Below are 56312 nucleotides of genomic sequence, written 5' to 3' on the forward strand. Positions count from 1 at the left end.
GTGTACACGCCCGAGGACCTGCAGCAGGTCCAGGACGAGTTCAACGGCCGCCCCCGGCAGACGCTACGCTGGCGCACGCCAACCGAAGCGTTCACCGAGCTTGTCGCATCGGCCGCCTGAAACCGCCCAGATCGAACGCGTGTGACATTCGGCCACAACAGGTGGACCGTGGGGTCAGAAGTCCCAGTCCTCGTCCTCGGTGACGACGGCCTTGCCGATCACGTACGAGCTGCCCGAGCCGGAGAAGAAGTCGTGGTTCTCGTCGGCATTCGGGGACAGCGCGGACAGGATCGCCGGGTTCACGTCGGTCTCGTCCTTGGGGAACAGCGCCTCGTAGCCGAGGTTCATCAGGGCCTTGTTGGCGTTGTACCGCAGGAACTTCTTGACGTCCTCGGTGAGCCCGGCCTCGTCGTAGAGGTCCGCGGTGTACTGGGTTTCGTTGTCGTACAGCTCGAACAGCAGATCGAAGACCCAGTCCTTGAGCTCGTCGCGCTCGGCCTGGGTGACCTGCTCGAGGCCGCGCTGGTACTTGTAGCCGATGTAGTAGCCGTGCACGGCCTCGTCGCGGATGATCAGCCGGATCATGTCCGCGGTGTTGGTCAGCTTCGCCCGCGACGACCAGTACATCGGCAGGTAGAAGCCCGAGTAGAACAGGAACGACTCGAGCAGCGTCGAGGCAGCCTTGCGCTTGAGCGGGCTGTCGCCCTGGTAGTAGTCGAGGACGATCTGCGCCTTGCGCTGCAGGTTGTCGTTCTCCTCCGACCAGCGGAACGCGTCGTCGATCTGGCGGGTGGAGCACAGCGTCGAGAAGATGCTCGAGTACGACTTGGCGTGCACCGACTCCATGAACGCGATGTTGGTGAGCACCGCCTCCTCGTGCGGGGTCACCGCGTCCGGGATCAGCGACACCGCGCCGACGGTGCCCTGGATCGTGTCGAGCAGGGTCAGACCGGTGAACACGCGCATGGTCAGTTCCTGCTCGTACTCGGTGAGCGTGCCCCACGACGGGATGTCGTTGGACACCGGGACCTTCTCCGGCAACCAGAAGTTGCCGGTGAGGCGGTCCCACACCTCCGAGTCCTTCTCGTCCGGAACGCGGTTCCAGTTGATCGCCGAGACGCGGTCGATCAGTTTGACGTGGGCGCCGTCGGCCGGCGAGTGCGCGCGGGGTGCGGAGGTCATCTGTCTTTCCCTACCTGAGTTTCGATGTGTACCGGCAAGATTCGTCACAGCATGCAGGAGACGCAGCCCTCGACCTCGGTGCCCTCGAGCGCCATCTGCCGCAGCCGGATGTAGTACAGCGTCTTGATTCCCTTGCGCCAGGCGTAGATCTGCGCCTTGTTCACGTCGCGGGTGGTGACGGTGTCCTTGAAGAACAACGTCAGCGACAGGCCCTGGTCGACGTGCTGGGTGGCCGCCGCGTACGTGTCGATGATCTTCTCGTACCCGATCTCGTACGCGTCCTGGAAGTACTCCAGGTTGTCGTTGGTCAGGTAGGGAGCGGGGTAGTAGACGCGGCCGATCTTGCCCTCCTTGCGGATCTCGATCTTCGACGCCACCGGGTGGATGGAACTGGTGGAGTTGTTGATGTACGAGATCGACCCGGTCGGCGGCACGGCCTGCAGGTTCTGGTTGTAGATGCCGTGCTCCTGGACCGACGCCTTCAGCGCACGCCAGTCGTCCTGCGTGGGAATCGCCACGTCGGCGTCGGCGAAGAGCTGCCGCACGCGGGCGGTGGCCGGCTCCCACACCTGGTCGGTGTACTTGTCGAAGAACTCGCCCGAGGCATACTTCGACTCGGGGAAGCCCTTGAAGTACGTGCCCCGCTCGATGGCGAGCCGGTTCGACGCGCGCAGCGCGTGGAACAGCACGGTGTAGAAGTAGATGTTCGTGAAGTCGACGCCCTCTTCGGAGCCGTAGAAGATGCGCTCACGGGCGAGGTAGCCGTGCAGGTTCATCTGTCCGAGGCCGATCGCGTGGGAGTCGTTGTTGCCCTGCTCGATCGACGGCACCGAGTAGATGTGGGTCTGGTCCGACACGGCGGTCAGCGCCCGGATCGCCACCTCGATGGTGTGCGCGAAGTCCGGCGAGTCCATCGCCTTGGCGATGTTCAGCGAGCCGAGATTGCACGAGATGTCCTTGCCCACATGGCTGTAGGACAGGTCCTCGTTGAACGTCGACGGCGTGGAGACCTGCAGGATCTCCGAGCACAGGTTCGAGTGGGTGATCTTGCCCTGAATGGGATTGGCCCGGTTGACGGTGTCCTCGAACATGATGTACGGGTAGCCGGACTCGAACTGCAGTTCCGCAACCGTCTGGAAGAACTCGCGCGCCTTGATCTTCGACTTGCGGATGCGCTTGTCGTCGACCATCTCGTAGTACTTCTCGGTGACGTCGATGTCGGCGAACGGCACACCGTAGATGCGCTCGACGTCGTACGGCGAGAACAGGTACATGTCCTCGTTGCGCTTCGCCAGCTCGAACGTGATGTCGGGGATGACGATGCCCAGCGAGAGGGTCTTGATGCGGATCTTCTCGTCCGCGTTCTCGCGCTTGGTGTCGAGGAAGCGGTAGATGTCGGGGTGGTGGGCGTGCAGATACACCGCGCCGGCGCCCTGGCGGGCCCCGAGCTGGTTGGCGTAGGAGAAGGAGTCCTCGAGCAGCTTCATGATCGGGATGACGCCGGAGGACTGGTTCTCGATCTGCTTGATCGGCGCCCCGTGCTCTCGGATGTTGCTCAGCAGCAACGCAACCCCGCCTCCGCGCTTGGACAGCTGCAGTGCCGAGTTGATCGAGCGGCCGATGGACTCCATGTTGTCCTCGATGCGCAGCAGGAAGCAGGAGACGGGCTCGCCGCGCTGCTTCTTGCCGGAGTTGAGGAACGTCGGGGTCGCGGGCTGGAACCGGCCGGAGATGATCTCGTCGACGAGGTGGGTCGCGAGCTGCTCGTCGCCGGCGGCCAGGGTCAGGGCGACCATGCAGACGCGGTCCTCGAACCGCTCCAGGTAGCGCTTGCCGTCGAACGTCTTGAGCGTGTACGAGGTGTAGTACTTGAACGCACCCAGGAACGTCGGGAAGCGGAACTTCTTCGAGTAGGCGTGCTCGAAGAGCTGCTTGACGAACGGGCGGGAGTACTGCTCGAGCACCTCGGGCTCGTAGTAGTTCTCCTCCACGAGGTAGTCGAGCTTCTCCTCGAGGTTGTGGAAGAACACCGTGTTCTGGTTGACGTGCTGCAGGAAGTACTGGCGCGCGGCGGCGACGTCCTTGTCGAACTGGATCTCGCCGTTGGGCCCGTAGAGGTTCAACATCGCGTTGAGCGCGTGGTAGTCGAGTCCCTTGAGGGATTCGTCGATCTTGGCGCTCGCTGCCGGCGCGGCATCGGTGACGGTCACGGTGCTTGCTCCCACTGTGAGTAGACGGGTTCGCCGCGCACCCGTATCCCCGACGGTGACGCAGCGTTGATGGAGTGGACGAGTGTGGGTGAGGTCGCGGTTACGCCGACTGCAACGCCTGCGCCCAGAACTGTGCCAGGCCCTCGCGGACGCGCTCGACGTCCTCGGCGGTACCCATCAGTTCGAACCGGTAGAGGTACGGGACCTTGCACTTCTGGGAGACCACATCCCCGGCGTAACAATAGGATTCGCCGAAGTTGGTGTTGCCGGCGGCGATGACCCCGCGAATCAGCGCACGGTTGCGCGGATTGTTGAGGAACCGGATGACCTGCTTGGGCACGAAGTTCGTGTCCCGGCCGGTCGCGGTGGTGCCGCCGCCGTAGGTCGGCAGGATCAGCACGTACGGCTCGTGCACCTCGAAGGTGCCGTCACGGTCGTGCAGCGGAATCCGGGTGGCCGGCAACCCCAGTCGCCGGACGAATCGGTGCGTGTTCTCCGATGTGCTCGAGAAGTACACCAACGAGGTCATGGATGTCTCACATCACTTCGCTCGGGTCCGGCGACCGGCCGCAGGGGCGGTGGGTCGGCGCGCGACGGGTCAGGCGGCGACGGCGAGGGCCTTGATCCGGTCCGGGCGGAAGCCGGACCAGTGCTCGTCACCGGCGACCACCACGGGGGCCTGCAGGTAACCGAGGGCCATCACGAAGTCCCGCGCTTCCGGGTTCTCCGAGATGTCGACGACGGCGTACTCGATACCGGCCTTGTCGAGGGCACGGTAGGTGGCATTGCACTGAACGCAGGCAGGCTTGGTGTAGACGGTGATGTTCATGGTTTCCCCTTTTCGACAACCTGACGACTGACTGCACAGCAGTGCCTCGAGGCCCGTCGTACCAGCACGATCCCGCTTCCCCGAGGGACCGGAAACGATCAAGCCTTCCAGCGCTCTAGACACTACACCTAGTGGCCGACAGATTCATAGAACGCGAGATGTTGTGAGTTACAGCCGTGATATTCCCAGGTCGTTATTCACCGCGCGGGGCTGTCGGGCAGGTACGGGAGCACGTCCTCGAGGTGCACCGGAAGCCGGCGCACCCGCGCCCCGGTGGCGTGCCGGAGGGCATTGACGACCGCCGCGGCGCTGCCGACGATGCCGATCTCCCCGACCCCGCGCGACCCCATCGGTGTGGCGTGCAGGTCGTCCTCGTCGAGCCAGGTCGCGTCCACGTCGCCGACGTCGGCATTGGTGGGGATGTGGTACTCCGCAAGGTCGTGGTTGACCACGTGGCCGGTGCGGGGATCGCGGATGCTCTCCTCGTGCAGGGCCATGGAGATGCCGAAGCACATCCCGCCGATCAGCTGCGAACGGGCGGTGCGGGGGTTGACCACCCGGCCCACGGAGAACACGCCGAGCATCCTCGGCACCCGGATCTCGCCCGTGTCGACATCCACCCGCACCTCGGCGAAATGCGCGCCGAACGACTGGATGCGGTAGTGCTCGAGCGCGGGATTCTCCTCGGCCGTCGCCGATGCCTCGGCACCCGGCTCCGGTCGATCCCCGTGCCGCTTGCGGAACGCGTGGGCCGCGGCGACGATCGCGGTGCCCCACGACGAGGTACCGGAGGATCCGCCGGCGACGGTGGCGTTCGGCAGGGCCGAGTCACCGATCTCGAGATGGATGTCCTCGGGCCGGCAGCCGAGCGCGTCGGCCGCGACGAGGGTGAGCGTGGTCCATGCTCCGGTCCCGATGTCCGCGGCGCCGGTGCGGACGGTGAAGCGCCCGTCGCCGTCGTGCCGGACCGCGACCTCGGTGCCGGGGTTGACCAGGTGCGGGTAGCTCGCCGCGGCCACTCCGGTCCCCACGAGCCACCGGCCGTCGCGGCGGGTGCCGGGCGTGCGGTCGGCGGCGTCCCAGCCGAAACTGCGACTCCCCTCCCGCAGGCACTCCACCAGCCGGCGCGAGGACCAGGGCCGGCCGGACTCGGGATCGGCGGGCGGGTCGTTGCGGACCCGCAGTTCGATCGGGTCCATGCCGCACGCCACCGCCAGCTCGTCCATCGCGACCTCGCCGGCGAACATCCCGGGGGCCTCCCCCGGCGCACGCATCCAGTAGGGCGCGGGCACGTCGAGCGCGACGATGCGGTGCGAGGTGCGCCGATACGGCGAGGCGTACATCCCCCGTGACGACACCGCCGTCTGCTCCGCGTACTCGCGCACGTGCGAGGACTGCGAGAAGGCCTCGTGCACCATGGCTTCGAGACGCCCTTCCCGGCTCGCGACGAGGCGGACGTGCGAGACGGTGGGCGGCCGGTAGCCGACGTACCCGAACATGTCCTGCCGGGACACGGCGAACTTGACCGCCCGACCGGGCAGCAGGCGCGCCGCCATCGCCGCCACGACGTCGTGCGCGTGCGGCGCCCCCTTGGACCCGAAACCACCCCCGACGTAGGGACTGATCACCCGCATCTGCTGGGGGCGCAGACCGAGCACGGGAGCCAGCGTGGAGACGACGCCGTGGGCGCTCTGCGTGGAGTCGTACAACGTCAACGACTCGCCGGACCACTCGGCCACGACCGTGTGCGGTTCGAGGGGGTTGTTGTGCTCCTCCGGGGTGGAATACCAGCCGTCGACCACGACGCCGTCGCGCTCCGCGGCCTCGGCCGCTGCGGCATCGCCCTGTTCCGTGTCGGTCGGATATCCGCCGTTGGCCTGTTCCGGGGCATAGCTGCGCGGGTGGTCGTGCCGGAACGCGACGTCGTGCGGCGCGGACTCGTACTCCACCCGGACCAGTTCGCTTGCGTGTCGCGCGATCTCGGGCGTCTCGGCGACTACGGCGGCGACGATCTGCCCCCGGAAGGCGACGTCCGGGCTCTGCAGGACCGCGTACTCGGCCTCCGAGGTGTCCGCCAGGCGGGGGGCATTCCACGGGGTGAGAACGACGAGCACGCCGGGCAGGGCCTCCGCCTCCGCGGTCTCGATGCGGGTCACCGTTCCCCGCGCCACGGTTGCCGTGACCGGGACGAGGTAGGCCGGGTCGTCGACCGGATGCTCGTACGCGTAGGGCGCGGTTCCGGCCACCTTCTGCGGGCCGTCCACCCGCGGCGTCGACGTGCCGATCGGGCGCTGGGCCGAGTTGGTCATGCGACTGCCTCCGAGGTGAGTTCACGCAGTACCGAGACGAGGGTGCGGCGCAACAGCGGCACCTTGAACTCGTTGCCGTCGAGGGGCCGGGCATCGGCGAGTTCCGCGTCGGCGGCCGCAGCGAAGACGCCGTCACCGGGGGCGCTCCCCAGCAGGATGTGCTCGGCGCGATGGGCGCGCCACGGCCGGTGCGCGACGCCGCCGAGGGCGATGCGGCATCCGGTGACGACGCCGTCGGCGACCGTCAGGTCCGCCGCCACCGAGACGAGCGCGAACGCGTACGACGCCCGGTCGCGCACCTTGCGGTACGTCGAGACGGCGCCTTCGGGCGCCGGGATCTCGACGTCCAGGATCAGCTCGTCGCGCTCGAGCACCGTGTCGTACTCGGGGCTTTCGCCGGGAAGCCGGTAGAGCTGCTCGACGGGGATGCACCGCTCCCCCTGCGATCCGAGCACCGTCACCTGGGCGTCGAGCGCGAGCAGCGCCACCGCCATATCCGACGGGTGGGTGGCGACGCACTGTTCGGAGGCGCCGAGGATGGCGTGGTAGCGGGTGTAGCCACCGATCGCGGTGCAGCCGCTGCCCGGGGTGCGCTTGTTGCACGGGGTCGACGGGTCCCGGAAGTACACGCAGCGGGTGCGCTGAAGCAGATTGCCGGCGGTGGTGGCCATGTTGCGCAGCTGCGGGGAGGCGCCGGCCAGCAGGGCCCGGGCCAGGACCGGGTACCGGCGACGGACGATCGGGTGGGCGGCCAGGTCGCTGTTGCGCACGTTGGCGCCGACGCGCAGCCCGCCTTCGGCGGTCTCCTCCACGACGTCGAGCGACAGGCGGGAGACGTCGACGAGGACGTCGGGCGCGGTGACGCCGAGCTTGAGGTGGTCCACCAGGTTCGTGCCGCCGGCGAGGAAGGCGGCACCCGGGTGGCCGGCGACCGCGGCGACCGCGGCGGCGGGATCGGCGGGCGTCTCGTAGCGGAACGTCTTCACGAGCAGTGCCCCTCCCCGCGCGCGACGTGGCGGAGCGCTTCGACGATGTTGGGGTAGGCCGCGCAGCGGCACAGGTTTCCGCTCATGCGTTCGCGGATCTCGTCGTCGGTCAGTTCCGGGTCCTGTGTGAGGTCCGCGGTGACGTGGCTCGGGGAACCCTTGGCGGCCTCGTCGAACATCCCGACGGCGGAGCAGATCTGGCCCGGTGTGCAGTAGCCGCACTGGAAGGCGTCGCATTCGACGAACGCCTGGGGCAGGTGCGAGGGACCGTCGTCCGCGATGCCGGCGGCGGTGACGACGTCGGCGCCGTCGTGGGCGACCGCGAGCGACAGGCAACTCACGATGCGCCGGGAGTCGAGCAGGACCGTGCACGCGCCGCACTGGCCGTGGTCGCAGCCCTTCTTCGGGGAGTAGATCCCGAGCCGGTCGCGCAGGGCATCGAGGAGCGTGGTGCGCACGTCGACGATGCAGCGGCGCTCACGGCCGTCGACGCGCAGGGTGATCGTGTGCTCGTGTTCGCCGGGACTGTCGCTCTCGTGCGCCATGGGCTCCTCCGTCGCGGTGGGGACTGGCGAGGTATTCCCCGCAGCATGCCCCGGCAATCACGGCTGCGGGCGCGAATGGGGTACGGACGGTGACGGCCCCGGACCTGGCGTGGTCCGGGGCCGTTCGGTGTGCAGCCGGCTCAGGCGTCGACGAGTTCCCGGCGGGCGTCGGCGAGCTGGGCGAGCAGCGCGGAGATCTGCTCGGCGACCTCGGCGTTCTCCTTGGGGTGGGCGTCGCCGAACTTGTCGATGGTGCCGCCGATGGACAGCTGCAGGCCCGTCCGGCTGCCGGCGATGCCGAGCGCCTTGACGGTCTCCTCGAGCGCCCACTTCGCGCCGTTGCCGCTGGGCGAGGCGCTGATGACGGCGACGGGCTTGCCGGCCAGGGCGCCGGCGCCGTACGGGCGGGAGAGCCAGTCGATGGCGTTCTTGAGCACGGCGGGGATGGTGCCGTTGTACTCGGGGGTGACGAGCAGGAGGGCGTCGGCCTCGCTCGCCGCGACGCGCAGCGCCCCGGCGGCGACGGGCGCGCCGGTCTCGCCGTCGAGGTCCTCGTTGTAGAAGGGCACCTCGCCGAGGCCTTCGTACACGGAGACCTCGACGCCCTGCGGCGCGACGGCGGCCGCGGTCTCGGCGAGGCGGCGGTTGACGGAGGCGGAGCGCAGGCTGCCGACGAGAGCGAGAACGCGGGTCTGGGACATGGGGGTGTTTCCTTCGGTTCGGGTGTCCGGGTCTGACTCCACTCTAAACGGACCGCGGTCCACTTCCATTCCCGGGCGGTACTGTGACGTGGTGAACATTCCGCTGCTGCCGCTGGTCGGGGACGAGGGCGCCGAACGGTGCGACGCGGCCCGCAACCGGCGCCGGCTCCTCGAGGCGGCCTCGCTCCTCGTCGCCGAACGCGGCGTCGACGCGGTCACGATGGACGCCGTCGCCGCGCGCGCCGGGGTCGGCAAGGGCACCGTCTTCCGCCGCTTCGGCTCCCGTGCGGGACTCATGCGCGCCCTGCTCGACCATTCCGAACAGGCCCTGCAGCAGCAGTTCCTCACCGGTCCCCCGCCGCTCGGACCCGGCGCCGATCCCGTCGACCGGCTCGTCGCGTTCGGTCGTGCCCGCATCCGTCTCGTGGAGGTGCAGGGCGAGGTGCTCCGCGCCGCGGAGAGTTCCGCCGAGGCCCGGTTCAATGCCCCGGCACGGGCCGTCAGCCTGACCCACATCGAGGTCCTGCTTCGCACTGCGGGTGTCGACGGCGACCTCCCGCTGCTGGCCCAGGCCCTGTTCGCCCCGCTCGAGGCCACCCTGGTCCTGCATCAGTGGCGCGATCTGGGGTTCTCGCTCGACCGGCTCGCCGACGGGTGGGCGGACCTGGCCCGCCGCGTCGTCACGGCGCCGCCCGCCGCCGGGCGGGCGGTACCGTGACCGGCATGCGGCGGACTCTCGGGCTCTCGATTCTCCTCGCGCTGGCCGCGACGACGGCCGCCTGCGCGGGCGACGGCGCCGCCGCCCCGCCCCAGGACCCGGCCGTGCTCGTGGGGCGGGCGTTCGTCTCCACCGCCGTGTCGGGCCCGCAGATTCCCGGCGGCGGCCCACTGGTCGTGGAGTTCCCCGATGCGGGCCGGATCGCCGCCACCGCCGGCTGCAACCGTTCGTTCGGGTCGGTGGAACTCGGCGACGGCGTGCTGCGCGCCGATCGGCTCGGCAGCACTCTCATGTCGTGCCCGCCGCCGCTCGACCGCGCCGACACCTGGCTGTCCGATCTGCTGGCGTCGGAACCGCGCTGGCGTCTCGACGGCGACGTACTCACCCTCGACGGCGGCGAAGTGTCCGTCTCACTGCTCGACCGCACGGTCGCCGACCCCGACCGTCCCGTCGTGGACACGCACTGGGTGCTCACCGAACTCGTCACGGCCGACGCGGTGTCGACCTCCCGCGCCCTCGAGGACGCCGCGCCCACCCTGACCGTCGCCGGCGACGGCACGGTCTCGGGCAGCACCGGCTGCAACCGGTTCACCGGTACCGCCACCGTCGGAGACACCGTGGTCACGTTCGGGCCGCTGGCCACCACCCGCGCGGCGTGCCCCGACCCGGAGCTCGCGCGGATCGAGTCGGCCGTCCTGGGAGTGCTGTCCGGCGAGGTGCGGTACACGGTCGAGGGTGCGGCGATGCGGCTGACCGCCGCCGACGGTGTCACCGGTCTCGGATACACCGCCCGCTGACGAGCCGGCTTCGGCTCAGTACCGCTCGACCAGCCACTGCGCGAGTGCGCGGGCACTGGCATCGACCTTGGCCGGCCAGTCCAGGGCGGTCTCGTCGGCGTGGTCGCTCACGTGCTTGACGAGCCGGCACTGCGCGCCCATGCGGGATGCGGCGAGCGCGACCGCGAAGCCCTCCATGTCGACGAGGTCGGCGCGGGCGGCGAGCGCGTCACGCACCTGCGCGTCCGAGACGAAGGAATCGCCCGTGGCGAGCACCGTCCCGTCCCCGTCGTCGAGTTCGAGCACGTCCTCGACCGGGTAGCCGAGGCTGCGCAGCACCTCGCTGCTGATGTCGTGATTGATCACCGCCGAGGGGACGTAGAGGCCGCCGTGGTGCAGGTGTAGCGCCCCGGCGGTCCCGATGTTGACCACCACCGGCGGGGTCCCGCGCCGGTGCCGCGCCAGCGCCTCGGTCACCGCGACGGCCGCGTGCACCTTGCCGATGCCGGTGATCACCGTCTCGTAGTGCGCCGGCACGTGCGCTGCCTCGGACTTCGTGGCGGCGACGACGAGGATCTCGGTCAACTCTTCTCTCCCAGCGCGAGGGTCGCGAGCGCCGCCCGGTGCAGCGCCCGCCCGTACCCCGCACCGTAGCCCGCCGCGTGCACCGCCAGCGGATGCAGCTGGTGCATCGGCACGCGCTCGCGCCATCCGGCTCGCAGCGGGCACGTGGCGTCGTAGGCCGCGACGATCTCGTCGAGCCGGGGGCAGCCGAACAGCGCCAGCATCGCCAGGTCCGTCTCGCGATGACCGCCGTGCGCCGCCGGGTCGATCAGCACCACCCCCGCGGCGGTCCACAGCACGTTGCCGTTCCACAGGTCGCCGTGCAGGCGGGCGGGGGGTGCACCGTCGTCGAACTCCCCGGCGGCGACGCGCGCGCAGGCCCGCTCGACGTCGGGCAGCTGCGCGGCGGTGACGCTGCCGGCGTCCACCGCGATCCGCAGGAACGGCTCGACCCGTTCCACCACGTAGAACTCGCCCCAGCTCGCGTGGACCGTGCTACTCATCGGCCGCTTGCCGATGAACAGCTGGCCGTCGAATCCGTCCGGTGCGCAACCGAATCCGGCGGCGCCCGCGGCGTGCATACGCGCCAGGCGAGCGCCGAACTCCCGAGCCGCCGCGGCGGTGGGGGCCGCCTCGGTCAACCGCTCGAGGTCGATGTGGTCCACCCCGACGTCGCGGACACCGGCAACGGGCATGCCGGCGTCCGCGAGCCAGGCCAGCCCGGCGGCCTCGGCGCGGAAGAAGTCGGGGTGAGCCCCGGCCCGGTGCTTGCGGAAGACGTCGCTGCTCATCGCCACGAGTGTGCCCGCGGCGCGCCGCGCATGTCACCCGAGCAGACCGTCGGGCGTCCCGCTAGGGTTCGGAATATGGCGAACCTTCGCGAGCAGATCATCGAGGAACTCGGCGTCCGGCCGACGATCGACCCCCGGGCGGAGGTCCGGTCCCGCGTGCAGTTCCTGAAGGACTACGTCGTGTCGACCCCCGCCAAGGGGTTCGTTCTCGGCATCAGCGGCGGTCAGGACAGCACCCTCGCCGGCCGGCTCGCCCAGCTCGCGGCGGAGGAACTGCGGGCCGAGGGCCGCGAGGCCGAGTTCGTCGCGGTGCGGCTGCCCTACGGCGAGCAGGCCGACGAGCACGACGCGCAGGTCGCGCTGGAGTTCATCGGTCCCGACCGCTCGTTGCGGATCAACGTCAAGCCCGGTGCCGACGCCTCGGCCGCCGAGGTCGGGCAGGCCATGCACGAGATCTACGGCAACGGATCGCAGCTGAGCGACTTCGTGCGGGGCAACATCAAGGCCCGCGAGCGGATGATCCTGCAGTACGCGATCGCCGGCGAGCTCGGCTACCTGGTGGTCGGGACGGACCACGCCGCCGAGGCGGTGACCGGGTTCTTCACCAAGCACGGCGACGGCGGGGTGGACCTGACCCCGCTCGCCGGCCTGACGAAGCGGCAGGGCGCAGCGCTGCTGCGCGAACTCGGGGCTCCCGACAGCACCTGGCAGAAGGTGCCGACCGCGGATCTCGAGGAGGACCGGCCGGCCCTTCCGGACGAGGTGGCCCTGGGTATGACCTATGCGGAGATCGACGACTACCTCGAGGGCAAGGACGTCACCCCGGAGCTGGCCGAGAAGCTCGAGCGGACGTTCCTGAACACCCGGCACAAGCGGACGGTGCCGGTGTCGCCGTTCGACACCTGGTGGCGCTGACAGCCACCCCGCCCGGCGGCCGGGCCGATCCGCCCCGCCCGGCGGGCCGGGCCTGATCCGCTCAGCCCGGCGGCCGGGCCTGATCCCGTCAGCCGCCGGCGAACGGCGGGAGGACGTCGACCGTAGGTCCGGCGGCGCGTCCGAGGTCGCGGGTGAGTTCGGAGTCGATGAGGAACGCGGCCACCGACAACACCCGCGCCATCTCGGCGCCGTGACGGTCGATCAGGGCGGTCTTGAGGGTGCCCAGATCCACCGACGGCGCCAGCGCCACCGTCTCCTTCTCCACTCCGGCCGCGTCCGCCGCCGCCGCGAAATACCGCACCTCGATGCCCGTCACGGTCTCACCCACCGATAGCTCCCATGCTGCGCTGCGGCGGGGTGAAGTCCGCCGCGTCGATGCCGTGTCCGGCCCACTTGTTCCACATTGCACCACGCCACAGCGCGGCGAGCTCGTCGTCGTTCGCGCCGCCGCGCAGCGCCGCCCGCAGGTCGGTCTCCCGGTCGCTGAACAGGCACGAGCGCACGGTGCCCTCCGACGTCAGGCGGGTGCGGTCGCAGTCCGAGCAGAACGACCGGGTCACCGACGCGATGATGCCGACCGTCGCGGGCCCGCCGTCGACCGCCCAGCGTTCGGCCGGCGCCGACGGGTCCTCGCGGCCGACCTCGGTGAGGGCGAAGCGGGCGGAGAGCACGTCGAGCAGCCGCTGCGCGGGCACCATGTTCGCCCGGGCCCACTCGTGGTCGGCGTCGAGCGGCATCTGCTCGATGAACCGCAGCTGCACGCCCTCGTCGAGGCACCAGGCCAGCAGGGCCGCGGCCCCGTCGAGGGTCTGCGGCATGAGCACCGCGTTGACCTTCACCGGCGCGAACCCGGCCGCCTTGGCCGCGCGGATCCCGTCGAGCACCGAATCCAGCCGATCGCGCCGGGTCAGCCGGGCGAACCGCGCGCGGTCGACCGAGTCCAGGGAGATGTTGACCCGGGTCAGGCCCGCCTCCGCCAGCGCCCGGGCACGATGGGCGAGTCCCACCGCGTTGGTCGTCACCGCCAGCGGGATGCCGGGGACGGCGCGCGCACACCCGGCGACGATCTGCTCGAGGTCCCGCCGCATGAGCGGCTCCCCGCCGGTGAAGCGCACCTCCCGGACCCCGAGCCGGTGCACCGCGACGGCCACGAGCCGCACGATCTCGTCGGCGCTGAGCAGCCGCTCGCGCGGGATCGCCGGCAGCCCCTCCTCGGGCATGCAGTACGTGCAGCGCAGCGAGCACTTCTCGGTGATCGACACCCGCAGGTCGCGCGCGACACGCCCGAACCGGTCCAGCAGTTCGGGAGTGTCGGGCCGGTCGGAGACGTCGTCGACAGCGGCAGGGCGCACCGCCGGGATCCCCACGTGCACCGCGGTCATCGGGCCTCCGTCCTCATGACCCTCAGTATGCCGTCGCGGGCCCCGTCGTGCGGGAGGAGCAGAAACCACGACCCGGACGAGGACGCACGGCGCCGCGAGCGATGTGCCTAGGATTGGCCCATGGCGGGCGGCAGGCGGTCGGTGGAGGAGCATGCGCGACACGTGGCGACGTTGCTCTCCCCGTTGCTGATCCGCGGTACCGAACCGGTGCCGCTGCTCGAAGCGCTCGGCCGGGTGCTGGCCGAGGACGTCGTCGCTCCGATCGACCTCCCCACCTTCCGCAATTCGCAGATGGACGGCTACGCGGTCGACACGGCCTCGCTCACCGCGGCGCCCGCGACCCTGCCCGTGCGTGCCGTCCTCGCGGCCGGCGACGGGGTCGTCGCGCACGTGCCCGGGACCGCCACCAAGATCATGACCGGCGCGCCACTGCCCACCGGTGCCGACGCCGTCGTTCCCGTCGAGGACACCGTGCCGGTCGAGGACACCGTGCCGGTCGAGGACACCGTGCCGGTCGAGGACACCGTGCCGGTCGAGGACACCGCGGCCGAGGGGCGGGGACTCCGGGTCACGGTGTGCAGGCTGCCCGAACCGGGGGCATACGTGCGCGAGCGCGGCAGCGACATCCACCGCGGTCGCACGCTGCTGCCCGCGGGCACCGTCGTCGCGGCCCGGCACGTCGCGGCGCTCGCCGCCGTCGGCCTGACCCACGTGTCCGTCCGGACTCGGCCGCGCGTGGCGGTGATCTCGACCGGCAGCGAACTGGTGCCCGGAGGAAGCGTTCTCGCCCCGGGCAAGATCCACGACTCGAACGGGCCGGCCCTGGCCGCCAGCGCGGCCGCCAACGGGGCGCTGGTGGTCTCGGTGGATCGCAGCGGCGACGATGCGGAGGTGTTCGCGGCGAAACTCGCTCGCGCCGCCGCCGTCGCCGAGGTGGTGTTCACCTCGGGCGGGGTGTCGAAGGGCGACTTCGAGGTCGTCAAGGACGTGCTCGGCCCGCGAGGGGCCGAATTCGTGTCGGTGGCGATGCAGCCGGGCGGTCCGCAGGGCACGGCACTGGTGGATTCCGTGCCGGTGCTGACCTTCCCCGGCAATCCGGTCAGCGCGCTGGTCTCGTTCGAGGTGTTCGCCCGGCCGGTACTGCGAGCCGCCGCGGGGCTGCCCGCCGTCGAGCCCGAGACCCGGCCTCTGTCAACAGGTCTCAGCTCCGTGCCGGGCAAGCGCCAGTTCCTGCGCGCTCGCCGCGACGGCGGCGCCGTGGTGGCGATCCCCGGCGCCGGGTCCCACCTGATCGCCGCGATGGCCACCGCGGACGTACTGCTCGACATCCCTGCCGACACCTCGGACCTCGAACCCGGAGAACTCGTGAAGGTACTACCGCTATGACCGAACCGCACGACCTCACCCCGCCCGACGGCGGGGCCCTGAGTCACCTCGACGACCGGGGCCGCGCCCGCATGGTCGACGTGTCCGGCAAGGCCGACACCGCCCGCGTCGCGGTCGCCGCCGGCGAACTCGTCACCACCGCGGAGGTGGTGTCGCTGGTGCGGGCCGACGACATGCCCAAGGCGGACGTGCTCGCCACCGCGCGGATCGCCGGGATCGCGGCGGCCAAGCGCACGTGGGAGCTGATTCCGCTGTGCCACCAGTTGGCGCTGTCGTCGGTGAAGGTCACCTTCGGGTTCACCGACACCGCGATCACGATCGAGGCGACGGCAAAGACGAAGGGCCCCACAGGCGTCGAGATGGAGGCCCTCACCGCCGTCGCGGTGGCCGGGCTGACGTTGCACGACATGGTCAAGGCCGTCGACCCCGCCGCGGTGCTGAACGGAGTGCGGTTGGTCTCGAAGGAGGGCGGCAAGCGCGGGCACTGGCAGCGCGACGAGGCGGAGACCGCCGCACCGGCGGAGGACGAGACCGTCACGCCGGACGAGGACGACATCCTGGAGCAGGCCGGCGTGCCGGCGACGGTGCTCGTCGCGTCCACGGGTGTGGCTGCCGGTACGCGGGAGGACAGGACGGGCCCGCTGATCGCGGACTTTCTCGAGGCGCGCGGCTTCACGGTGCGGGGTCCTCTGGTGTATGCCGACGCGGACATCGCGTGGGGCCTCGAGGACGCGCTCGCCGGCGACCCGGCCCTGGTGATCTCCACCGGCGGGACCGGCGCCTCCCCCACGGACGCGACCCCGGAGGCGACGCTGGCGCTGCTGGACCGCGAGCTGCCGGGGGTCGCCGAGGCCATCCGCCTGCGCGGCCTGCAGGCCACCCCGCACGCCTCGCTGTCACGCGGCGTGGCCGGGCTGGTGGGCCGCACGGTGGTGGTCAATCTGCCCGGCTCACCGGGTGGCGTGAAGGACGGGCTGGCGGTGCTCGAGCCGATTCTCGGCCACCTGCTGGCCCAGGTCGCCGGAGGAGGCGCGCATGAATGAGCTGCTGGCACGGATCTCGGCCGAGCCGCTCGACCCGGCGTCGGTGGACGCCGCGGTCGCCGGCCCCCAGCACGGGGCGGTGGTGCTGTTCAGCGGGGTGGTGCGCAACCACGACGGCGGGCGCGCGGTGAGCGCGCTCGAGTACCGGGCGCACCCCGAGGCGGAGCGATTCCTGCGTCGCTGTTGCGAACAGGTGGCGGCGGAGTCGGGACTGCCGGTCGCCGCGGTCCACAGAGTGGGCGATCTCACCATCGGCGATCTCGCGCTGGTGGCGGCGGTGGCGGCACCGCACCGGGCCGAAGCCTTCGCTGTGTGCGCCGAACTGGTCGAACGCATCAAACGCGAGGTCCCCATCTGGAAGCGGCAGCGATTCGAGGACGGTCTGTCCGAGTGGGTCGGCCTCGACGCGTGCGCCGACGAGCATCCCGGCGTGGGGTAGGCTGCGGTAGTTCGGGCATCACGACGATGCTCACCGTCGTGGGATACCGGCGGGCCGGGATCGTGCCCGGTTCCGCATGCAATACCGGCATCGGCTTTCCTTGCGGCGATCCACTGCGCCCTCCGAGATCGTCTCGGGGTGCGTGCACGCTGCATCGAAAGGCAGTTCTGTACCTATGACCGTTTCCTTCTCCGACCTCGGCGTCCCCCGGACCCTGGTGGCCTCCCTGGGCGACAGCGGCATCACGAGCCCGTTCCCGATCCAGGTCGACACGCTGCCCGACACGCTGGACGGCCGTGACGTGCTCGGCCGGGGCCGCACGGGCAGTGGCAAGACGCTGGCGTTCTCCATTCCGCTCGCCGCGCGCCTGGCCGGCCGCGCCACCCGCGAGGCCGGCCGCCCGCGTGGGCTGGTGCTGGCCCCCACCCGCGAGCTGGCCACGCAGATCGCCGCGGTCGTCGAGCCCCTCGCGCGGGTCGCCGGGCTGCGGGTGACCACCATCTTCGGCGGAGTGTCGCAGAACCGGCAGGTCGACGCGCTGCGCCGCGGCGTGGACATCGTGATCGCCTGCCCGGGCCGCCTCGAGGACCTGATGCGGCAGAAGTTCGTCACGCTCGACGCGGTGGAGATCACCGTGCTCGACGAGGCGGACCACATGGCCGATCTCGGCTTCCTGCCCGGCGTGACGCGCATCATGAACGCGACCCCCAAGGACGGTCAGCGCCTGCTGTTCTCGGCCACGCTGGACAACGGCGTCGACAAGCTCGTCAAGCGGTTCCTGCGCAACGAGGTGCTGCACTCGGTCGACGAGGCGCACTCCCCGGTGGCGGCGATGACCCATCACGTGTTCGACGTCGACAACGCCGACACGAAGAAGGACCTCGTGCGGACCCTGGCGTCCGGTACGGGCCGGCGAATCCTGTTCATGCGCACCAAGCATCAGGCCCGCAAGCTCGCCCGTCAGCTCACCGAGTCCGGCATCCCGGCGGTCGATCTGCACGGCAACCTGTCGCAGAACGCGCGCGACCGCAACCTCGCGGCGTTCTCCTCCGGTGAGGCGCGTGTGCTCGTGGCCACCGACGTCGCGGCCCGCGGCGTCCACGTCGACGACGTGGAACTGGTGGTGCACGTCGACCCGCCGGCCGAGCACAAGGCGTACCTGCACCGTTCGGGCCGTACGGCCCGCGCCGGGAGCACCGGCGACGTCGTGACCGTGGTGCTGCCCGAGCAGCGCAAGGATCTGGCCGTCATCATGCGCAAGGCCGCGATCAAGGTCACTCCGGTGCGGGTGACGGCGAAGTCGGAGCACGTGCTGGACCTGGTCGGCGAGATCGCCCCGCACGTGAGCCCGTCGGTCAAGCAGGCCGCACCGGCCCCGTCCGGCGGTGGATCGCGACGGCCGGCCCGGCGCAGCGGCAGCGGGGCCGCCGCTCAGCGCGGCGCCCGGCAGCACGGCGGCGGGGCCGCCCGGCAGCACGGCGGCGGGGCCGCCCGGCAGCAGGGCGCGTCGCGGCAGGAGCAGCCGGCGGCCCGGCAGGAACGCGCCGGCCAGGCCGGGGGGCGCCGGCGTCGCCCGAATCACACGTCGGCGACCGCCGCACGGTAGGTAGGTCCCCGCTTCCGGACCCGCTCAGCGCGGGGTGAACCGGTGCACGGCCAGCATCGCGTCTGCCGGCACCGGTTCGGTCGGGACACATTCGGCGAGCCGGGCGCGTACCGCCTCGGGGTCCAGATCGGCGCCGATCACGACGAGCCGGGTGGTGGCAGGGACGTCGCCCGTGCGCCGGACGGGGTCGAAGCGGATGTGGTCGCCGACGGTGTGCAGCAGGTAGGTGCGCGTGCGTCCCCCGGCGACGACGTGGACGTACCCCTTGATGCGGAACACCCCGGCCGGCTGGTCCTCGAGGAAGTCGACGAGGGCACGCGGGTGCAGCGGGACGGGGGACTCGAAGTCGACGGCTTCGTAGCCGTCGTGCAGGTGCGTGTGGTCTCCGTCCTCGTCGTGTTCCTCGTACAGCAACCGGTCGAGGCTGAGTTGTTCGCCGGGTTGCGGCTCGGGGCGTTCGGGGATGTCGAACAGCAACGCCGGGTCGATGCGCCCGTGCACGGTGGACACGATCGCGGCGCGGTCGTTGAGGCGGCACAGCAGTTCGAGCAACTCGTCGTGGGCGTCGCCGTCGATGCGGTCGGTCTTGTTGAGCAGCACGAGGTCCGCGAGCGCGACGTGCTGATCGAGTTCGGGATGCCGGCCCCGGACGGTGCCGAACTCGGCGGCATCGACGACGAGGACGAGACCGCCGTAACCCACGTGTTCGTTGCCCGAGCCGACGACGAGCCGGATCATGTTGCGCGGCTCGGCGAGTCCGCTGGCTTCGACGACGATGACGTCGATGCCGGAGGTACGGTGCGCGAGCCGGTCGAGCATCGCGTCCATGTCGGCGACGTCGACGGCGCAGCACAGGCAGCCGTTGCTCAGCGAGACCATGGAGTCGACCTGCCCGGCGACCATCATCGAGTCGATGTTGACCGAGCCGAAGTCGTTGACGATCACGCCGATTCGCGCGCCGCGGTTGTTGCGCAGCAGGTGATTGAGCAGGGTGGTCTTCCCGGAGCCCAGGAATCCTGCGACGATCACCACGGGGGTCCGCTTGTTCGCCATGAGGCGAGCCTAGCGGTGCGTCCCGCCGGCCGGTCCGGGACGGGACGCACCACGGGCCTCGTCAGTTGCCCCGGCGGATCCATTCCTCGAGATGCGGGGACTCGGTGCCGATCGTCGTGCCGTCGCCGTGACCGGTGTGCACCTTCGTCTCGGCGGGCAGGGCGAACAGCTTGTCGCGGATCGAGCCGATGATGGTCGGGAAGTCCGAGTACGAGCGTCCCGTCGCACCGGGACCGCCGGAGAACAGGGTGTCGCCGGTGAACAGCTCGCCCGCCTCCGGCAGGTACAGGCACGTCGAGCCGGGCGAGTGCCCGGGGGTGTGGATGACCTGGATGTCGGTGCCCGCCACCGTGATCCGATCCCCGTCCGCGAGCGGCCGGTGCGCGACACCGGGGTGGGTCATCTCCCACAGCACGTCGTCGGCGGGGTTGAGCAGGATCGGGGCGTCGAGCTTGTCGGCCAGCTCGGGGGCGACGGTGACGTGGTCGTTGTGCCCGTGCGTGCACACGATCGCCACCACCTTCCGGCCACCGACGGCGTCGATGATCGGCTGCGCGGTGTGCGCGGCATCGATCACGACCACCTCGTCGTCGTCGCCGACGAGCCAGATGTTGTTGTCGACCTCCCACTCGCCGCCGTCGAGGGCGAAGGTGCCGTGGGTGACGACCCGATCGATACGCAGAGTCACAGGACCACCACCGAGCGCAGCACCTCGCCGCGGTGCATGGTCTCGAACGCCTTCTCCACCTGGTCGAGGGCGATGCGCTCGGTGACGAACTTCTCGAGCGGCAGCCGGCCCTGCTGGTAGAGGTCGACGAGCATGGGGAAGTCCCGCTCGGGCAGGCAGTCGCCGTACCAGGACGACTTGAGGGACCCGCCGCGGGAGAAGAAGTCGATCAGCGGCATCTCGAGGGTCATCTCCGGGGTGGGCACCCCGACGAGGACGACGGTGCCGGCCAGGTCGCGGGCGTAGAACGCCTGCTTCCACGTCTCCGGGCGGCCGACCGCGTCGATGACCACGTCGGCGCCGAAGCCGCCGGTCAGCTCCTGGATCGCCTCGACCGCGTCGACCTCGGCCCCGTTGATGGTGTGGGTAGCCCCGAGGTCGGTGGCCCACTCGAGCTTCCTCGGGTCCCGGTCGACCGCGATGATCTTGTTGGCGCCGGCGAGGCGGGCGCCCATGATCGCGGCGTCGCCCACGCCGCCGCAGCCGATCACCGCGACGGAGTCGCCGCGGGTCACCCCGCCGGTGTTCACCGCGGCACCGAGGCCTGCCATCACCCCGCAGCCGAGCAGGCCGACGACGGCCGGGTCGGCGCTGGGGTCGACCTTGGTGCACTGCCCTGCGTGCACGAGGGTCTTGTCGGCGAACGCGCCGATGCCCAGGGCCGGGGTCAGCTCGGTGCCGTCCTCGAGGGTCATCTTCTGCGTGGCGTTGTGGGTGTCGAAGCAGTACTGCGGGCGGCCGCGCTTGCAGGCGCGGCACTGCCCGCACACGGCCCGCCAGTTGAGGACGACGAAGTCCCCGACGGCGACCGAGTCGACGCCCGCACCGACGGACTCGACGACACCGGCGGCCTCGTGCCCGAGCAGGAACGGGAACTCGTCGTTGATGCCGCCCTCCCGGTAGTGCAGGTCGGTGTGGCACACGCCGCACGCGGCGATCGCGACGACGACCTCCCCCGGCCCCGGGTCGGGGATGACGATCGGCACGACCTCGACGGGAGCGCCCTTCGCGCGGGCGACGACGCCCCGGACCTGCTGTGGCATGACGGTGTCTCCTTCTTCTCGTGCGGTGCTCGCGCGACGTCGGCGACGTATCGCGGTATGCGCACACGCTATCGGCGGCGCGGCACCCCGGTACCTGATCGAAGGAGTGGATCGACCTGACCGAAAGACCAGTCCCCCACTTTCGACCCCGAAATGCCGAAGTGTCGTTGATCGAGTACGGAAGTCCGGCTAAGCTTCGGTATGACCGCCCTCACAGGGCGCAGCGTCCAGGCGAGGCGACCCCTCGCAGGCCCGAGGAGTGCAATGTCGATCGCCAACACGGTGACCCTCCCCCACCCCCGCAGCGAAAGCTGGGACTGGCAGCTGCACGCGGCGTGCCGGGGCCACGAGTCGTCGGCCTTCTTCCATCCCGAGGGGGAACGTGGCCGCGCACGCGAACTGCGCGAGTACCGCGCCAAGCTCGTCTGCGCCCGGTGTCCGGTTCTCGAGCGCTGCCGCACCCACGCACTGGAAGTCGGTGAGCCGTACGGCATCTGGGGTGGCATGTCGGAGTCCGAGCGCCGCTCGTGCCGCGCCGCCGTGGATCGGTCGGCCCGGTGGGGCATGCTGGGGCGCTGACGCGACCCGCCTGCGCCGCGACGCGACGCAGGCGCCACCAGGGAGGCACGAATGGACTCACCCGGCCACCCCGGCCCGCCGATTCTCGTCGTCATGGGGGTGTCCGGCTCCGGCAAATCGACCGTCGCGGCACTCGTCGCCGAGGCCACCGGATGGGACCTGCTCGAGGGCGACGACCTGCATCCGCGTGCCAACGTGGAGAAGATGGCCGCCGGCCGGCCGCTCAGCGACGCGGACCGGGCGCCGTGGCTCGCGGCGGTCGGCGCGTGGATCCGGGACCACACCGGCCGGGGCAGGCCGGGGGTGGTGACGTGCTCGGCGCTGCGCCGCCGCTACCGGGACGACCTCGCCGGCGAGAACGTGGTCTTCGTGCACCTGGCGGGCACGCGCGAGCAGATCCGGGAACGGCTCCGCACGCGGCGCGGCCACTACATGCCGGCCGACCTGCTGGACTCGCAGTTCGACACGTTCGAGCCGCTCGAACCCGACGAGGCGGCGATCGTCGTCGGCATCGACGCCGAGCCCGCCGACGTCGCCGCCGAGATCGTGGCGCGGGCGGCCGAGTGGACGCGCGGGACGGACGTCAGCCCGCGGCCTTGATCCCCGCCTCGGCGCCGAGCGCGGCCGCCTCGCCGCGGGTGCTCACCCCGAGCTTGCGGAGCACCGAGGCCACGTGGAACTTGACCGTCGACTCGCTGACACCGAGCCGCTCGGCGATCACCCGGTTCCGCCGGCCCGCGACGAGGTGCTCGAGCACCTCCACCTCGCGTGGCGCGAGGACCGCCAGCGCCTCGAGTGCGGGGCTGCCGGCCACGGGTGCGGGCATGTCGAGCGGTAGCCGGGCCGCGACCCGGCAGCCCCAGCCGGGCGTGGACTCGGCCTCCACGGTGCCGCCGAGGGTTTCGGCCCGGTCCCGTAGCTGCCGCGCGAGGTCGGCGGCGTCGGCCTCGCCGTCACCGTCGTCCCGGATGTCGATCAGCAGGTCGGTTCCGTCGCAGTTCCAGGCGACCCGGACGCGGCCGAGGTTCGCCTGCGCGGACATCGCGAGGACCGCGCCGCGGGCGAGGGCCCGGGCCGCATGCGCGACCTCGCCCGGCAGCGCCCGCCCGTCCACCGGCGGGGCGACCATCTCGAGGACCACCTCGCGGTGCCGGAGCAGACCGCGCAGTTCACCGTGCAGCCTAGCGAAGGCGGTGGTCACCGCCTCCTCGGCGAGTTCGCGGTGCCGGTCGACGGCCGAGCGCAGCCCGATGAGGGCATTGGTGGCGGTTTCGCGTGCGGTGATGCGGGCCCGGGTGTCGTCGAGGTCCCTCGACCGCAGCGTCGCGAGGATCGACTCGAGCGTCATCGCATGGGCCTCGGTGAGCTCGGCAACGGTCCGTGCGCGTTCGGAGGAGGCGGCGCGGGATTCGGCGAGGTACGCCGGGCTGGCGTTGCGGACCTGCAGCTGGATGCCGGTGGCCACCACAGCGAACAGGGCCCGGACCAGCTCGAGGGGAATCGAGCCGGTGCGGGCACCGCCCGGGACGAGCACGAGCAGCGTGTCGGTGGCGTCGAGGATCGCCCACACGTCGCGGTCCCGGCCCGCGATCCGGGCCGGGCCGCGACGGATCTGCCCGGTCGCGAGTTCGCTTCGGACGCGGTCGAGTTCGGCGATGGTCACGCGGTCGACGATCGCCGGGTCGCCGGCCACCTTGCGGGGCCGGCCGGTGCATTCCCGCGTGAAGATCACCAGGGCGGTGTGCGGGACCAGGTCGGTGAGCAGCGCCGAGAAGCGCTGGCCGATCTCGGTGAGCGGCCCGACCAGTACGTCCCGCAGATTCGTGATCAGCGTGTCGGGGGCCGGGATCGGGGTGTTCACTCCGGTCACGATAGCGCGCGCAGCCCGGCGACCGGCCCCGCCGATCAGTGTGTGGCCACCGAGGCGGGTGTGTCGGCGGACCGGGCGTCGGCGGTGTGCGCCTCGAACCGCAGCCGTCCCACGGCGACGGCGGCGAGCACGAGGGCGCCGGCGACGAGCAGGTAGAGCTGGGTGGGCGACCAGTGCAGGTCGAGCAGCGCACCGGCGACGATCGGCGAGGCGATGGCCCCGAGCCGGCCGACGCCGATGCCCCAGCCGACGCCGGTCGCCCGCACCGACGGCGCATACACCGAGGGCGTGATCGCGTACAGGCCCGCGATGCACCCGTTGACGAACACGCCGATGAGGGCGCCGAGGGCGAACGCGACGACCACCGCGACGGTGGCGGGGACGAAGACCACGAGCAGAGCGCCGGCGATCACCATGTACGACGCCAGGACCCGCTTCAGCGCGAATCGCGCGGACAGCGCGCCGAGCAGCGTTGCGCCGAAGATGCCGCCGAGGTTCAGCAGCACGCCCCCGGTGATGCCCTGGTCGGCCGACAGGCCCGCTTCGACGAGCAGCTTCGGCGTCCAGCTCGTCACGAAGTAGAAGGCGAACATGGTCAGGAAGAACGCGGCCCAGACGAGCACCGTCGAGCGACGCTGCCGCGGTGCGAGGAGGCTGCCGACCCTGACGCCGGACCGCGGCCCGGAATCGTCGGCCTGTCGCGGCGCGGGCAGCGCGGCGAGCGGCTGGTGCCCGGCGCGGACCGCGAACGCGTTGATGCGGGCGAGGGCGTGGGCGGGCCGCCGGGCGAGCAGGAAGTCGAGGGATTCGGGCAGGCGGAGGTACACGACCGGGATGATCACCGCGGTGCAGACGCCGCCGAACAGGAAGACGGATCGCCATCCGTAGGAGTTCTGCAGCACGACGGCGATGATGCCGCCGACGGTGGCGCCGACGGCGTAGCCGGTGGAGTTCAGGCTCACCGCCAGCGCGCGCCACCGGTTGGAGGCGTACTCGCTGGCGATGACGTTGCTGCTGGCGAGGATTCCCCCGATGCCGACGCCGGTGAGGGCGCGCAGCAGCCCCAGCTGCAGGGCGCTCTGGCTGACCGCGGAGGCAAGCATGCCGATCGACGCGATCCCCAGGCAGAGCAGGATCATGCCGCGGCGGCCGATCGTGTCGGCCCACGGCGCGAGGAACAGCGAGCCCGCGGCCATGCCGAACAGGCCTGCGCTGAGCAGCAGGCCGAGCGCCGAACCGGACAGGCCCCACTCCTGGGACACCGACTGGGCGGTGAAGGCCATGACGAGCACGTCGAAGCCGTCGAGGACGTTGAGCAGCACGCAGATCGCCACCGCGCCCCATTGGAAGCGCGTCATCGGGCTGGTGTCGATGCGTTCACGTAGATCGATTGCCATGTATCGGGCCCCTGTTCGAAGGATGTGAGGCGAGTCACCTGCGAGGAGCGTGATGGATCGGATCACAACGAATCCACCCTCCTTCCGGATACCGGAAGGGCGCCGCCCGACTTTCCGCCATCCGGAAGTCGGGTGGCGCCCGTCACGTGCCGCCCGTCACGGTGGAGGCATCCGCCGGTCGCTCGGACCGGAACCATCCCCGTGGAGACGAGACAACCATGACGAAGATCGCCCGGAACCAGTGGTATGTGGCCGCCTACGGCCGCGAGATCGACCGGGAACTGTTCGCCCGGACCATCTGCGACGAGCCGATCCTGTTCTGGCGCACCGAATCCGGTGAGGTCACCGCAATGTCGGACCGGTGCGTGCACCGCCGCTTCCCGCTCTCGCAGGCGCCGAGCCGCCTCGCGGGCGACACGGTCGTATGCGGCTACCACGGCTTCACCTACGGGTCCGACGGCGGCTGCGTGGCCGTGCCGGGCCAGAAGCGGGTGCCCCGCACCGCGCGACTGAAGTCGTACCCGGTGGTCGAGCAGGACTCGTTCGTGTGGATCTGGATCGCCGACCCGGACCGTCCGGCCGAGCCCGATCCGACCCGCATCCCCCGGGCGCCGTGGCTCGACGCGCCCGGCTACGCCGTGGCCTCGGGCATGGAGCCGCTGCGGGCGCGCTACAGCCTGCTCGTCGACAACCTGATGGACCTCTCCCACGAGACGTACCTGCACGGCGGCTACATCGGCACCCCCGAGGTGGCCGAGACCCCCATCACCACCGAGGTCGACGACGAGGCCGGGATCGTCTACGTCTCCCGGCACATCGCCGACGCGGAATGCCCGCCCTTCTACGCCGAATCGACCGGCCTCGAGGGCCGCATCACCCGGTGGCAGGACATCGAGTACCACCCGCCGTGCCTGTACCTGCTGCACAGCCGGATCGCGCCCGTCGGCGTGCTGCCGCCCGAGACCGGACCCGACAGCGACGCGTTCCACGTCGAGGTGGTCTACGCGATCACCCCGGAGACCGAACACTCCACTCACGATTTCTGGTCGGTGGCAAGGGATTTTGCGCTCGAGGACGAGAAGGTCACCGAGTTCCTGCGCGAGAACAACCGCACCGTCGTGCTGCAGGACGTCGTCGCGCTCGACCGGCTCGAACAGGTGCTCGCCACCGAACCAGAGGGGTACCAGGAACTGAGCATCAACATCGACGCCGGCGCTCTGGCCGCGCGGCGGATCCTGCAGGCGATGACGGCGGGCGGCACCCTCGCCGAGACGAGGTAACCGATGTCCTCGCAACCGAACCGGATGCTGCGCGGGCCCAACGTGATGCGCGTCGTGTGGCTGCCCGGCTCCGACCGCCTCGAGGGAACGTGCCATTGCGGTGCCCGGCACGTCGCCGAGGATCCCGTCACGCTGTGGGACTGGCTGCTCGCTCATCCCGTCGGCCACGCCGACGCCCTCCCCCGGCCGCCCGAACCGACCCGCGAAGTCGCTCACGCGTAAGGACCCGACCATGACATTTCCGGAAAACAACTCCCCGGCAAACGAATTCGGCACCGACCTCGAAATCGTCGAGCGGACGGAACCCGCGGACGGCGTCGTCGCGCTGTGCCTGCGGCACCCGGACGGCGGGCCCCTGCCGCCGTGGAGTCCCGGCGCGCACATCGATCTCGTGCTCGACGAGGACCTCGTCCGTCAGTACTCGCTGTGCGGCGACCCGGCCGACACCGGGACGTGGCGCATCGCCGTCCTGCGCGAGGCCGACGGCCGCGGCGGCTCGCAGTACGTGCACGACAAACTCGCCGTCGGTGACCGCGTCCGCGTTCACGGACCCCGCAACAACTTCGACCTCGCCCCGGCGCCGCGCTACCTCTTCCTCGCCGGCGGGATCGGGATCACCCCGATAGTGCCGATGATCGCCGCGGCCGAGGCGGCCGGCGCCGACTGGTCCCTCGTCTACGGCGGCCGCCGCCGCGCCTCGATGGCGTTCGCCGACGACCTCGTCACCCGCTACCCGGGCCGGGTCACCCTCGTGCCGCAGGACGAACGGGGCCCGCTCGATCTGCCGTCGCTGCTCGGGGACCCGCGTCCCGGCACCCTCGTCTACTGCTGCGGCCCCGCCGGGCTGCTCGACGCCGTCACCACCGCCTGCGCCGACCGGCCCGCCGGGTCGCTGCGGATCGAACGGTTCGCCGCGAAGGAACAGTCCGCTCCGGTGCGCTCGGACGGCTTCGAGGTGGAGCTGGCCCTGAGCGGTACCACCGTCACCGTCGCGCCCGACGAGAGCGTCCTGGACGCCGTCGCCGCCGCGGGTGTGCAGGTGCTCTCGTCCTGCCGCGAAGGTACCTGCGGCACCTGCGAGACCACCGTGCTCGCCGGCACGGTGGACCACCGCGACTCCCTGCTGACCCCCGAAGAACAGGCCGCGCACGACACCATGCTGATCTGCGTGTCCCGCGCCGCCTGCCCCCGCCTGGTTCTCGAACTCTGACTGCCCGAATCCCGAGGTGACCGCCGTGACCGTCGCAATGCACCCGCCCACCCTCGACGACGACCCGTTCGACGACGCCGTCCTCGCCGACCCGTACGAGTTCCACGCCCGGCTGCGCGCCGCCGGACCGGTGGTGTACCTGCCCCGATACGACGTGTACGCGACGGGCAGGTTCGAGGAGGTCCACGCCTGCCTCACCGACTGGCGCACCTTCGTCTCCGGACGAGGGGTCGGCCTCGCCGACTTCGCCCACGAGACGCCGTGGCGTACCCCGAGCCTGCTGCTCGAGGCCGACCCGCCGGACCACACGGTGGTGCGGGCGGCCATGGGGGCCGTCGTCTCGCCGCGCACCGTGCGCGCGCTACGCGCCGGGTTCGAGGCCGAGGCCGACGCCCTGGCCGACGCGCTCGTGGCCCGCGGTGAGTTCGACGCCGTCACCGATCTCGCCGAGGTGTTCCCCCTGCGGGTGTTCCCGGACGCGGTGGGGATCCGGGAGGACGGCCGCGAGCATCTGTTGCCGTACGGCGCCATGGCGTTCAACGCCTTCGGGCCCCGCAACGACCGCGTGGAGAGGGCACTCGCCGCGTCCGGGCCGACGCAGGAGTGGGTCGCGGAGTCGTGCCGGCGGGAGAATCTCGCGCCGGGCGGGTTCGGCGCGCAGATCTGGGCGGCCGCCGACCGTGGTGACATCACCGCCGAACAGGCGCCTATGCTCGTTCGATCCCTGCTCACCGCCGGCGTGGACACCACCGTTCACGGCATCGCCAACACCGTCTACGCCATGACGCGGTTCCCCGGGCAGTGGCAGGCGCTGCACGCCCGGCCGGCGCTCGCGAAGTTCGCGTTCGACGAGGCGCTGCGCTGGGAATCGCCCGTGCAGACCTTCTTCCGCACCACCCCCACCGACACCGAGGTGGCCGGCGTCCCCATCGGCGAGGGCCGCAAGGTCCTGCTGTTCCTCGGCGCCGCCAACCGCGACGAACGGCGATGGGGACCCGATGCGCACGTCGTCGACATCCACCGCTCCGCCGGCGGACACGTCGCGTTCGGCATGGGCATCCACCAGTGCGTCGGTCAGCCGATCGCGCGGCTCGAGGCCGAGGTGCTGCTCACCGCGCTGGCACAGCGGATCCGGCGGATCGAACCGGCCGGGGATCCGGTGCCGCAACCGAACAACACGCTCAAGGGCTGGGCTAGCATTCCGCTCAGAGTCGAACCGGCCTGACCGGAGCAGTTCCCGAGGAAGGGGTGAGCACACCGTGACCCCCACCGGCGCCGCCCGCCCGGCCACCGGTTCCGTCACGGTACGCGCGCTCACCCTCCTGGAGGCGTTCACGCGCGAGCAACCCAACCTGACCCTGAGCGAGATTTCCCGGCGCACCGGCCTGCCGCTCACCACGGTGCACCGGCTCGCCGGGGATCTCACCGAGTGGGGCGCGCTGGAACGCGACTCGTCCGGCCGATTCAGCATCGGCCTCCGGCTGTGGCAGGTCGCGGCGCTCGCGCCGCGCGGCACGCTGCTGCGTGAGCTGGCGCTGCCCGTGATGGAGGACCTGTCGCAGATCACCCAGGAGAACGTGCAGCTCGGTGTGCGTGAGGGGACCGAGGTGGTGTTCGTCGAACGCCTGCGCGGTCAGCGGGCGGTGAAGACCCTCACCCGGGTCGGCAGCCCCTTTCCCATCCACGCGTCCGGCCTGGGACTCGTGCTGCTCGCGTTCGCACCGCGCTCCGTTCAGGAGGAGGTGCTGGCCCGGCCGCTGGAGCGGTTCACCGAACGCACCCTCACCTCCCCCGCCGAGCTGCGCCGGGTCCTGGCCGAGGTACGCCGCTCCGAGATCGCGGTGAGCGACCGGCAGGTGACGATGGAGGCGGTCTCCGTGGCCGCACCCATCTTCGAGCGGCCCGGCGTCGCCATCGCGGCGCTGTCGATCGTCGCCGCCGCGGACACCGCGCAGGTCACCGCACTGTCCCAACTGGTCCGCGCCGCGGCCCGCGCGATCGGCCGCTCCCTGCGGCCCGGCGGATTGACGAGCAGCGATGGGTGAACCCGCCCGCACCGTGCCGCGGCTGCTGCTCGACCGGGTGGCCCGCACGCCCCACGCGGAGGCATTCCGGCACCCCAGCGGCGACGACTGGACGAGCGTGTCGTGGACCGAGGTGGCCGGCCGGGTCACCGCCCTCGCCGCCGGGTTGATCGGCCGTGGAATTCGCCCGGGCGCGCACGTCGCCGTCTGCGCCGCCACCAGCTACGAGTGGATCCTCGCCGACCTCGCGATCGTGTGCGCCGGGGCGGTCACCGTGCCGGTCTATCCCGCCACCCCGCCGACAGAGGTGGTGGCACTGCTCCGGCACTCGGGCAGCGTGCTGACCTTCACCGACCGGCCGCTGCCCACCGCGCCGGTGCTGCACCTGGACCGGCTCGGCGAACTCGAGGCCGAGGGCCGACGGCTCCTGGCCGCCGATCCCGGAGCGGTCGCGGCCCGCATCGCGGGCGTGACGCCCGACCACCTGGCCACCCTGATCTACACCTCCGCCTCCGACGGCACCGCCAAGGGCGCGTGCCTGCCGCACGCCGCCGTCACCTACGAGGCCCGGGCCATGGCCCGCCTGGGCATGCTCACGCCCTCGGACCTGCAACTGCTGTGGCTGCCGCTCTCCCACGTCTTCGGACGTGCGCTGCTGTTCGTGGGCGTGCACCTGGGCGTGCCGACGATCGTCGACGGCCGTGCCGATCGGGTCGTGCAGCGCCTCGGCGAGGTCCGGCCGACATTCCTCGGGTCCGTTCCCCACGTGCTGGGCAAGATCCGCGCCGGCGTGGAGTCCGGTGCCGCGGATCTGGGCCGGTTGCGGTTCGTGATCTCCGGCTCGGCGCGGCTCGACCGTCCGCTGGCCGAGTGGTTCGAAGGGGCCGGCGTGCCGGCACTCGAGGGATACGGCCTCACCGAGACCGCGGGTCCGTGCTGCGTCAACCGCCCGGACAGCCGGCGCCTCGGTTCCATGGGCCGGCCGCTGCCCGGCACGCAGGTGCGCATCGCCGCCGACGGGGAACTGCTCGTCCGCAGCCCCGCCGTCATGTCCGGATACCACGACGACGCCGAGCGCACCGCCGCAGTCCTCGACCGCGACGGGTGGTTCCACACCGGCGATCGCGCCGTCGTCGACGACGACGGTTTCGTCACCCTGCGCGCCCGCAAGAAGGAGGTGTTCAAGACCTCCACCGGCAAGTACGTCGCGCCGGTCGCCGTCGCACGCCGGTTCCGGGCACTGTTGCCCGGCGCGGACCTCGTCGTGGTGGGCGAGCACCGCCCCTACTGCGTAGGACTGGTGGTCCCCACCTCGGGCCGGGCGATCCCCCCGGCCGAGGCCGCGGCCGCCGTCGCCCGGCTCAATGCGGAGCTCGGCCGCTGGGAACGCATCCGCCGGTTCACCGTGCTGCCCGCACCGCTGCCGCCCACGGAGGTCGACGCGCACGGACGCCCGCTGCGGGAGCGGGTGCTCGCGCGCTGCGCCGAGGTGGTGCGCCGGCTGTACGAGGGTTGATCAGGGGCGGTAGCCCGGCTCGGTGCGACCGGCGTCCCAGGTGCGATCGGCGTCCCAGGTGGACACCGCCCAGATCACCACCACGTCGATCGCGATGATCGCGAGCGACCATCCCGGGTAGTAGGGCAACCACAGGAAGTTCGCGATGATCGACAGCGCCGCGATGACGATCGCGGCGACGCGCGCCCACGTGGCTCCCGTGACGAGAGCGAGACCGATCACGGCCACGAGGATGCCCAGGATCAGATGCACCCAGCCCCACGCCGAGACGCTCCAGGAGAAGGTGTACTCCTGGCCGACCACGATGATGTCGTCCTTGGCGATCGCGGCGATGCCCTGCAGAACCTGCAGGACGCCGACCGTCGCGAGCAGGATGCCGGCCGCGATCGACGTGCCCGCGGCGAAGCCCTGCTTCAGGCCGGACCCCGTTGCAGGTCCACTGTCGTGGCGGACCGCGGCGGGGCCGCCGGCCTCGTGGGCACCACCACCGTGGCGCGCGGACGCACCCGCCGCTGCCGTGGAACCTGCACCGGCGGTGGCACCTGCACCAGCCTTCGAACCTGTGCCGGCCGTCGAACCTGCACCGGCCGTGGCACCCGCACCGGTTGGAGAACCCGGGGTAACGCTCGAACCTTCGGACACGACAGCTCACCTCTCCCGTTTTCGAAGCGATCCCTCACAGTGTGCGCCGCCGGACGAGAGCGTGGAGCAGGTTCCGAGGGTGAAAAATGTCGGCATTGCCCGGAGAAGGGGGCCGCCGCGGTGGGAGAAGGATCCGGAGAGTGCCGGAGGGAGTGGAGCTAAGGGGACTCGAACCCCTGACCCCCACACTGCCAGTGTGGTGCGCTACCAGCTGCGCCATAGCCCCGTGCAGAACAACCGTGCCACCCGCGGTGGCCTCTCACGACGAGAGGCGAGAGCATTCACTCTCGCCTCTCGCGGTGATGGTGGAGCTAAGGGGACTCGAACCCCTGACCCCCACACTGCCAGTGTGGTGCGCTACCAGCTGCGCCATAGCCCCGTACTCGGATCGTCACCCGGGATTCACTCCCCGGTGCGAGAAGAAAATTACACCATCGCCGTCGACGACAACAAATCGCCTGGTCAGTGGCGACGGTGCGGGCGACGGTGATCGGACGGCCGACCACCGTCGCCGCCGCCTCAGCCGAGTTCAGCCACCCAGTTGTCGTTGCCGAGGGCGTCGATCACCGTGCCGTTGTGCACCACCGCGGGGGTGCCGGACGCGCCCGCCGCAGCGAGCGCCTGCCGTCCCGCCTCCGCGTCGACGGCGGCCTGCTCGACGCGCGCGCCGTCGGCGACGCACTGCGCCGCCTCGTCGGACGCCCCGGCGTCCCGCGCCATCTGTGCCAGCTCGGCGTTGGTGAGGTCGCTGTCGCTCCGCTCGGCGGGCTGGTTCTCCGGCGAGAGCAACGCGGCGTGGAACGCGGAGAACGCCGTCGCATCACCGGTCTGCGCGACGCACTGGCCGGCCGCGACCGCGCGGGTCGAGTAGTCGCCGCTCGCGGAGAGCTGATCGAGGAACGCGAGCATGTGGTACCGCACGGCGACGTCGCCGGCGTCGACCGCCTGCGCGAGTTCCTGGCCGTGCTTGTGCTCGAGCTCGGCGCAGTACGGACACAGCGGATCCTCGAACAGGTCGATCGTGGTCGCGGCGTCGGGAAGACCGAGCACGATGACACCGTCGTCCTGCAGCTCCACCTGCACCGCGGTGTTCTGCACCGTCCCGTAGCCCTCGTTGCGCGCCTTGCCCCGGTTCGACTGCCACAACACCCCCCCGATGACCAGCACCGCGATGACCAGGACCGCGATGCCGCCGAGGATGAAGGTGGACTTGCTCGACGTCGGCTCCGGCGTGTACTTGACCGGTTTGACCTTCTTCGCGCTCACGGAATCTGCCCTTCGCTGCTCGGGGATCGATGCGGGATCACTCTGCCATCGCGGGCTGAGTGCGTGCTGAGAGCCTCGCCCGTGAGCCGAGACCGAGCGCGAACGGACTGCGCGGGAACACCGTCAACCACCCGGCCAGGGCGAGGAAGCCGAGGTCTCGTGCGATCTCCCCGGCGTAGTCCCAGCCGTTCACGTCCGCCGCTCCACCGCCGCCGAAGCATCCGCAGTCGATGGACAGGCCGCGGGCCCAGACCGAGGCGATCACCGCGATCAAGGTCAGCAGCGCAGCCGCGCCCACGACCGCTGCGGCGCGCACCGCGAGTCCGATCAGCAGCAGCAGGCCGAGCACGAGTTCGAGGATCGGCAGACCGGCCGCAACGGGCCGTACGAGCGCCTCGGGCAACAACTGGTATGCGCGGACGGCCACGACGGTCTGTGACGGATCGGCGAACTTGATCCATCCGGAGATCAGCCACACGGCAGCGAGACCGAGCCGGGCGATCAGGCTGAACAGGGGAATCCACACCCCTTCGACAGTACCGACGACTGGGGTCAGATCTCCGTGGCTTCGGTCACTGTAGGTTTCCGGGCGGGCCGCGGCGCCAGCGCCCAGGGCACGGCGACGAGCAGCATGACGGCGCCGGTCACGGCGAAGGCGGCCCCGTACGACACCTGCTGAGCCAGGATTCCGGCGGCGACCGGTCCGATCACCGCCCCCACATCCGCGGTCATCTGGAACGTCGCCAGCACCGGGCCCCCGCGCGCCCTGCTGCCGACCACGTCGGCGACGGACGCCTGCTGGGCCGGGTTCATCAGGCCGGACCCGACGCCGGCCAGCAGCGACGTCGCGAAGAACAGCGCGAGGTTCGTGGTGAGGCCCATCGCGATCGTGCTGGTCCCGCACACCACCAGCCCCAGCAGGACGAACGGGCGGCGGCCGAACCGGTCGGACAACCGCCCGGAGACCATCAGGACCAGGGCATTGCCCACGGCGAACACCGTCAGTGCCACCCCGGCGAGGCCGGCGTCGCGCCCGAGGACCTCCACGACGAACAGCGGCACCATCGCCACCCGCACGCCGAAGACGACCCAGCCGTTGGCGAAGTTCGACCCGAGCGCGGCCCGGTACACCGGCGACCGCAGAGCCTCCCGCAGCCGCATCACCGGCATGGCGCCGCCGGAGTCCGGCACGGCAAGCGCGGAGTGGCGCAGGCTCACGAACACGACCGCCGCCGCGACGAGCAGCGCCACCGCATAGATGAGGAACGGTGCCCGCAGGCCCAGCCCGACCAGGGCGCCCCCGGCGAGGGGGCCACCGATGTTGCCGAGCAGGAAGCTCGTCGCGTAGAGCCCCGACACCCGGCCCCGCGCGTTCGGCGGCGAGATGCGGATCAGCAACCCGAGCGCCGAGACGGTGAACATGGTGGAGCCGATGCCGCCGAGCGCCCGGAACAGCAGCAGCTGCCAGTAGTCCGTCGCGAAGGCGCAGGCGCCGGTGGACAGCGCCACGATGAGCACACCGGCGGTGTACACCGGCCGCTCCCCCAGCCGCTGCACGAGGTTTCCGCTCGCGGGGGCGAACAGCAGGCGCATCGCCGCGAACGCCGAGATGACGACGGACGCCGCGGTGACCCCCACCCCGAAGCTGCGCGCGAACTGCGGCAGCGCGGGTGCGACGAGACCGAAACCGAGGGCGATGACGAAGGCCGCGCTGACCAGGACCCAGATCTCCCGCGGCAGGGCGGCGTCGCGTGTTCGCATGATGGCCTGATGTTAGCGACGCGCACGACCGGGAGGGCGGGCGCGTCCCGCCGGTGCGGGCTCAGCCGAGGACGTGGGACACCAGGTCCCGCGCCGCGTCCTGGACGCGGGCGAGGTGCTCCGGGCCGAGGAACGATTCGGCGTAGATCTTGTACACGTCCTCGGTGCCGGAGGGCCGGGCCGCGAACCACGCGTTCTCCGTCGTGACCTTCAGGCCCCCGAGCGCGGCACCGTTGCCCGGCGCGGCGGTGAGGGTCGCGGTGATCGGCTCGCCGGCGAGTTCGGTGGCGTCGACCTGGTCGGGCGAGAGCTTCGCCAGGACGGCCTTCTGCTCGCGCGTCGCGGGCGCGTCGACCCGGGCGTACGACGGGTCGCCGTAGCGCTCGGCGAGCTCGGCGTAGCGCCGGGAGGGGGTCGTGCCGGTCACGGCGGTGATCTCGGACGCGAGCAGGGCCAGCAGGATGCCGTCCTTGTCGGTGGTCCACACCGAGCCGTCGCGCCGCAGGAAGGAGGCGCCGGCGCTCTCCTCTCCACCGAAGCCGAGGCTGCCGTCGAGCAGGCCGGGAACGAACCACTTGAAGCCCACCGGCACCTCGAGCAGACCCCGGCCCAGGCCCGCGGCCACGCGGTCGATCATCGACGAGCTCACGAGGGTCTTGCCGACCTTCGCCTCGGCCGACCATCCGGACCGGTGCCGGTACAGGTAGTCGATGGCGACCGCGAGGTAGTGGTTCGGGTTCATCAGCCCCCCGTCGGGGGTGACGATGCCGTGCCGGTCGGCGTCGGCGTCGTTGCCGGTCGCCAGGTCGTAGCGGTCGCGGGCGCCGATCAGCGACGCCATCGCGTTGGGCGACGAGCAGTCCATCCGGATCCTGCCGTCGGTGTCGAGGGTCATGAACCGCCAGGTGGCGTCGACGAGCGGGTTGACGACGGTCAGGTCCAGCCGGTGCCGCTCGGCGATCTCGCCCCAGTAGTCGACGCTGGCGCCGCCGAGCGGATCGGCGCCGACGCGCAACCCGGCGTCGCGGACGGCGTCGAGATCCACGACGTTCGGCAGGTCGTCGATGTAGGCGGCGAGGAAATCGTGCCGGCCGGCGTCGGCGAGCGCCCGGACGGCGGGCACCCGGCGCACCCCGTTCAGCCCCGCGGCGAGCAGTTCGTTGGCGCGCGCCGCGATCGCCGACGTCGCATCGGTGTCGGCGGGCCCGCCGTGCGGCGGGTTGTACTTGAAGCCGCCGTCGCGGGGTGGATTGTGCGACGGGGTGACGACGATGCCGTCGGCGCGGGCACCGGATCCAGCGCCGGCGTTGTGCCGCAGGATCGCGTGGCTCACGGCCGGGGTCGGCGTGTAGCGGTCGCGAGCGTCGATCACCACGTCGACGCCGTTGGCGGCGAGCACCTCGAGTGCGCTCGTCCACGCCGGCTCCGACAACGCGTGGGTGTCGCGGCCGAGGAACAGCGGACCGGTGATCTGCTGCGCCGCCCGGTACTCGACGATCGCCTGGGTGGTGGCGAGGATGTGCTGCTCGTTGAAGGCGCCGTCGAGGCTGGAACCGCGGTGACCGGAGGTGCCGAAGGCCACCTGCTGCATCGGATCCTGCGGGTCCGGCGTCACCGTGTAGTACGCGGTGACCAGGTGCGCGAGGTCCTCCAGATCCTCCGCCGCCGCCGGTTGTCCCGCTCGTTCGTGCGCCATGTGACCTCCTCGTCCACCCGACCTTGCCCTGCTCATCTTGCCCGCCCGGCGTGCCCGGCGCGCGCCGATCGCCGTCGGTCAGGACGTGAGGGCATACCCGGCCCAGGCCGCGGCCGTGCCGGCGAGCACGCTCACCGCCGCATACACCGTCGCGGTGACCGGGCGGCGCACCCGGACGAGACCGACCGTCTCGACGGCGAACGTCGAGTAGGTGGTCAGGCCCCCGCAGAACCCCGTGCCGAGCAGCGCGAACGTCGAGGGCGCGAGCGCGGCCCCGGACAGCACACCGAGCAGCAGGCAACCGAGGAGGTTGACGGTCAGGGTCGCCACCGGGACGCTGCGGTAGGAGCGGACGTGCCGGCCCGCGAGATAGCGCAGGACCGCTCCGGCACCGCCGCCCAGGGCGACGAGCAGGACGGTCATCGGGCCGTCCGGTGCCGCCACGCCTCGCCGGCCGCCATGCCGGCGCGCGCCGCCGCGAGTGCCCCCACGAGTGTCACGGCCACATAGACGACGGCAGTCGCGGGGTGGCGGACCGCGTCGACGGCGAACGTGGAGAAGGTGGTGAAGCCGCCGAGCACACCGACGCCGAGGAACAGGCGCCACAGCCGGTCGGGACCGAGCATCGCTGCGACGACGCCGAGCAGCAGCGAACCGGCGATGTTGATCGCCGCGATCGTCCAGATGCCGGGGAATTGCACGGACAGCGCGTATCGGGTGACGGCGCCCACCGCGCCGCCCGCGGCGACGACGGCCGTCGGCTTGTACTCCATGCCGGTAACCGTAGAGGTCCGGCATATGCGAAGGACCCCGGCCGGGTGGCCGGGGTCCTTCGCGTTTCCGGTGGAGCTGCCGGGAATCGAACCCGGGTCCTCCGCCGCCTCGCCAGGGCTTCTCCGTGTGCAGTTCGCTATGTCTCTACTTGGATCTCCCGGTCCCGCGAACAAGCCGAGATGACGATCCCAGTCGCTGTTTGTTGTCCCGTCCGGCTCCGCGACCGAGCCGTACGGTGGAGCTCCCTAGTCGATGCCAGGATCCGGGGCGGGAGCACACCCGGTCTGACAGAGACGCACTCGCTTAGGCAGCGAGGGCGTACTCGCGCTGAGTAGACTCGGCGCTTATTGGTTTGCAGCGACGCTTACGGTGGTCTCTTGCCTGCACCGACACGCTTCCCCTAGCTCAACGTACGCAGTCGAAACCGTTCAGCCCCGTACGTACCTGCGGCCTTCGCAGGACTACCCACTCTAACGCGCGGGCCCCCCTCCGTCATTCCCATTTCCACCGTGATGCGAATGACGTGGCTCACAGCCCTCAGGCGGCCGCGGTGATCATGCCGACGGCGGTGAGGGCGAGCACCATTCCGGTCATCTGGCCCCGCCCGATGCGCTCGCCCAGCACGACCATCGCCAGCAGCACGGTCGCCGCCGGGTACAGCGCGCCGATGACGCTCACCAGCGACAGCATGCCGCCCTGGAAGGCGAACATCAGCGCACCGTTGGCGATCACGTCCAGCACCGCGACCGCGATGATGTGCGGATAGACCCGGCTCGGCGGCCGGATCATCTGCCGCACGCCCAGGGCCACCGCCCACACGACGAGTGTCGCCGTGAGCCGGGACATGCCGAGGGGCCACAGGCCGGTGCCCGCGGGGACGCGGTGCAGCGCGACGAACATCAGCGCGAACGCGACTCCGGAGCCGACGGTCAGCCACGCCACGTTCGCGGTGAATCGGGGTTGCTCGTCCCCGGCGACGCCTTCCTTCGATTCGCGACTGACCAGCACGACGGCGACGAGGGCGATCGCGATGCCGGCGTAGGCGACCGGTCCGGGCCGCTCCCCCGTCGCGATCCCGACGAGCACCGGGATACCGGCCACGAGCACGGCGGTGAGCGGGGACACCACCGACATCGGGCCCGCGGCGAGCGCGAGATAGAACCACCAGATCGCGAGCCCGCCGGCGACACCGGCCGCCGCACCCCAGCCGAGGGACTCGGGGGTGAGGTCGCCGCCCACGAGCGGCGCGACGGCGAGCACCAGCAGCAGCGACAGCGGGTACGAGACGATCACGAACCGCAGCGCCGCCACCCGGCGGGACGCGACCCCGCCGAGGAAGTCGCTCACCCCGTAGCCGACCGCGGCCACCAGGGCGAGCACGATCGCCGTCAGCGCATGCCCTTCACCCGCCGGCCGAGCTCGCGGGTCACCTCGCGCTCGGCGGTGCGACGGGCCAGGTCCTGCCGCTTGTCGTAGTCCTGCTTGCCCTTGGCCAGCGCCAATTCGACCTTCACCTTGCCGTCGGAGAAGTACATCGACAGCGGGACCAGGGTCTGGTTGCCCTCACGGGTCTTGCCGACGAGGTTGTCGATCTCCCGGCGGTGCAGCAGCAGCTTGCGGGTGCGCCGGGGCGCGTGGTTGGTCCACGTGCCGTGCCCGTACTCGGGGATGTGCAGCCCGCGCAGCCACACCTCGCCGTCGTCGACGGTGGCGAACGCGTCGACGAGCGACGCCTTGCCCTCGCGCAGGCTCTTGACCTCGGTGCCCAGGAGCGCGACTCCGGCCTCGTACGTGTCGAGAATGGTGTAGTTGTGCCGTGCCTTGCGATTCGTGGCGATGACCTTGCGGCCCTTTTCCTTCACTTTCGGGCCCCTCCGGTCCTCGATGCGTCCGACAGATCTGTGTACAGCATAGGTAGCGGACGCAACGAGATATTCCCGCGCACCGACGCGCGGCTATTCACGCACGTACAGGCGCAGGGTGACGTAGGCGGTCAGGGCCGCCATGCCGACGCCCACCAGCACCAGGATCGGCGAGACCAGCAGCACGTCGCTGTTGGAGATGCGGGCGACGATGTTGGCCTCGTAGACCTCCGAGAGCACCTCGTCGACGAAGGCGCCCTTCGCGACGAACAACCCCGCGATCGCCAGCGCCGCGCCGATCACGGCCGCCACGACGGCCTCGAGCAGGAACGGCAGCTGGGTGTACCAGCGGGTGGCGCCGACCAGCCGCATGATGCCCACCTCGGTGCGGCGGGTGAACGCGGCGATCTGCACCATGTTCGCGATGAGCAGGATCGCAGCGACCGCCTGGACCGTGGCGATCGCGAATGCGGCGTTGCGGACGCCGCCCAGCACGCTGAACAGCCGCTCGACGAGGTCCTTCTGATTGAGCACGCTGTCGACGCCGGGACGGACGGCGAACTGGTCCTCGATCACCCCGAAGCGGTCGGGATCCGAGAGCTTGATCTTGAACGAGGCCGGGAAGCTCTCGGCACTGACGAGCTCGGCGAGCTCCGGCTGGTCCTTGAAGACCCGCTCGGTCGCGTCGGCGACGGCGTCCTCGCGGTTGAGGTACTGCACCGACACCACCGCCGGGGTGTTCTCGAGGTCCGAGCGCAGGGTGCGGCAGATGTCCTGTTCGCAGTCGGGGTCGAGGGTCGAGATGTCGTCGGTGAGGAACACCTGCACCTCGACCCGGTCGAGGAAGATCTGCTGCGTCTTGTCGGCCATCTGCACGACGAGCAGACCCGCGCCGAACAGGCCGAGGGAGATCGCGGTGGTCAGGATCATCGCGACGGTCATGGTCAGGTTGCGGCGCAGGCCGGTGACGACCTCGCTCAGGATGAAGCTGGCACGCATGGAGTGTCGAAGTCCTTCGGTTGCCGGAGGGGCGAGAGCGATGGGAGCGGAGGAGCGCGGTCAGCGACCGACGCCGTAGACGCCGCGCGCCTCGTCGCGCACGACCCGACCGAGATCGAGCTCGACCACGCGGCGCCGCATGGAGTCGACGATGTGGTGGTCATGGGTGGCCATGAGCACGGTGGTGCCCGTGCGGTTGATGCGCTCGAGCAGCATCATGATGTCCTGGCTGGTGTCCGGGTCGAGATTGCCGGTCGGTTCGTCGGCCATGAGCACCAGGGGCCGGTTCACGAAGGCCCGGGCGATCGCGACGCGCTGCTGTTCGCCGCCGGACAGTTCGGTGGGCAGGCGGTCGGCCTTGCCGGACAGGCCGACGAGGTCGAGCACCTCGGGCACGGTGCGAGCGACGACCGAGCGGGGCTTGCCGATCACCTCGAGCGCGAACGCGACGTTCTCGGCCACCGTCTTGCGCTGCAGCAGCCGGAAGTCCTGGAATACGCAGCCGAGGTTCTGCCGCAACCTGGGCACCCGGCGCGCCGACAGGCGGTTGACGTGGAAGTCCGCCACGTGGATGTCACCGGAGGTGGGCGTGTCGTCACGCAGGAGCAGCCGCAGGAAGGTCGACTTCCCGGAACCGGACGGGCCGATGAGGAAGACGAACTCGCCCTTGTCGATCTCGACGCTCACCTTGTCGAGGGCGGGCCGGGTCGACGTCTTGTACGACTTGGACACATTCTCCAGGCGGATCACGCCGCCATGCTAGCCGTTATCGGACGGTGACCTAAGGAACCGACTCGCCGGTAGGTTCGGCGGGGGACGAATCGCCGAGGCCGGGAATCGGAATCTCGGGCAGCCGCAGGCCGGGCTGAGTCGTCGTGGTCGTCGGGGCCGGGGCCTCGGGAACGGTGCGCGAACCCGCTCCGCCGGGCGTGGATCCGGTCCCGGTCGGCGCCGGCGTGGTCGTCGTCGGGGTCGGCTCCGTAGTGGTCGACGTGGGGCTCGGTTCGGCGGTGGTGGGCTCGGGCACGTACGGCACGTACGGCGTCTCGCTGACGACCACCGCGCCCGGCGGCGCCGTCGCCGTGCCCTGTTCCTCCTCCGGGTTGAGGTACAGGTAGAGCACCCACAGCCCCAGCCACACCAGGCACAGGGCCAGGGTGGCGGTACGCAGCCGGCCGCCGAAGACGTGGTCCGGGATGTGGAACCTGCGAGGCTCGCTCACCGCACCGCCTCGATCCCGTGGATCGGGGTGGACGTGTCGAGCTGTGGATGGACGGTGAGGCCCTGCCGGCGCAACGCGAGCGCGACCCGCACGCGCAGTTCCCGTCCCACCTGGAACTGCTTGCCGGGCAGGGTGCGCGCGACCATGCGAACGCTGACCTGGTCGACCTCGAGGCTCTCGACGCCCATCACGGTGGGCTCGTCGAGCAGCAGTTCCTTCAGCTTCTCGTCCTCGAAGGCATTGACGCCGACCTCGTGCAGGATGTCGTTGACCTCCGCGATGTCGGCCGTGACCGGGATCGGCACGTCGACGACCGCACGGGCCCAGTCCTTGGAGAGGTTGACGGCCTTGTTGATCTGCCCGTTGGGCACGGTGATGACCTCGCCGGCGGCGTTGCGCAGCTTGGTGACGCGCAGGGTGACGTCCTCGACCGTGCCGACGGCGTCGGCGGAGGCCCCGGTGACCGAGATCTGGACCGTGTCACCGAACCCGTACTGCCGTTCGGTGATGATGAAGAATCCGGCGAGAATGTCCTGGACGATGCGCTGGGCGCCGAAGCCGAGCGCCGCGCCGAGGACGGTCGCGGGGGCCACCAGGCTGCCGATGGGCAGCGCGAGGTAGTCGAACACCTTCAGGGTGGCGACGATGTAGACGAACGTGATGACCACCCAGGTGATCACCTGCGCCACCGAGTGCCGGTGTTTCGTCACCTCCGAGCGCACCAGCGCGTCGGACTGCTGATACGTCTCGTCGATGCGGCGGGTGATGCGGCCGCCGGTCCAGCTGACGAACCGCGCGACGAGGACAGCGCCGAGCACGGTCAGCGCGATCTGCAGACCGCTGGTCGACAGCCAGTCGAGGAGCCTGGTACCGGGAAACAGGGTGGATCCTCCGTAGCCGTGTTATTGATTCTGCTTCTGGTTCTCGCGCATGCGCCACCGGATGCCCTCTTCGAGGAACCCGTCGATGTCGCCGTCGAGGACGGCGGCCGGGTTGTTCACCTCGTACTCGGTGCGCAGGTCCTTGACCATCTGGTACGGGTGCAGGACGTAGGAGCGCATCTGGTTGCCCCACGAGCTGCCGCCGTCGCCCTTGAGCGCGTCCATCTCCGCGCGCTCCTCCTGCCGCTTGCGTTCGAGCAGCTTGGCCTGCAGCACGCGCATGGCCGAAACCTTGTTCTGCAACTGCGACTTCTCGTTCTGGCAGGTGACGACGATGCCCGTGGGGATGTGGGTCAGGCGCACCGCGGAGTCGGTGGTGTTGACGGACTGCCCGCCCGGGCCGGACGAGCGGTACACGTCGACGCGGATGTCGTTCTCGTCGACGTCGATGTGGTCGGTGGTCTCGACGACCGGCAGCACCTCGACCTCGGCGAACGACGTCTGGCGGCGGCCCTGGTTGTCGAAGGGGCTGATCCGCACGAGCCGGTGGGTGCCCATCTCGACCGACAGGGTGCCGTACGTGTAGGGCGCCTTGATCGCGAAGGTCGCGGACTTGATGCCGGCCTCCTCCGCGTACGAGGTGTCGTACACCTCGACCGGGTAGCCGTGCTTGTCGGCCCACCGGATGTACATGCGCATGAGCATCTCGGCCCAGTCCGCGGCGTCGACGCCGCCGGCGCCGGCGCGGATGTTGACCAGCGCGTCGCGCTGGTCGTACTCGCCGGACAGGAGCGTGCGCACCTCCATCGCCTCGATGTCGGTGCGCAGGCCGGCCCGCTCGGCGTCGGCGTCGGCCATGGCGGCGGCGCGGTCCTCACCCTCCTCGCCCTCGGCGAGTTCGTAGAGCACCGGTAGGTCGTCGAGCCGGGAGCGCAGCTCCTCGACGCGGCGCAGTTCGCCCTGGGCGTGCGAGAGCTGGCTGGTGACCTGCTGCGCGTGCTCCTGGTCGTTCCACAGCTCCGGGTCGGCGGCCTGGTGCTCGAGTTCGTCGATACGCCGACGCAGCTCGTCCACGTCGAGAACCGCCTCGACGGTCTCGAGGGTGGTCGCCAGTTCGGCCAGGTCTGCGGAAACATCGGGATGCACGATTCCCAAGGTTACCGGGTGTGCGGCGGTACCTCGCCACCGCTCGGGGCCCGGTGGGCTCTCGGCTAGCGTCTGAGGCATGAGCACCGACCTCTCGGCCGATCTGGACCTCGCCCTGCGCCTCGCCGACGAGGCGGACGCCATCACGCGCACCCGGTTCGGCGCCCTCGACCTGACCGTCACCGACAAGCCGGACCTGACACCGGTGTCGGATGCCGATCTCGGCGTCGAACGCGCCGTGCGCGGCACCCTCGGCGCCGAGCGCCCGGGCGACGCGATCCTCGGCGAGGAGTTCGGCGGCGACGCGGTGTTCACCGGCCGGCAGTGGGTGGTCGATCCGATCGACGGGACGAAGAACTTCGTGCGCGGCGTGCCGGTGTGGGCCAGCCTCATCGCCCTGCTCGACGACGGCGTGCCCGTGGTGGGGGTGGTGAGCGCCCCGGCGCTGAACCGTCGCTGGTGGGCCGCGGCGGGCGCGGGCGCGTGGATGGCGCACGACGGCGCAGAGCCGCGCCGCATCGCCGTCTCGCAGGTCACCGACCTGTCCGCGGCGTCGCTGAGCTTCTCGAGCCTGTCCGGCTGGCGCGATCGCGGTCGGCGCGACGAGTTCGTCGCGCTCACCGACGAGGTGTGGCGGGTGCGGGCCTACGGCGACTTCTATTCGTACTGCCTGCTCGCGGAGGGTGCGGTCGACATCGCACTTGAGCCCGAGGTGTCCCTGTGGGACCTGGCCGCGCTCGACGTGCTGATCCGGGAGGCGGGAGGCCGGTTCACGAATCTGGACGGTGCGGCCGGCCCGCACGGCGGCAGCGCGGTAGCCACCAACGGGGCGCTGCACGAGGGCGTGCTCACGCGCCTGCGGTGATCCGCGCGGCTCCCGCCCACCCCGAACTTACTCGATAGTAGACACCTACCTTACTCCGGAGTAAGGTAGTGGTGTCCGTCCCCACATCGAGAAACTTCTGGTGATCATGAGCAAGCAAGAGAGTGTGGCCCGGAACACCCCTCGCGACACGTCCGCGGTGGGCCTGAATCCCCTCCGACGGGACGCCATGGGCGCCGCGATGCGGGTGCTCACGCGGATCACCGGTTCGGAGCTCGCGGACCGGTACAACCTCCGACAGGCCATCGACCGGGTGACCTACCAGTCCACCAAGACCGGCTTCAAGACGCTCGGCGCCGCCACCCGCACCTTCAAGAAGGTCACCGGCGGCAACGCACCTCAGCGCCTCGACCCCGCCGTCCGCACCGACCTGTTCGACCTGACCCCCACCGACGATCAGCAGATGATCGCCGAGACCGTCCGCGAGTTCGCCGCCGAGATCCTGCGGCCCGCCGCGCACGACGCCGACGAGGCGGCCGCCGCCCCCACCGACCTCCTCGCCCGGGCCGCCGAACTCGGCATCACCCTCGTCAATGTGCCCGAGACGTTCGAAGGAGCCGCCACCGAGCGGGGCGCCGTCACCAACGCGCTCGTCGCCGAGGCGCTCGCCCACGGCGACATGGGGCTGGCCCTGCCGATCCTCGCGCCGAGCGGCGTCGCGGTCGCCCTGACCCAGTGGGGCACCGAGGAGCAGCAGCGGACCTACCTGCCGGCGTTCGCCGGGGACGACGTCCCGCAGGCCTGTGTCGTGATCACCGAGCCGCGCGCCCTGTTCGACCCGTTCGCGCTGCAGACCAAGGCGGTGCGCTCCCCCAGCGGTTACCGGCTCAACGGCGTCAAGTCCCTCGTGCCGGCCGCCGGCAGCGCCGAGCTGTTCGTCGTCGCCGCCGAGCTCGACGGAAAGCCGTCGCTGTTCCTGGTCGAGTCCGACAGCAAGGGCGTCGCGATCGAGGCCGACCCGTCGATGGGCCTGCGTGCCGCCGGGCTCGGCCGGCTGCATCTGACCGACGTCGCCGTCCCGCAGGCCGCCCTGCTCGGCGACGCGGACGCCGACGCACGCGCCGAGCAGTACGCGGACGCGGTCCGCCTCGCCCGCCTGGGCTGGGCCTCCCTCGCCATGGGTACCGGGCAGGCCGTGCTCGACTACGTCGTCCCCTACGTCAACGAACGGGAGGCGTTCGGCGAACCGATCAGCCACCGGCAGGCCGTCGCCTTCATGGTCGCCGACATGAAGATCGAGCTCGACGGCATCCGGCTGGTCACGCTGCGCGGCGCGGCCCGCGCCGAGCAGGGCCTGTCCTTCGCCCGGGAGGCGGCGCTGGCCCGCAAGCTCGCCACCGACAAGGGCATGCGGATCGGCCTCGACGGCGTCCAGCTGCTCGGTGGCCACGGCTTCACCAAGGAACACCCCGTCGAACGCTGGTACCGCGACCTGCGCGCCGTGGGCGTCGCCGAGGGCGTCGTCCTCGTCTGAGCCGCCCGATCCGGCAGCGTCACCTCACACCTAGGAATCTGTGATGATCAATCTCGAACTTCCCAAGAGGCTCAAGGCGTCGGCGAACCAGGCGCACCAGGTCGCCGCGCAGATCTTCCGTCCCGTCTCGCGCAAGTACGACCTCGCCGAGCACGTGTACCCGGTCGAGCTCGACACGATGGCCGCGATGGTCGAGGGGTTGAACGACTCCGGCCAGGGCGCCTCGGGCGCGGCGCTCGGCCGCGGCGACGAGCCGAAGAAGCAGGCCGGCAACGTCAACGGCGGCAACATGGCGTCGCTGCTCAATGTGATCGAAACCTGCTGGGGCGACGTGGGGCTCACCCTGTCGATCCCCTACCAGGGGCTCGGCAACTCGGCGATCGCCGCCGTCGCCACCGACGAGCAGCTCGAACGCTTCGGCAAGGTGTGGGCGTCGATGGCGATCACCGAGCCGAGCTTCGGCTCCGATTCCGCCGCCGTGACCACCACCGCCGTCCTCGACGGCGACGAGTGGGTCCTCAACGGCGAGAAGATCTTCGTCACCGCCGGCGAGCGCTCGACCCACGTGGTGGTGTGGGCGAGCGTCGACAGGTCGAAGGGGCGCGCGGCGATCAAGTCGTTCGTCGTCCCGCGGGACGCCCCCGGCCTGAGCGTGGCGCGCCTCGAGCACAAGCTCGGCATCAAGGCCTCCGACACCGCCGTCCTGGTGCTCGACAACTGCCGGATCCCGAAGGACAACCTGCTCGGCAGCCCCGAGGTGAACGTCGAGAAGGGGTTCGCGGGGGTCATGCAGACCTTCGACAACACCCGCCCGATCGTCGCCGGCATGGCCGTCGGCGTCGCCCGCGCGGCGCTCGAGGAACTGCGCGGCATCCTCGCCGAGGCCGGCGTCGAGGTGTCCTACGACATCCCGGCCTGCAACCAGCACGCCGCGGCCGCCGAGTTCCTCGCACTCGAGGCCGACTGGGAGGCGGCCTACCTGCAGGCGCTGCGGGCCGCGTGGATGGCCGACAACAAGCATCCCAACTCGCTCGAGGCCTCGATCTCCAAGGCCAAGGCCGGCCGCACCGGCACCGCGGTCACCCTCAAGGCCGTCGAACTGGCCGGCACCTACGGCTACTCCGAGCGTCCGCTGCTCGAGAAGTGGGCGCGCGACTCGAAGATCCTCGACATCTTCGAGGGCACCCAGCAGATCCAGCAGCTCATCATCGCGCGGCGGCTGCTGGGCCTGTCGAGCACCGAGCTGAAGTAGCAGGTCACAGACCACTTCTCCGAGGGGTCGGGCCCCCGCCGTAGGCACCGACGGTGGGGGCCCTCTCGCGCTCCGGGGGCGGTCCGCTACACGCGAGAGCCGGCGGAATCGTCCTCACGTGCGCGGCGGAGATCTTCGCGGAGGGCGACCACCTCGACCGTCAGCGCGGCCACCTGCGCCCGTGTCACCGCCTGGCTCGCCTCGTCCTGCTCGCCCACACGCTCGACCGGCCAGGACGCCAACGTGACCGTCACGACACCGAGCAGGGCGATGCCCGCGATCATCAGGGCGGCCGCGATCAGCCGGCCGGTGGCCGTGACGGGGGCGAAATCGCCGTAGCCGACCGTGGTGACACCCAGGTGAGCACCATCACCGCCTCGCCCACCCGCGCCGTGCCGTCCGCCGGCTGGGCGAGCACCAGCCATGCGTACGCGGCCAGGAACATCCCCGCCGCGGTGGCCATCGGCCATTCGGACAGGCGGCGCCACCGTTCCTCGGTCACTCGAACGCCCCGGAGGCGAGGTATCGGATCACGAACGGATCCTGCCGTCACCGCCGCGCGGGCCGGAATCGCCTCCCGTCCGGGTGCCCGCCGGCAATTCGGACGAATGTCCATGACTGTGAGGCGCGTCACCACTAGGGTTGCGGTGACGCGAATCCGGCACGAGCTCGAAGGGGACAGCATGCCCGGGCAGGACATCATCGACAGGATCACCGGTGCCGCCGGGGGGGTGACCGACACGCTGGGCGCCGTACGGGTGCTCGCCCGCTCCGGGCTGCTGCACTTCCCCCGGGTGGACCACGGGATCGGCACCCTCGTCGCGGTGAGCCGCTACGGTCCGTTCGCCGGACCGGTGCACGCCCACGCCGCGCGTGGCTTCGACGCCGTCGCCCTCGTCGACGAGCGTGGCCGGCTGAGCTACCAGGAACTCGAGGCGCAGTCGAACGCGCTCGTGCGGGCGCTGCAGGCCGACGGCGTCGCGGCGGGGGACGTGATGGGCCTGATGGCCCGCAACCATCGCGGACTCGTTCTCACCATGCTCGCCGCCGCCAAGCTCGGCGCCAAGCTGGTCATGATGAACACCGGGTTCGCTCCGCGGCAGCTCGCGGACGTCGCCGCGCGCGAAGGTGTGGGCACCTTCGTCTACGACGCCGAGTTCGCGGCGGTGGCGGCCGCCCTGCCGCCGGAGGTACGGACCTACAGCTCGTGGCCCGAGGGCGACGAGCCGGGCCCACCGGGCATCGAGTCCGTGCTCGCGCAGTTCGATGGGTCCGCCGTTCCGCCGCCGAGCACGCTGGGCGGTTTCGTTCTGCTCACCAGCGGCACCACCGGCACACCCAAGGGCGCCCCGCGCGAGCGCACGTCGCCGCTCGCCTCGGCGCAGTTCCTGGACCGGGTACCGCTGCGGCCGGGACAGACGATGCTGATGGCGGCGCCGGCGTTCCACGGGACCGGAATCTCGCAGTTCGGGCTCGCCCTGGCGTTGGGGCAGACGGTGGTGATGGAGCGACGGTTCGATCCGCTCGAGACGGTTCGCCTGATCGAGCGGCACCGGGCCAACGTGCTGGTCGTCGTGCCGACCATGCTGCAGCGGATCCTGGACCTCGGCGGCGAGACGATCGGGCGGTACGACACGTCGAGCCTGCAGATCATCTTCTCCGCCGGGTCCGCGCTGTCGCCGGACGTGTGCCGGCGTACCCGTGAATACTTCGGCGACGTGCTGCACAACCTGTACGGCTCCACCGAATGCGCGGTGGCCACGGTCGCTACTCCCGAGGACATCCGCCGGGCGCCGGGCACGGCCGGACGGCCGCCGGTGACGTGCCGGGTCGAACTGTACGACGAGGCCGGCAACCGGATCACGACGCCCGGCGAGGTGGGCCGGATCTTCGTCGCGAGCGGTCTGAGCTTCGACGGCTACACCGACGGCCGGGACAAGGAGCGCATCAACGGTCTGCTCTCGACCGGCGACGTGGGGCACTTCGACGAGGACGGGCTGCTGTTCGTCGACGGCCGAGACGACGACATGATCGTCTCCGGCGGCGAGAACGTGTACCCGCTCGAGGTGGAGAACCTCCTCGTCGAGCGGGACGACGTGTTCGACGCCGCGGTGGTCGGCGTGGAGGATCCGGACTTCGGTCACCGGTTGCGCGCCTTCGTGGTGCCGGCGGAGGGCTCCGAGCGCGACGCCGAGGAGATCAAGGAGTACGTCAAGGCGAACCTGGCCCGCTACAAGGTCCCGCGCGACGTCGTCTTCCTCGACGAACTGCCGCGCAACGCGACGGGAAAGCTGCTGCGACGCGTGCTTGTCGACATGAAGCCCTGAGCACATGGGAAGGGCCCGGCACCGGATGATCCGGTGCCGGGCCCTTCCACTTGGTAGCGGGGACAGGATTTGAACCTGCGACCTCTGGGTTATGAGCCCAGCGAGCTACCGAGCTGCTCCACCCCGCGTTGCAAGAACGAAGTTACACGGCCCGATGAACGGAATGCAAATCGCCTGGGCGAAGGCCGTTTTCGCCCCTCATCCTGTGTCCTGGGACACACTCGCGCGACGACCCCGCTCACATAACGGTGGAATAACAATCGCGTGGCGAGGCGGCCGACCTGCAGTGCGAGAGCGGCTGCCCCGGCCGGACGCCGAGTCGTCCTCGAACCGACGGGGCCCCGCGCACCTCGTGCGCGGGGCCCCGTTCGTCGCGGAAGGGATCAGCCGCCGGTGGACTGGTACGCGTCCACGGCCGCCTGCACCCGTTGCAGCGCCCGGCCGTAGGCGGCGAAGTCGCCCGTGCTCTGGGCCGCACTGAGCTCGGCCAGCGCCGCGTCGAGTTCGGCGACCGCGGCCGCCCGGTCCGCGGGAGCCGGGGCGGGAGCGGGGTTCGGCGCCGGAGCGGGCGCCGGAGCCGCTGCCTGACCGTCCTGCTCCGTCCCCTCGACCGGCGCGGTGGGCGCCGACTCGCCACCCGGCGCGGTGGCCGCACTGCCGACACCGGCCCCGAAGACCTGGTCCAGCGCCGAGGCGAGGGTGGGGGCGTAGCCGATGCGCACGCCGCCGGCAGGGCCGGGCTCGCGATAGCTGACGATCACCCGGGACAGCTGCGGGAACGTCGACGTGCTCCCCGTCGCCGAACTGCGTTCCGTGTACATCGGCTGGACGTAGAGGATCCCGCCCTGGGCGATGGGCAACGTCAGCAGGTTGCCGTACTGGATCCGGTTGGATCTCTCGAGCAGGGTCCGCTCCGACGCGACGCGCGTGTCGGAGATCATCGCGTTCTGCGTCTGTTCGGGACCGAACGTCTGGGTGTCGGTCGGCAGCCGCAGGATCGTGAACCTGCCGTAGTTGTCCGGGTCCGAGTCCACCGAGATGTACGCGGACAGGAACTGCCGGTTGAAGCCCACCATCGCCGAGGTGAGCCGGAACGACGGGCGGGCCGTCTCCTCGTCACCGATCAGCACGTAGTACGGCGGCTGGTTCGCGGTCGTGTCCACCGTCGGATCGCTCGGCACCGACCAGAACGCGTTGTTGGTGAAGAACTCGCGCGGGTCGTCCACGTGATACTTCGCCAGCATCTCGCGCTGCACCTTGAACAGGTCCTCCGGGTACCGGAAGTGCGAGCGGAGCTCGTCGGAGATCTGATCCTGCGGGGTCACCGCATCGGGGAAGACACCCATCCACGCCTTCAGGACCGGGTCCTGGTCGTCGACCTGGTAGAGGGTCACGGTGCCGTCGTACGCGTCGACCGTCGCCTTCACCGAGTTCCGGATGTAGGAGACCTCCTTGCGGGGCAGCAGCCGGCCGGTGTTCTGGTCGACGCTGTCCTCGACGAGCCCTTCGAGGGAACTGCGCTGCGCGTACGGGTAGTTGTCGAGCGTGGTGTAGGCGTCGACGATCCACACGATGCGCCCGTCGACCGCGGCGGGATAGGCGTCGCCGTCGGCGGTGAGCCACGGCGCGACCTTCGTCACCCGGTCCCGCGGGTCGCGGTTGAACAGCAGCTTCGACTCGCTGCCGATGGCGCTCGAGAACAGGATGTTGCGTTCGGCGTACTTGGACGCGAACGCGAGCCGGTTGAACCAGTTGCCGATCGAGACGCCACCCGAGCCGGTGTAGGTGTACTGCGCGGTGTCGGTGTCGTACTCCCGCGGGGCCTCCCCCTCGGCGGCACCGACGATCGCGTAGTCGGGCTCCTCCTGCGCGATGACCTCACCGAAGTAGATCCGCGGCTGCTCGACCGGAATCACCTGGTTGCCCGACTCGAGCGATGCGATGTCGCTGACCATGTACACCGGGTAGCCACTGTTGCTGTTCGCGGCCTCTTCCGCGGACTCGCTGGCGGCCGCGTTCACCCGGTTGGCGGGAGCCGCGACCAGGCCGTTGCCGTGGGTGTACACCGTGTGCTTGTTGATCCAGTCGGTCTGGTTGCCCGTCAGGCTCGACGGCGACAGCTCGCGGGCGGCGACGATGTAGTCCTCGCGCTCCCCGTCGATCTCGTACCGGTCGATGTCCAGCGACGGCGGGAACCCGTAGAAGTTCTTCAGCTGCTGCTGCTGGGTGAAGGTGCGCGGCAGCACGTTGGGATCGAGCAGGCGGGTGTTGGCGATGGTGGTCACGTCCGCCGGCACGTTGCGCGGTGACGTGGTGCCCACGCCGGGGTAATCCCGGTACTCCACGATCTCGTCCGTGATGCCGTAGGCCTCACGCGTCGCCGCGATGTTGCGCTCGATGTACTCGGACTCCTTGACGGCGGCGTTCGGCCGGACGGAGAACTGCTCGACCACCAGCGGCCACACGGCCCCGACGAGGATCGACGAGAGCACGAGCAGGGCCGTCGCCATCGCCGGGATGCGCAGGTCGCGCAGCACGATGGCCGCGAAGAACGCCACCGCGCAGATGACCGCGATCGCCATCAGGATCAGCTTCGCGGGCAGCACGGCATTGATGTCGGTGAAGCCCGCGCCCGTGAAGGTGGGCTCCTTGCGCCCGCTCCACAGCAGTGCGTACCGGTCGAGCCAGTACGCGATCGCCTTGAGCGCAACGAAGATCCCGGCCAGCACGGCCAGCTGGATGCGGGCGGCGCGGGTGAGGCTGCCGCCGCGGCCGGCGAGCCGGATGCCGCCGAAGATGTAGTGGGTGACCAGGCTGGCGAAGAGCGCCAGGATGACCGCCACGAACATCCAGTTCAGCAGGAAGCGGTAGAACGGCAGGTCGAAGGCGTAGAACCCGACGTCCAGCCCGAACTGGGGGTCCGTGGTGCCGAACGAGCCGCCGTTGAAGAACATCTGCACGGTCACCCAGCTCGCCTGCGCGATCAGGCCCGACAGCAGGCCGAGCACGATCGGAATGCCGAGGCCGAACGTGCGCAGCCGGGTCATCACCGTGGTGCGATACCGCGAGATGGGGTCGTTGGGCCCGGATGCGGGCACGAACACCGGCCGCGATCGGTACGCCAGCAGCAGCGCCAGCCACACCACACCGCCCACGAACAGGCTCACGAGGAGGAACAGGACGATCCGGGTCAACAGCACCTTCAGGTACACGTCACGGAAGTCGACCTCGCCGAACCACAGCCAGTTGGTGTAGGCGTCCACCAGTCGGGGACCGACCAGCAGCAGCACCGCGGCCACCACGGCCAGGCTCAGCAGGATCTTGCTGCGTTTCGACAGCGAAGGTACTCCGGTGGGGGGCCTCATGCCCACGTGCCACACTCCCAATTCTCCGGCGACGCGAACGCGCCGCAGCTGTTCACCCCGACTGTCACCCACGGCACTCGCGGTGACCGTTTCGCCCCACTCTACGGAATGAGGCGACCACCACGCCGCGCGGCGACGAGACCCGGCGACGATGCAAGGATATGTCCGTGAGCGACAGTCATCCCGTCCCGTCCGAAGACGCCCTGCGCCGGTGCGTCGGTGAGATCGTCGACTTCGTCGACGCCGGTGGCTGGGGACAGCCGCCGACGATGTTCGCGCTGGTGCCCACGGCCCTGCTGGCGGCGTCGGAACCCACCCTGCTCGACCAGCTCGACGAGGGCCACGAGTACACCCCGGTGGAGCAGGAGGCCTTCCCCGACGACGTCGAAGGCGGCAGCCCCGCCCTCGACGAGTTCCTCGCCACCACCAGCTGGCCCGATTCCGTCGCCGGCTGCGCCCTGGTGCAGGAGATCGTGGTGCTGCCCCCGAGCGCGGAGTCGGATCTCGACGACGCGCTGGTGCCGCTGCTCGCCGATCCGCACGCCGCCGACGAGGCCGCCCGGGCCGCGGCGCACGGGCACCCGGAGCGGCGCGATGCCCGCCTGATCGCGGCGGTCCTGCGCGACGGGCCGTCGCTGTCGCTGCTGCAGCTGAGGCCCACCGACGAGGACGACCCGTTCGCCGGGATCGAGCTGCGCACCTACGACAACCTCGCGCCGAACGTGGTGTCCGCCCTGTACGCGACCCTCGAACCGGGCGACGACTAGGACCGGTCCCGCACGACGGCCTAGCCGCAGGTGGGCGCGTCGCCGCCGGCGGCGAGGGAGCCGAGCGCGTCGATCGCGCCCTCGAGGGTCTCGACCTTGACCAGCCGCATCCCGTCGGGGGCGTCGCTCTGTGCCTCGGCGCAGTTGTCGGCGGGCACGAGGAACACCGTGGCGCCGTCCTCCGCGGCCCCGACGAGCTTGTGGGTGATGCCGCCGATCGGGCCGACGACCCCGTCGGAGTCGATGGTGCCGGTGCCTGCGACGACCTCGCCGCCGCTGAGCTCGCCGGGGCTGAGCTTGTCGACCACGGCGAGGCTGAAGATCAGCCCCGCCGACGGGCCACCGACGTCGGCGAGGTTGAACGTCACGTCGAACGGCACGTCCGGGACCTCCTCGGGGCTGATGCCGAGGAAGCCCTTGTCCGGGTCGTCGGGGCGGGCTCCCACGGTCACCGAGGCGGTCTGCTCGACCCCGTCGCGCACCAGCACGACGTCGACCGGGGTGCCGGGCGCGACGGCGGCGACGGCCCGCTGCACGCTGCCGGCGGTGGTCACCGGCTCCCCGGCGACGGTGACGAGCCGGTCGCCCTCGCGCAGCACGCCGGCGGAGGGCCCGGACTCGCCGACCCTGGCGACGCGCAGGACGACGGGCAGGTCGAGGTGGTGCAGGGCGGCGAGTTCCGCGCTGCGTTCGGACTGCTCGAACTGGGCGGCGTCCGCCTCCTTGACCTGTTCCCTGGTCGCGGTGGGCGGGTAGATCTGCTCGCGGGGGGCGATCCCGTACCGGCTGCCCAGCCACGCCGAGAGCGCCTGCGCCACGGTCAGGCGGTCGCTGACCCCGACCGTGGTCATCACGAGCTCGCCACTGGTGGGGTCGGTGTCGGCGCCCTCGATGGCGACGACAGCCTTGCCGTCGATCTCGCCGAGGGTGTCGAACGTCGGGCCCGGACCGAGCGCCACGTACGGCACCTTCACGTTCAGCGCCACCGTCACCAGCAGCAGCGCGGGGAACAGCGCCGCCAGGATCGTCACGAGCCGTCGATTCACCCGGCCAGGGTATCCGGAGCGGCGATGTTCGCGATCAGCGTGATCGCGGGGGCCGCCACCCCGCGGTGCGCCTTGTACCGTTGACGACATGAGCGACACGCCTTTCGGATTCTCGAATCCCGACGACGACCCGGACCGCAGGAAGGACTCCGGTTCCGGCGCCGAGGGATCCGGCGCCGAGGGCGCCGGCCCGGAGGGCGCCGGGTCCCAGGGCGGCGCCACCGGCGGGTTCCCCTTCGGTTTCGGGGCCCCCGGCGCAGGCGGTGCCCCGTTCGGCGCGGGCGGCGACAACCCGTTCGGCGCGCAGGGCTTCGACCCGGCGGCGCTCGGGCAGATGCTGACACAGTTCGGTCAGATGCTCAGCGGCATGGGCAGCGCGGTGGGGTCCGGCGGTTCCGGGCCGGTCAACTACGAGGTGGCCGGCAAGCTCGCCCGCCAGCAGATCGGCTCCGTCACCCCGGTGTCGTCCGGGTCGGCGGACGCCGTCCGGGACGCCGCACATCTGGCGGAGCTGTGGCTCGACGGGGCGACGACCCTGCCCGCGGGCGCGACCCGCACCGTCGCGTGGACGCCCGTCGACTGGCTCGACAACACGCTCGAGACGTGGAAACGCCTGTGCGATCCGGTGGCCGAGCAGGTCAACGGCATGTGGATGCAGGGCCTGCCGGAAGAGGCCCGGGCGATGGCCGGGCCGATGCTCGGCATGTTCTCCCAGATGGGCGGGCTGGCGTTCGGTTCCCAGCTCGGCCAGGCCCTCGGGCAGCTCGCCAAGGAGGTCCTGACCTCGACCGACATCGGCCTGCCGCTCGGGCCCGCGGGCACGGCGGCGCTGATGCCCGCCGCGATCGAGGCGTTCGGTGAGGGACTCGAGCAGCCGGCCCAGGAAGTCCTGGTCTTCCTCGCCGCCCGGGAGGCGGCACACCAACGGCTCTACAGCCACGTGCCGTGGCTGCGCTCGCGCCTGCTGTCCACTGTGGAGGACTACGCGCGTGGCATCCGGATGGACTTCTCCGCGATCGAGGACCTCGCCCAGGGTATCGATCCCATGGCGCTGACGGATCCGTCGAAGATCGAGGAACTGCTCAAGGGTGCGGCGTTCGAGCCGCAGACCACCCCCGAGCAGAAGCAGGCCCTCGAACGCCTCGAAACGCTGCTCGCCCTGGTCGAGGGCTGGGTGGAGACCGTGGTCGCCGACGCGCTCGGCGACCGGCTGCCCGGGGTGGCCGCGCTGAGCGAGACGCTGCGCCGCCGCCGCGCGAGCGGCGGGCCCGCCGAGCAGACCTTCGCGACTCTCGTCGGTCTCGAGTTGCGGCCGCGGAAGCTGCGCGAGGCCGCGGCCCTGTGGCGCCGGCTCACCACCGATGCCGGGCCGGACGCGCGGGACAAGGTATGGGCGCACCCGGATCTGCTGCCGGACTCGTCGGACCTCGACAACCCGGCCGCGTTCCTCGACCGCGTCATCGGCGGAGAAGCGGGGGCGTTCGACGATCCGATCGCCCAGCTGCGCGAGACCGAGGCGCGCGAACGCGCCGAGCGGGAGAAGGGCGAGCCGGGCTCCGGCGAGTCCACCGATCCCGACGAATCCGCCTGAACGCACATCGGGCCAGGTAGGCGCCAGTTTTACCCTGTGGACAACCCGCCTCGGGCACAGGTGGTGCGACGGGGGTTGCTGTCAGGCTGACGGCATGACCACGGCAACGCATCCACAGTCCGGACCGGCGCTCGACCCTGCCCTCGAGGTGCTCCACCGACCGGACGGGACGGTACAACTCGGGTGGGGTCCGGACACGGCGGCCGTCCTGTCCCCCGGCGCGGGGCTCGACGCGTTCGGACTCTCGACGGTGCTG

56 protein-coding genes, 3 tRNA genes, 1 other RNA gene and 2 pseudogenes (1 of these 62 running past the window's edge) are annotated in these 56312 nt (G+C 70.9%); 23 read left to right on the plus strand and 39 right to left on the minus strand.

The features are described from left to right. Nucleotides 1-120: pseudogene (locus G6039_RS31360) on the plus strand (IS30 family transposase); the annotation flags it as partial. A gap of 54 nt (nucleotides 121-174) precedes the next feature. Here G6039_RS31360 and nrdF read toward each other — a convergent pair. The 8 genes from nrdF to G6039_RS01730 all read right to left on the minus strand — a co-directional run bounded on the left by nrdF (nucleotide 175) and on the right by G6039_RS01730 (nucleotide 8762). After that, entirely contained in the window at nucleotides 175-1182 is a 1008-nt protein-coding gene (gene nrdF, locus G6039_RS01695; RefSeq protein ID WP_043798885.1) for a class 1b ribonucleoside-diphosphate reductase subunit beta, read from the minus strand. Nucleotides 1183-1226: 44 nt separating this feature from the next. After that, nucleotides 1227-3308, minus strand: coding sequence for a class 1b ribonucleoside-diphosphate reductase subunit alpha (gene nrdE / locus G6039_RS01700; protein WP_206530652.1), 2082 nt, complete (start codon nucleotides 3306-3308; stop codon nucleotides 1227-1229). 184 nt (nucleotides 3309-3492) lie between these two features. Next, nucleotides 3493-3921, minus strand: a complete 429-nt coding sequence (gene nrdI / locus G6039_RS01705; protein ID WP_006940545.1) for a class Ib ribonucleoside-diphosphate reductase assembly flavoprotein NrdI — start codon at nucleotides 3919-3921, stop codon at nucleotides 3493-3495. A 69-nt stretch (nucleotides 3922-3990) separates the two neighbouring features. Then, on the minus strand, nucleotides 3991-4221 hold the full coding sequence (locus G6039_RS01710; protein ID WP_006940556.1) for a redoxin NrdH: 231 nt from the start codon (nucleotides 4219-4221) through the stop codon (nucleotides 3991-3993). 197 nt (nucleotides 4222-4418) lie between these two features. Then, a complete protein-coding gene (locus G6039_RS01715; RefSeq protein WP_043798883.1) occupies nucleotides 4419-6530 on the minus strand; it encodes a xanthine dehydrogenase family protein molybdopterin-binding subunit in 2112 nt (703 codons plus the stop codon). After that, nucleotides 6527-7516, minus strand: coding sequence for an FAD binding domain-containing protein (locus tag G6039_RS01720; protein ID WP_043798882.1), 990 nt, complete (start codon nucleotides 7514-7516; stop codon nucleotides 6527-6529). Before G6039_RS01720 ends, G6039_RS01715 begins: the two co-directional genes overlap by 4 nt. Beyond that, nucleotides 7513-8061, minus strand: a complete 549-nt coding sequence (locus tag G6039_RS01725) for a 2Fe-2S iron-sulfur cluster-binding protein (protein ID WP_043798879.1) — start codon at nucleotides 8059-8061, stop codon at nucleotides 7513-7515. Before G6039_RS01725 ends, G6039_RS01720 begins: the two co-directional genes overlap by 4 nt. 140 nt (nucleotides 8062-8201) lie before the next feature. Next, nucleotides 8202-8762: an NAD(P)H-dependent oxidoreductase gene (locus G6039_RS01730; RefSeq protein WP_006940564.1), complete on the minus strand. Its 561-nt coding sequence runs from the start codon at nucleotides 8760-8762 to the stop codon at nucleotides 8202-8204. Between the two features lie 88 nt (nucleotides 8763-8850). On the opposite strand from G6039_RS01730, the gene G6039_RS01735 reads away from it, so the two are divergent. Both G6039_RS01735 and G6039_RS01740 read left to right on the plus strand, forming a co-directional pair. Then, complete coding sequence (locus G6039_RS01735; RefSeq protein WP_043798878.1) at nucleotides 8851-9480, plus strand: TetR/AcrR family transcriptional regulator; 630 nt, start codon at nucleotides 8851-8853, stop codon at nucleotides 9478-9480. 5 nt (nucleotides 9481-9485) lie between these two features. Next, nucleotides 9486-10277 (plus strand): META domain-containing protein, encoded by a 792-nt coding sequence (locus G6039_RS01740; RefSeq protein WP_029544491.1) that lies wholly within the window; start codon nucleotides 9486-9488, stop codon nucleotides 10275-10277. Between the two features lie 15 nt (nucleotides 10278-10292). On the opposite strand, the gene G6039_RS01745 is transcribed toward G6039_RS01740, so the two are convergent. Together G6039_RS01745 and G6039_RS01750 are read right to left on the minus strand one after the other, a co-directional pair. Next, on the minus strand, nucleotides 10293-10841 hold the full coding sequence (locus tag G6039_RS01745; protein ID WP_006940567.1) for a nucleosidase: 549 nt from the start codon (nucleotides 10839-10841) through the stop codon (nucleotides 10293-10295). Beyond that, nucleotides 10838-11611 carry a fructosamine kinase family protein gene (locus G6039_RS01750; protein ID WP_043798877.1) on the minus strand — a complete coding sequence of 258 codons (774 nt, stop codon included), beginning with the start codon at nucleotides 11609-11611 and terminating at the stop codon, nucleotides 10838-10840. The genes G6039_RS01745 and G6039_RS01750 overlap by 4 nt, the downstream gene beginning before the upstream one ends. Before the next feature lie 75 nt (nucleotides 11612-11686). Between G6039_RS01750 and nadE the strand changes: the two genes are divergently transcribed. After that, nucleotides 11687-12526, plus strand: coding sequence for an ammonia-dependent NAD(+) synthetase (nadE, locus tag G6039_RS01755; protein WP_006940569.1), 840 nt, complete (start codon nucleotides 11687-11689; stop codon nucleotides 12524-12526). Nucleotides 12527-12614: 88 nt separating this feature from the next. On the opposite strand, the gene G6039_RS01760 is transcribed toward nadE, so the two are convergent. Continuing rightward, nucleotides 12615-12875: a MoaD/ThiS family protein gene (locus G6039_RS01760; protein ID WP_006940570.1), complete on the minus strand. Its 261-nt coding sequence runs from the start codon at nucleotides 12873-12875 to the stop codon at nucleotides 12615-12617. Further along, the gene (gene moaA / locus G6039_RS01765; protein WP_043798875.1) at nucleotides 12868-13929 is read right to left on the minus strand and encodes a GTP 3',8-cyclase MoaA; all 1062 of its coding nucleotides are present in this window, start codon (nucleotides 13927-13929) and stop codon (nucleotides 12868-12870) included. Before moaA ends, G6039_RS01760 begins: the two co-directional genes overlap by 8 nt. 120 nt (nucleotides 13930-14049) lie before the next feature. Between moaA and G6039_RS01770 the strand changes: the two genes are divergently transcribed. From G6039_RS01770 to G6039_RS01785, 4 genes are all read left to right on the plus strand, one after another. After that, nucleotides 14050-15315, plus strand: a complete 1266-nt coding sequence (locus G6039_RS01770) for a molybdopterin molybdotransferase MoeA (protein ID WP_043798870.1) — start codon at nucleotides 14050-14052, stop codon at nucleotides 15313-15315. Next, a complete protein-coding gene (gene moaCB, locus G6039_RS01775) occupies nucleotides 15312-16358 on the plus strand; it encodes a bifunctional molybdenum cofactor biosynthesis protein MoaC/MoaB (RefSeq protein ID WP_006940573.1) in 1047 nt (348 codons plus the stop codon). The genes G6039_RS01770 and moaCB overlap by 4 nt, the downstream gene beginning before the upstream one ends. Beyond that, nucleotides 16351-16797: a molybdenum cofactor biosynthesis protein MoaE gene (locus G6039_RS01780; RefSeq protein WP_043798868.1), complete on the plus strand. Its 447-nt coding sequence runs from the start codon at nucleotides 16351-16353 to the stop codon at nucleotides 16795-16797. Before moaCB ends, G6039_RS01780 begins: the two co-directional genes overlap by 8 nt. A 175-nt stretch (nucleotides 16798-16972) precedes the next feature. Next, nucleotides 16973-18403, plus strand: coding sequence for a DEAD/DEAH box helicase (locus tag G6039_RS01785; RefSeq protein WP_164528054.1), 1431 nt, complete (start codon nucleotides 16973-16975; stop codon nucleotides 18401-18403). 24 nt (nucleotides 18404-18427) lie between these two features. Here G6039_RS01785 and G6039_RS01790 read toward each other — a convergent pair whose 3' ends face one another. From G6039_RS01790 to G6039_RS01800, 3 genes are all read right to left on the minus strand, one after another. Beyond that, nucleotides 18428-19456 (minus strand): CobW family GTP-binding protein, encoded by a 1029-nt coding sequence (locus G6039_RS01790; RefSeq protein WP_043797075.1) that lies wholly within the window; start codon nucleotides 19454-19456, stop codon nucleotides 18428-18430. A gap of 61 nt (nucleotides 19457-19517) precedes the next feature. Next, entirely contained in the window at nucleotides 19518-20144 is a 627-nt protein-coding gene (locus G6039_RS01795) for an MBL fold metallo-hydrolase (protein WP_029544506.1), read from the minus strand. Further along, entirely contained in the window at nucleotides 20141-21226 is a 1086-nt protein-coding gene (locus G6039_RS01800) for an S-(hydroxymethyl)mycothiol dehydrogenase (RefSeq protein ID WP_006940578.1), read from the minus strand. The genes G6039_RS01795 and G6039_RS01800 overlap by 4 nt, the downstream gene beginning before the upstream one ends. Nucleotides 21227-21490: 264 nt before the next feature. Between G6039_RS01800 and G6039_RS01805 the strand changes: the two genes are divergently transcribed. Both G6039_RS01805 and G6039_RS01810 read left to right on the plus strand, forming a co-directional pair. After that, complete coding sequence (locus tag G6039_RS01805; RefSeq protein ID WP_006940579.1) at nucleotides 21491-21805, plus strand: WhiB family transcriptional regulator; 315 nt, start codon at nucleotides 21491-21493, stop codon at nucleotides 21803-21805. A 51-nt stretch (nucleotides 21806-21856) separates the two neighbouring features. Beyond that, nucleotides 21857-22405: a gluconokinase gene (locus G6039_RS01810; protein ID WP_006940581.1), complete on the plus strand. Its 549-nt coding sequence runs from the start codon at nucleotides 21857-21859 to the stop codon at nucleotides 22403-22405. Here the strand turns inward: G6039_RS01810 and G6039_RS01815 are convergent. Together G6039_RS01815 and G6039_RS01820 are read right to left on the minus strand one after the other, a co-directional pair. Beyond that, entirely contained in the window at nucleotides 22389-23666 is a 1278-nt protein-coding gene (locus G6039_RS01815; protein ID WP_006940585.1) for a LuxR C-terminal-related transcriptional regulator, read from the minus strand. The two genes, G6039_RS01810 and G6039_RS01815, sit on opposite strands and share 17 nt — an antisense overlap. A gap of 44 nt (nucleotides 23667-23710) precedes the next feature. Further along, a complete protein-coding gene (locus G6039_RS01820) occupies nucleotides 23711-25072 on the minus strand; it encodes an MFS transporter (protein ID WP_029544510.1) in 1362 nt (453 codons plus the stop codon). A gap of 218 nt (nucleotides 25073-25290) precedes the next feature. Here G6039_RS01820 and G6039_RS01825 point away from each other — a divergent pair, with 218 nt between their 5' ends. Genes G6039_RS01825 through G6039_RS01850 form a run of 6 tightly spaced genes read left to right on the plus strand, consistent with a single transcriptional unit; the run spans nucleotide 25291 to nucleotide 31102 of the window. Further along, nucleotides 25291-26352 carry an aromatic ring-hydroxylating oxygenase subunit alpha gene (locus G6039_RS01825; protein WP_006940588.1) on the plus strand — a complete coding sequence of 354 codons (1062 nt, stop codon included), beginning with the start codon at nucleotides 25291-25293 and terminating at the stop codon, nucleotides 26350-26352. A 3-nt stretch (nucleotides 26353-26355) separates the two neighbouring features. After that, a complete protein-coding gene (locus tag G6039_RS01830) occupies nucleotides 26356-26574 on the plus strand; it encodes a hypothetical protein (RefSeq protein ID WP_006940590.1) in 219 nt (72 codons plus the stop codon). 10 nt (nucleotides 26575-26584) lie between these two features. After that, nucleotides 26585-27562, plus strand: a complete 978-nt coding sequence (locus G6039_RS01835) for a PDR/VanB family oxidoreductase (protein WP_029544512.1) — start codon at nucleotides 26585-26587, stop codon at nucleotides 27560-27562. 25 nt (nucleotides 27563-27587) lie between these two features. Further along, nucleotides 27588-28787: a cytochrome P450 gene (locus G6039_RS01840; protein ID WP_231385915.1), complete on the plus strand. Its 1200-nt coding sequence runs from the start codon at nucleotides 27588-27590 to the stop codon at nucleotides 28785-28787. Nucleotides 28788-28821: 34 nt separating this feature from the next. Beyond that, nucleotides 28822-29607 carry an IclR family transcriptional regulator gene (locus G6039_RS31170; RefSeq protein WP_006940596.1) on the plus strand — a complete coding sequence of 262 codons (786 nt, stop codon included), beginning with the start codon at nucleotides 28822-28824 and terminating at the stop codon, nucleotides 29605-29607. Then, complete coding sequence (locus G6039_RS01850; RefSeq protein WP_006940597.1) at nucleotides 29600-31102, plus strand: AMP-dependent synthetase/ligase; 1503 nt, start codon at nucleotides 29600-29602, stop codon at nucleotides 31100-31102. The genes G6039_RS31170 and G6039_RS01850 overlap by 8 nt, the downstream gene beginning before the upstream one ends. Here the strand turns inward: G6039_RS01850 and G6039_RS01855 are convergent, their stop codons facing one another. The 17 genes from G6039_RS01855 to prfB all read right to left on the minus strand — a co-directional run bounded on the left by G6039_RS01855 (nucleotide 31103) and on the right by prfB (nucleotide 43351). Then, entirely contained in the window at nucleotides 31103-31519 is a 417-nt protein-coding gene (locus G6039_RS01855) for a DUF7144 family membrane protein (protein WP_029544516.1), read from the minus strand. Between the two features lie 378 nt (nucleotides 31520-31897). Continuing rightward, nucleotides 31898-31970, minus strand: a tRNA-Ala gene (locus G6039_RS01860). A 77-nt stretch (nucleotides 31971-32047) separates the two neighbouring features. After that, nucleotides 32048-32123 (minus strand) — tRNA-Ala (locus G6039_RS01865). Nucleotides 32124-32263: 140 nt separating this feature from the next. Next, nucleotides 32264-33010: a DsbA family protein gene (locus G6039_RS01870; RefSeq protein WP_006940599.1), complete on the minus strand. Its 747-nt coding sequence runs from the start codon at nucleotides 33008-33010 to the stop codon at nucleotides 32264-32266. A 37-nt stretch (nucleotides 33011-33047) separates the two neighbouring features. Then, nucleotides 33048-33536: a MauE/DoxX family redox-associated membrane protein gene (locus tag G6039_RS01875; RefSeq protein ID WP_006940600.1), complete on the minus strand. Its 489-nt coding sequence runs from the start codon at nucleotides 33534-33536 to the stop codon at nucleotides 33048-33050. Nucleotides 33537-33562: 26 nt separating this feature from the next. After that, entirely contained in the window at nucleotides 33563-34771 is a 1209-nt protein-coding gene (locus G6039_RS01880; protein WP_006940603.1) for an MFS transporter, read from the minus strand. 61 nt (nucleotides 34772-34832) lie between these two features. Next, the gene (gene pgm / locus G6039_RS01885) at nucleotides 34833-36467 is read right to left on the minus strand and encodes a phosphoglucomutase (alpha-D-glucose-1,6-bisphosphate-dependent) (RefSeq protein ID WP_029544519.1); all 1635 of its coding nucleotides are present in this window, start codon (nucleotides 36465-36467) and stop codon (nucleotides 34833-34835) included. Between the two features lie 78 nt (nucleotides 36468-36545). After that, complete coding sequence (crcB, locus tag G6039_RS01890) at nucleotides 36546-36890, minus strand: fluoride efflux transporter CrcB (protein ID WP_029544521.1); 345 nt, start codon at nucleotides 36888-36890, stop codon at nucleotides 36546-36548. Continuing rightward, nucleotides 36887-37240, minus strand: a complete 354-nt coding sequence (locus G6039_RS01895) for a fluoride efflux transporter FluC (protein WP_006940609.1) — start codon at nucleotides 37238-37240, stop codon at nucleotides 36887-36889. The genes crcB and G6039_RS01895 overlap by 4 nt, the downstream gene beginning before the upstream one ends. A gap of 68 nt (nucleotides 37241-37308) precedes the next feature. After that, nucleotides 37309-37677, minus strand: a transfer-messenger RNA (tmRNA) gene (gene ssrA, locus G6039_RS01900). A gap of 101 nt (nucleotides 37678-37778) precedes the next feature. Beyond that, nucleotides 37779-38621, minus strand: a complete 843-nt coding sequence (locus tag G6039_RS01905; protein ID WP_080688435.1) for a DMT family transporter — start codon at nucleotides 38619-38621, stop codon at nucleotides 37779-37781. 8 nt (nucleotides 38622-38629) lie between these two features. Beyond that, nucleotides 38630-39103 carry an SsrA-binding protein SmpB gene (gene smpB / locus G6039_RS01910; protein WP_006940611.1) on the minus strand — a complete coding sequence of 158 codons (474 nt, stop codon included), beginning with the start codon at nucleotides 39101-39103 and terminating at the stop codon, nucleotides 38630-38632. A 93-nt stretch (nucleotides 39104-39196) separates the two neighbouring features. Continuing rightward, nucleotides 39197-40102 carry a permease-like cell division protein FtsX gene (gene ftsX / locus G6039_RS01915; protein WP_006940612.1) on the minus strand — a complete coding sequence of 302 codons (906 nt, stop codon included), beginning with the start codon at nucleotides 40100-40102 and terminating at the stop codon, nucleotides 39197-39199. A gap of 60 nt (nucleotides 40103-40162) precedes the next feature. Continuing rightward, on the minus strand, nucleotides 40163-40852 hold the full coding sequence (gene ftsE / locus G6039_RS01920; RefSeq protein WP_029544525.1) for a cell division ATP-binding protein FtsE: 690 nt from the start codon (nucleotides 40850-40852) through the stop codon (nucleotides 40163-40165). Nucleotides 40853-40883: 31 nt separating this feature from the next. Then, entirely contained in the window at nucleotides 40884-41324 is a 441-nt protein-coding gene (locus G6039_RS01925; protein WP_029544527.1) for an Rv3103c transmembrane domain-containing protein, read from the minus strand. Then, on the minus strand, nucleotides 41321-42148 hold the full coding sequence (locus G6039_RS01930; protein WP_373566485.1) for a mechanosensitive ion channel family protein: 828 nt from the start codon (nucleotides 42146-42148) through the stop codon (nucleotides 41321-41323). The genes G6039_RS01925 and G6039_RS01930 overlap by 4 nt, the downstream gene beginning before the upstream one ends. Before the next feature lie 78 nt (nucleotides 42149-42226). Beyond that, a complete protein-coding gene (gene prfB / locus G6039_RS01935; protein WP_029544529.1) occupies nucleotides 42227-43351 on the minus strand; it encodes a peptide chain release factor 2 in 1125 nt (374 codons plus the stop codon). Between the two features lie 79 nt (nucleotides 43352-43430). Here prfB and hisN point away from each other — a divergent pair, with 79 nt between their 5' ends. The 3 genes from hisN (at nucleotide 43431) to G6039_RS01950 (ending at nucleotide 46960) form a co-directional block, all read left to right on the plus strand. Continuing rightward, nucleotides 43431-44216 carry a histidinol-phosphatase gene (gene hisN, locus G6039_RS01940; protein WP_006940620.1) on the plus strand — a complete coding sequence of 262 codons (786 nt, stop codon included), beginning with the start codon at nucleotides 43431-43433 and terminating at the stop codon, nucleotides 44214-44216. Between the two features lie 100 nt (nucleotides 44217-44316). Then, a complete protein-coding gene (locus tag G6039_RS01945; protein WP_006940622.1) occupies nucleotides 44317-45708 on the plus strand; it encodes an acyl-CoA dehydrogenase family protein in 1392 nt (463 codons plus the stop codon). Nucleotides 45709-45751: 43 nt separating this feature from the next. Continuing rightward, nucleotides 45752-46960 carry an acyl-CoA dehydrogenase family protein gene (locus G6039_RS01950; RefSeq protein ID WP_029544531.1) on the plus strand — a complete coding sequence of 403 codons (1209 nt, stop codon included), beginning with the start codon at nucleotides 45752-45754 and terminating at the stop codon, nucleotides 46958-46960. A gap of 86 nt (nucleotides 46961-47046) precedes the next feature. On the opposite strand, the pseudogene G6039_RS30415 reads toward G6039_RS01950, so the two are convergent. Beyond that, nucleotides 47047-47313, minus strand: a pseudogene (locus tag G6039_RS30415) (potassium channel family protein); the annotation flags it as partial. Beyond that, entirely contained in the window at nucleotides 47259-47462 is a 204-nt protein-coding gene (locus tag G6039_RS31175) for a hypothetical protein (protein WP_051359198.1), read from the minus strand. The pseudogene G6039_RS30415 and the gene G6039_RS31175, both read right to left, overlap by 55 nt. Nucleotides 47463-47643: 181 nt before the next feature. On the opposite strand from G6039_RS31175, the gene G6039_RS01960 reads away from it, so the two are divergent. After that, nucleotides 47644-49287, plus strand: coding sequence for an acyl-CoA synthetase (locus tag G6039_RS01960; RefSeq protein ID WP_029544536.1), 1644 nt, complete (start codon nucleotides 47644-47646; stop codon nucleotides 49285-49287). Nucleotides 49288-49338: 51 nt separating this feature from the next. Here G6039_RS01960 and G6039_RS01965 read toward each other — a convergent pair. Together G6039_RS01965 and G6039_RS01970 are read right to left on the minus strand one after the other, a co-directional pair. Beyond that, a tRNA-Met gene (locus tag G6039_RS01965) sits at nucleotides 49339-49415 on the minus strand. Between the two features lie 255 nt (nucleotides 49416-49670). Continuing rightward, nucleotides 49671-52658, minus strand: coding sequence for a UPF0182 family protein (locus tag G6039_RS01970; RefSeq protein ID WP_174824780.1), 2988 nt, complete (start codon nucleotides 52656-52658; stop codon nucleotides 49671-49673). Nucleotides 52659-52813: 155 nt separating this feature from the next. On the opposite strand from G6039_RS01970, the gene G6039_RS01975 reads away from it, so the two are divergent. Next, nucleotides 52814-53419, plus strand: coding sequence for a PPA1309 family protein (locus G6039_RS01975; protein ID WP_037200991.1), 606 nt, complete (start codon nucleotides 52814-52816; stop codon nucleotides 53417-53419). 20 nt (nucleotides 53420-53439) lie between these two features. Here G6039_RS01975 and G6039_RS01980 read toward each other — a convergent pair whose 3' ends face one another. Beyond that, nucleotides 53440-54465, minus strand: coding sequence for a YlbL family protein (locus G6039_RS01980; RefSeq protein WP_029544543.1), 1026 nt, complete (start codon nucleotides 54463-54465; stop codon nucleotides 53440-53442). 88 nt (nucleotides 54466-54553) lie between these two features. Between G6039_RS01980 and G6039_RS01985 the strand changes: the two genes are divergently transcribed. Further along, entirely contained in the window at nucleotides 54554-56056 is a 1503-nt protein-coding gene (locus G6039_RS01985) for a zinc-dependent metalloprotease (RefSeq protein WP_029544545.1), read from the plus strand. A 94-nt stretch (nucleotides 56057-56150) separates the two neighbouring features. Beyond that, a protein-coding gene (locus G6039_RS01990; RefSeq protein ID WP_029544547.1) for a TOMM precursor leader peptide-binding protein crosses the window boundary here: on the plus strand, nucleotides 56151-56312 show its 5' end (the start). The gene runs 699 nt beyond the window's last position; only the first 162 of its 861 coding nucleotides appear in the window; it begins with the start codon at nucleotides 56151-56153; its stop codon lies beyond the right edge, outside the window.

Source organism: Rhodococcus aetherivorans, assembly GCF_011058165.1.
Taxonomy (GTDB): Bacteria; Actinomycetota; Actinomycetes; order Mycobacteriales; family Mycobacteriaceae; genus Rhodococcus; species Rhodococcus aetherivorans.

Bases quoted from the DNA above. Each gene is read 5' to 3' on its own strand.
- ftsX (WP_006940612.1), bottom strand. From the start codon at position 40,102: ATGCGTGCCAGCTTCATCCTGAGCGAGGTCGTCACCGGCCTGCGCCGC.
- G6039_RS01785 (WP_164528054.1), top strand. From the start codon at position 16,973: ATGACCGTTTCCTTCTCCGACCTCGGCGTCCCCCGGACCCTGGTGGCC.
- hisN (WP_006940620.1), top strand. From the start codon at position 43,431: ATGAGCACCGACCTCTCGGCCGATCTGGACCTCGCCCTGCGCCTCGCC.
- G6039_RS01725 (WP_043798879.1), bottom strand. From the start codon at position 8,061: ATGGCGCACGAGAGCGACAGTCCCGGCGAACACGAGCACACGATCACC.
- G6039_RS01780 (WP_043798868.1), top strand. From the start codon at position 16,351: ATGAATGAGCTGCTGGCACGGATCTCGGCCGAGCCGCTCGACCCGGCG.
- moaCB (WP_006940573.1), top strand. From the start codon at position 15,312: ATGACCGAACCGCACGACCTCACCCCGCCCGACGGCGGGGCCCTGAGT.
- G6039_RS01960 (WP_029544536.1), top strand. From the start codon at position 47,644: ATGCCCGGGCAGGACATCATCGACAGGATCACCGGTGCCGCCGGGGGG.
- G6039_RS01805 (WP_006940579.1), top strand. From the start codon at position 21,491: ATGTCGATCGCCAACACGGTGACCCTCCCCCACCCCCGCAGCGAAAGC.
- G6039_RS01770 (WP_043798870.1), top strand. From the start codon at position 14,050: ATGGCGGGCGGCAGGCGGTCGGTGGAGGAGCATGCGCGACACGTGGCG.
- nadE (WP_006940569.1), top strand. From the start codon at position 11,687: ATGGCGAACCTTCGCGAGCAGATCATCGAGGAACTCGGCGTCCGGCCG.
- G6039_RS01740 (WP_029544491.1), top strand. From the start codon at position 9,486: ATGCGGCGGACTCTCGGGCTCTCGATTCTCCTCGCGCTGGCCGCGACG.
- G6039_RS01810 (WP_006940581.1), top strand. From the start codon at position 21,857: ATGGACTCACCCGGCCACCCCGGCCCGCCGATTCTCGTCGTCATGGGG.
- nrdF (WP_043798885.1), bottom strand. From the start codon at position 1,182: ATGACCTCCGCACCCCGCGCGCACTCGCCGGCCGACGGCGCCCACGTC.
- G6039_RS01975 (WP_037200991.1), top strand. From the start codon at position 52,814: ATGTCCGTGAGCGACAGTCATCCCGTCCCGTCCGAAGACGCCCTGCGC.
- G6039_RS01710 (WP_006940556.1), bottom strand. From the start codon at position 4,221: ATGAACATCACCGTCTACACCAAGCCTGCCTGCGTTCAGTGCAATGCC.
- G6039_RS01880 (WP_006940603.1), bottom strand. From the start codon at position 34,771: ATGCGAACACGCGACGCCGCCCTGCCGCGGGAGATCTGGGTCCTGGTC.
- G6039_RS01985 (WP_029544545.1), top strand. From the start codon at position 54,554: ATGAGCGACACGCCTTTCGGATTCTCGAATCCCGACGACGACCCGGAC.
- G6039_RS01835 (WP_029544512.1), top strand. From the start codon at position 26,585: ATGACATTTCCGGAAAACAACTCCCCGGCAAACGAATTCGGCACCGAC.
- crcB (WP_029544521.1), bottom strand. From the start codon at position 36,890: ATGACCGTCCTGCTCGTCGCCCTGGGCGGCGGTGCCGGAGCGGTCCTG.
- G6039_RS01820 (WP_029544510.1), bottom strand. From the start codon at position 25,072: ATGGCAATCGATCTACGTGAACGCATCGACACCAGCCCGATGACGCGC.
- G6039_RS01715 (WP_043798883.1), bottom strand. From the start codon at position 6,530: ATGACCAACTCGGCCCAGCGCCCGATCGGCACGTCGACGCCGCGGGTG.
- G6039_RS01950 (WP_029544531.1), top strand. From the start codon at position 45,752: ATGATCAATCTCGAACTTCCCAAGAGGCTCAAGGCGTCGGCGAACCAG.
- G6039_RS01895 (WP_006940609.1), bottom strand. From the start codon at position 37,240: ATGGAGTACAAGCCGACGGCCGTCGTCGCCGCGGGCGGCGCGGTGGGC.
- G6039_RS01850 (WP_006940597.1), top strand. From the start codon at position 29,600: ATGGGTGAACCCGCCCGCACCGTGCCGCGGCTGCTGCTCGACCGGGTG.
- pgm (WP_029544519.1), bottom strand. From the start codon at position 36,467: ATGGCGCACGAACGAGCGGGACAACCGGCGGCGGCGGAGGATCTGGAG.
- moaA (WP_043798875.1), bottom strand. From the start codon at position 13,929: ATGACCGCGGTGCACGTGGGGATCCCGGCGGTGCGCCCTGCCGCTGTC.
- G6039_RS01800 (WP_006940578.1), bottom strand. From the start codon at position 21,226: ATGCCACAGCAGGTCCGGGGCGTCGTCGCCCGCGCGAAGGGCGCTCCC.
- G6039_RS01730 (WP_006940564.1), bottom strand. From the start codon at position 8,762: ATGTCCCAGACCCGCGTTCTCGCTCTCGTCGGCAGCCTGCGCTCCGCC.
- nrdI (WP_006940545.1), bottom strand. From the start codon at position 3,921: ATGACCTCGTTGGTGTACTTCTCGAGCACATCGGAGAACACGCACCGA.
- G6039_RS01790 (WP_043797075.1), bottom strand. From the start codon at position 19,456: ATGGCGAACAAGCGGACCCCCGTGGTGATCGTCGCAGGATTCCTGGGC.
- G6039_RS01830 (WP_006940590.1), top strand. From the start codon at position 26,356: ATGTCCTCGCAACCGAACCGGATGCTGCGCGGGCCCAACGTGATGCGC.
- G6039_RS01750 (WP_043798877.1), bottom strand. From the start codon at position 11,611: ATGAGCAGCGACGTCTTCCGCAAGCACCGGGCCGGGGCTCACCCCGAC.
- G6039_RS01825 (WP_006940588.1), top strand. From the start codon at position 25,291: ATGACGAAGATCGCCCGGAACCAGTGGTATGTGGCCGCCTACGGCCGC.
- nrdE (WP_206530652.1), bottom strand. From the start codon at position 3,308: ATGTTGAACCTCTACGGGCCCAACGGCGAGATCCAGTTCGACAAGGAC.